Origin of the sequence: Geovibrio ferrireducens (assembly GCF_026226615.1) — a bacterium.
GTDB classification, from domain to species: Bacteria; Chrysiogenota; Deferribacteres; order Deferribacterales; family Geovibrionaceae; genus Geovibrio; species Geovibrio ferrireducens.
Genome location: NZ_JAJAPB010000003.1, coordinates 172,548 through 230,218, shown reverse-complemented (window position 1 = coordinate 230,218; position 57,671 = coordinate 172,548). Strand labels below are relative to the sequence as shown.

52 protein-coding genes and 1 tRNA gene (2 of these 53 cut by a window edge) are annotated in these 57,671 nt (G+C 47.7%); 22 read left to right on the top strand and 31 right to left on the bottom strand.

The annotated features are described in order from the left end of the window. Positions 1–3,743 carry the 3' portion of a choice-of-anchor D domain-containing protein gene (locus OSQ85_RS04830; protein ID WP_265821688.1) on the top strand. It extends 31 nt beyond the left edge of the window, so only the last 3,743 of its 3,774 coding nucleotides appear in the window; the start codon falls outside the window, past its left edge; it ends in the stop codon at positions 3,741–3,743. A 265-nt stretch (positions 3,744–4,008) separates the two neighbouring features. Here OSQ85_RS04830 and nifV read toward each other — a convergent pair whose 3' ends face one another. Next, positions 4,009–5,127, bottom strand: a complete 1,119-nt coding sequence (nifV, locus tag OSQ85_RS04825; RefSeq protein ID WP_265821687.1) for a homocitrate synthase — start codon at positions 5,125–5,127, stop codon at positions 4,009–4,011. Positions 5,128–5,371: 244 nt separating this feature from the next. Between nifV and nifB the strand changes: the two genes are divergently transcribed. Both nifB and OSQ85_RS04815 read left to right on the top strand, forming a co-directional pair. Next, entirely contained in the window at positions 5,372–6,712 is a 1,341-nt protein-coding gene (gene nifB / locus OSQ85_RS04820; protein WP_265821686.1) for a nitrogenase cofactor biosynthesis protein NifB, read from the top strand. After that, a complete protein-coding gene (locus OSQ85_RS04815) occupies positions 6,709–7,002 on the top strand; it encodes a hypothetical protein (protein WP_265821685.1) in 294 nt (97 codons plus the stop codon). The genes nifB and OSQ85_RS04815 overlap by 4 nt, the downstream gene beginning before the upstream one ends. Positions 7,003–7,380: 378 nt before the next feature. On the opposite strand, the gene OSQ85_RS04810 is transcribed toward OSQ85_RS04815, so the two are convergent. Continuing rightward, positions 7,381–8,397: an MBL fold metallo-hydrolase gene (locus tag OSQ85_RS04810; protein WP_265821683.1), complete on the bottom strand. Its 1,017-nt coding sequence runs from the start codon at positions 8,395–8,397 to the stop codon at positions 7,381–7,383. 185 nt (positions 8,398–8,582) lie between these two features. Here OSQ85_RS04810 and OSQ85_RS04805 point away from each other — a divergent pair, with 185 nt between their 5' ends. The 4 genes from OSQ85_RS04805 to OSQ85_RS04790 all read left to right on the top strand — a co-directional run bounded on the left by OSQ85_RS04805 (position 8,583) and on the right by OSQ85_RS04790 (position 11,995). Next, entirely contained in the window at positions 8,583–10,295 is a 1,713-nt protein-coding gene (locus tag OSQ85_RS04805; RefSeq protein ID WP_265821682.1) for a methyl-accepting chemotaxis protein, read from the top strand. Between the two features lie 75 nt (positions 10,296–10,370). After that, positions 10,371–11,186 carry a ZIP family metal transporter gene (locus OSQ85_RS04800; protein ID WP_322874084.1) on the top strand — a complete coding sequence of 272 codons (816 nt, stop codon included), beginning with the start codon at positions 10,371–10,373 and terminating at the stop codon, positions 11,184–11,186. A gap of 130 nt (positions 11,187–11,316) precedes the next feature. After that, the gene (locus OSQ85_RS04795) at positions 11,317–11,679 is read left to right on the top strand and encodes a PAS domain-containing protein (protein ID WP_265821680.1); all 363 of its coding nucleotides are present in this window, start codon (positions 11,317–11,319) and stop codon (positions 11,677–11,679) included. Between the two features lie 64 nt (positions 11,680–11,743). Further along, positions 11,744–11,995: a hypothetical protein gene (locus OSQ85_RS04790; protein ID WP_265821678.1), complete on the top strand. Its 252-nt coding sequence runs from the start codon at positions 11,744–11,746 to the stop codon at positions 11,993–11,995. Between the two features lie 3 nt (positions 11,996–11,998). Here OSQ85_RS04790 and OSQ85_RS04785 read toward each other — a convergent pair whose 3' ends face one another. Continuing rightward, on the bottom strand, positions 11,999–13,261 hold the full coding sequence (locus tag OSQ85_RS04785; protein WP_265821676.1) for an NAD(P)/FAD-dependent oxidoreductase: 1,263 nt from the start codon (positions 13,259–13,261) through the stop codon (positions 11,999–12,001). A gap of 150 nt (positions 13,262–13,411) precedes the next feature. Between OSQ85_RS04785 and OSQ85_RS04780 the strand changes: the two genes are divergently transcribed. Next, entirely contained in the window at positions 13,412–14,068 is a 657-nt protein-coding gene (locus OSQ85_RS04780; protein ID WP_265821675.1) for a YkgJ family cysteine cluster protein, read from the top strand. Here OSQ85_RS04780 and OSQ85_RS04775 read toward each other — a convergent pair. The 5 genes from OSQ85_RS04775 to OSQ85_RS04755 all read right to left on the bottom strand — a co-directional run bounded on the left by OSQ85_RS04775 (position 14,065) and on the right by OSQ85_RS04755 (position 20,468). After that, positions 14,065–15,318: an MgtC/SapB family protein gene (locus OSQ85_RS04775; protein WP_265821672.1), complete on the bottom strand. Its 1,254-nt coding sequence runs from the start codon at positions 15,316–15,318 to the stop codon at positions 14,065–14,067. The two genes, OSQ85_RS04780 and OSQ85_RS04775, sit on opposite strands and share 4 nt — an antisense overlap. An 87-nt stretch (positions 15,319–15,405) precedes the next feature. Further along, on the bottom strand, positions 15,406–18,372 hold the full coding sequence (locus tag OSQ85_RS04770) for a diguanylate cyclase (protein WP_265821671.1): 2,967 nt from the start codon (positions 18,370–18,372) through the stop codon (positions 15,406–15,408). Positions 18,373–18,395: 23 nt separating this feature from the next. After that, complete coding sequence (locus OSQ85_RS04765; protein WP_265821669.1) at positions 18,396–18,731, bottom strand: STAS domain-containing protein; 336 nt, start codon at positions 18,729–18,731, stop codon at positions 18,396–18,398. A 69-nt stretch (positions 18,732–18,800) separates the two neighbouring features. Then, entirely contained in the window at positions 18,801–19,778 is a 978-nt protein-coding gene (locus OSQ85_RS04760; protein WP_265821667.1) for a sodium:calcium antiporter, read from the bottom strand. Positions 19,779–19,823: 45 nt separating this feature from the next. Further along, positions 19,824–20,468 carry a Crp/Fnr family transcriptional regulator gene (locus OSQ85_RS04755; RefSeq protein WP_265821665.1) on the bottom strand — a complete coding sequence of 215 codons (645 nt, stop codon included), beginning with the start codon at positions 20,466–20,468 and terminating at the stop codon, positions 19,824–19,826. Between the two features lie 79 nt (positions 20,469–20,547). Here OSQ85_RS04755 and hcp point away from each other — a divergent pair, with 79 nt between their 5' ends. The 3 genes from hcp (at position 20,548) to OSQ85_RS04740 (ending at position 23,126) form a co-directional block, all read left to right on the top strand. Further along, entirely contained in the window at positions 20,548–22,170 is a 1,623-nt protein-coding gene (gene hcp / locus OSQ85_RS04750; protein WP_265821663.1) for a hydroxylamine reductase, read from the top strand. A gap of 127 nt (positions 22,171–22,297) precedes the next feature. Further along, positions 22,298–22,687, top strand: coding sequence for a response regulator (locus tag OSQ85_RS04745; RefSeq protein WP_265821662.1), 390 nt, complete (start codon positions 22,298–22,300; stop codon positions 22,685–22,687). 217 nt (positions 22,688–22,904) lie between these two features. Then, on the top strand, positions 22,905–23,126 hold the full coding sequence (locus OSQ85_RS04740) for a hypothetical protein (RefSeq protein WP_265821661.1): 222 nt from the start codon (positions 22,905–22,907) through the stop codon (positions 23,124–23,126). A 229-nt stretch (positions 23,127–23,355) separates the two neighbouring features. Here OSQ85_RS04740 and OSQ85_RS04735 read toward each other — a convergent pair whose 3' ends face one another. Both OSQ85_RS04735 and OSQ85_RS04730 read right to left on the bottom strand, forming a co-directional pair. Beyond that, positions 23,356–23,760 carry a ClpXP protease specificity-enhancing factor SspB gene (locus OSQ85_RS04735; protein WP_265821660.1) on the bottom strand — a complete coding sequence of 135 codons (405 nt, stop codon included), beginning with the start codon at positions 23,758–23,760 and terminating at the stop codon, positions 23,356–23,358. A 48-nt stretch (positions 23,761–23,808) separates the two neighbouring features. After that, positions 23,809–24,495, bottom strand: a complete 687-nt coding sequence (locus OSQ85_RS04730; RefSeq protein ID WP_265821659.1) for a 3'-5' exonuclease — start codon at positions 24,493–24,495, stop codon at positions 23,809–23,811. 153 nt (positions 24,496–24,648) lie between these two features. Between OSQ85_RS04730 and OSQ85_RS04725 the strand changes: the two genes are divergently transcribed. After that, positions 24,649–25,974, top strand: coding sequence for an MATE family efflux transporter (locus OSQ85_RS04725; protein WP_265821657.1), 1,326 nt, complete (start codon positions 24,649–24,651; stop codon positions 25,972–25,974). Here the strand turns inward: OSQ85_RS04725 and OSQ85_RS04720 are convergent, their stop codons facing one another. After that, positions 25,975–26,922, bottom strand: coding sequence for an ABC transporter ATP-binding protein (locus tag OSQ85_RS04720; protein WP_265821656.1), 948 nt, complete (start codon positions 26,920–26,922; stop codon positions 25,975–25,977). A gap of 353 nt (positions 26,923–27,275) precedes the next feature. On the opposite strand from OSQ85_RS04720, the gene dnaG reads away from it, so the two are divergent. The 8 genes from dnaG to OSQ85_RS04680 all read left to right on the top strand — a co-directional run bounded on the left by dnaG (position 27,276) and on the right by OSQ85_RS04680 (position 36,954). Then, positions 27,276–28,979 (top strand): DNA primase, encoded by a 1,704-nt coding sequence (gene dnaG, locus OSQ85_RS04715; RefSeq protein WP_265821654.1) that lies wholly within the window; start codon positions 27,276–27,278, stop codon positions 28,977–28,979. 5 nt (positions 28,980–28,984) lie between these two features. Then, positions 28,985–30,925: an RNA polymerase sigma factor RpoD gene (gene rpoD / locus OSQ85_RS04710; protein WP_265821652.1), complete on the top strand. Its 1,941-nt coding sequence runs from the start codon at positions 28,985–28,987 to the stop codon at positions 30,923–30,925. Positions 30,926–30,983: 58 nt separating this feature from the next. Continuing rightward, positions 30,984–31,057 (top strand) — tRNA-Ile (locus OSQ85_RS04705). Positions 31,058–31,076: 19 nt separating this feature from the next. Next, positions 31,077–32,177, top strand: a complete 1,101-nt coding sequence (locus OSQ85_RS04700; protein WP_265821650.1) for a Nif3-like dinuclear metal center hexameric protein — start codon at positions 31,077–31,079, stop codon at positions 32,175–32,177. A gap of 3 nt (positions 32,178–32,180) precedes the next feature. Then, complete coding sequence (locus OSQ85_RS04695; protein WP_265821648.1) at positions 32,181–32,891, top strand: zinc ribbon domain-containing protein; 711 nt, start codon at positions 32,181–32,183, stop codon at positions 32,889–32,891. A 3-nt stretch (positions 32,892–32,894) separates the two neighbouring features. Continuing rightward, entirely contained in the window at positions 32,895–33,299 is a 405-nt protein-coding gene (locus OSQ85_RS04690) for a ribonuclease HI family protein (RefSeq protein WP_265821646.1), read from the top strand. A 351-nt stretch (positions 33,300–33,650) separates the two neighbouring features. Further along, positions 33,651–36,452, top strand: a complete 2,802-nt coding sequence (locus tag OSQ85_RS04685; RefSeq protein ID WP_265821802.1) for a tetratricopeptide repeat protein — start codon at positions 33,651–33,653, stop codon at positions 36,450–36,452. Continuing rightward, entirely contained in the window at positions 36,439–36,954 is a 516-nt protein-coding gene (locus tag OSQ85_RS04680; protein WP_265821645.1) for a hypothetical protein, read from the top strand. The genes OSQ85_RS04685 and OSQ85_RS04680 overlap by 14 nt, the downstream gene beginning before the upstream one ends. Here OSQ85_RS04680 and rsmI read toward each other — a convergent pair. From rsmI to OSQ85_RS04615, 13 genes are all read right to left on the bottom strand, one after another. Then, positions 36,925–37,746, bottom strand: coding sequence for a 16S rRNA (cytidine(1402)-2'-O)-methyltransferase (gene rsmI, locus OSQ85_RS04675; protein WP_265821643.1), 822 nt, complete (start codon positions 37,744–37,746; stop codon positions 36,925–36,927). The two genes, OSQ85_RS04680 and rsmI, sit on opposite strands and share 30 nt — an antisense overlap. Further along, positions 37,739–38,122 (bottom strand): DUF2914 domain-containing protein, encoded by a 384-nt coding sequence (locus OSQ85_RS04670; protein ID WP_265821641.1) that lies wholly within the window; start codon positions 38,120–38,122, stop codon positions 37,739–37,741. Before OSQ85_RS04670 ends, rsmI begins: the two co-directional genes overlap by 8 nt. A gap of 16 nt (positions 38,123–38,138) precedes the next feature. Continuing rightward, positions 38,139–39,101, bottom strand: a complete 963-nt coding sequence (trxB, locus tag OSQ85_RS04665; RefSeq protein WP_265821640.1) for a thioredoxin-disulfide reductase — start codon at positions 39,099–39,101, stop codon at positions 38,139–38,141. Next, positions 39,102–39,635, bottom strand: a complete 534-nt coding sequence (locus OSQ85_RS04660) for a TlpA family protein disulfide reductase (protein ID WP_265821639.1) — start codon at positions 39,633–39,635, stop codon at positions 39,102–39,104. Positions 39,636–39,637: 2 nt separating this feature from the next. Continuing rightward, on the bottom strand, positions 39,638–40,474 hold the full coding sequence (gene nadC, locus OSQ85_RS04655) for a carboxylating nicotinate-nucleotide diphosphorylase (RefSeq protein WP_265821638.1): 837 nt from the start codon (positions 40,472–40,474) through the stop codon (positions 39,638–39,640). Next, positions 40,468–43,089 carry a valine--tRNA ligase gene (locus OSQ85_RS04650; protein ID WP_265821637.1) on the bottom strand — a complete coding sequence of 874 codons (2,622 nt, stop codon included), beginning with the start codon at positions 43,087–43,089 and terminating at the stop codon, positions 40,468–40,470. Before OSQ85_RS04650 ends, nadC begins: the two co-directional genes overlap by 7 nt. 19 nt (positions 43,090–43,108) lie before the next feature. After that, positions 43,109–43,393, bottom strand: a complete 285-nt coding sequence (locus OSQ85_RS04645) for a hypothetical protein (protein WP_265821636.1) — start codon at positions 43,391–43,393, stop codon at positions 43,109–43,111. Further along, complete coding sequence (locus OSQ85_RS04640) at positions 43,359–43,592, bottom strand: hypothetical protein (RefSeq protein ID WP_265821635.1); 234 nt, start codon at positions 43,590–43,592, stop codon at positions 43,359–43,361. The genes OSQ85_RS04645 and OSQ85_RS04640 overlap by 35 nt, the downstream gene beginning before the upstream one ends. Before the next feature lie 2 nt (positions 43,593–43,594). Then, the gene (gene tsaE, locus OSQ85_RS04635; protein ID WP_265821634.1) at positions 43,595–44,011 is read right to left on the bottom strand and encodes a tRNA (adenosine(37)-N6)-threonylcarbamoyltransferase complex ATPase subunit type 1 TsaE; all 417 of its coding nucleotides are present in this window, start codon (positions 44,009–44,011) and stop codon (positions 43,595–43,597) included. Then, complete coding sequence (locus OSQ85_RS04630; protein ID WP_265821633.1) at positions 43,995–45,503, bottom strand: NAD(P)H-hydrate dehydratase; 1,509 nt, start codon at positions 45,501–45,503, stop codon at positions 43,995–43,997. The genes tsaE and OSQ85_RS04630 overlap by 17 nt, the downstream gene beginning before the upstream one ends. 2 nt (positions 45,504–45,505) lie before the next feature. Continuing rightward, the gene (locus OSQ85_RS04625) at positions 45,506–45,691 is read right to left on the bottom strand and encodes a Trm112 family protein (protein ID WP_265821632.1); all 186 of its coding nucleotides are present in this window, start codon (positions 45,689–45,691) and stop codon (positions 45,506–45,508) included. Between the two features lie 93 nt (positions 45,692–45,784). Next, the gene (locus OSQ85_RS04620; protein ID WP_265821630.1) at positions 45,785–46,309 is read right to left on the bottom strand and encodes a DUF6036 family nucleotidyltransferase; all 525 of its coding nucleotides are present in this window, start codon (positions 46,307–46,309) and stop codon (positions 45,785–45,787) included. After that, complete coding sequence (locus OSQ85_RS04615) at positions 46,296–46,619, bottom strand: hypothetical protein (protein WP_265821628.1); 324 nt, start codon at positions 46,617–46,619, stop codon at positions 46,296–46,298. Before OSQ85_RS04615 ends, OSQ85_RS04620 begins: the two co-directional genes overlap by 14 nt. A 98-nt stretch (positions 46,620–46,717) precedes the next feature. On the opposite strand from OSQ85_RS04615, the gene OSQ85_RS04610 reads away from it, so the two are divergent. Both OSQ85_RS04610 and cls read left to right on the top strand, forming a co-directional pair. Next, positions 46,718–47,626: a TIGR01212 family radical SAM protein gene (locus tag OSQ85_RS04610; RefSeq protein WP_265821626.1), complete on the top strand. Its 909-nt coding sequence runs from the start codon at positions 46,718–46,720 to the stop codon at positions 47,624–47,626. Positions 47,627–47,634: 8 nt separating this feature from the next. Continuing rightward, positions 47,635–49,032 (top strand): cardiolipin synthase, encoded by a 1,398-nt coding sequence (gene cls, locus OSQ85_RS04605; RefSeq protein WP_265821625.1) that lies wholly within the window; start codon positions 47,635–47,637, stop codon positions 49,030–49,032. Here cls and OSQ85_RS04600 read toward each other — a convergent pair. The 7 genes from OSQ85_RS04600 to OSQ85_RS04570 all read right to left on the bottom strand — a co-directional run. Further along, positions 49,029–50,261: an EAL domain-containing protein gene (locus tag OSQ85_RS04600; RefSeq protein ID WP_265821624.1), complete on the bottom strand. Its 1,233-nt coding sequence runs from the start codon at positions 50,259–50,261 to the stop codon at positions 49,029–49,031. The genes cls and OSQ85_RS04600 overlap by 4 nt on opposite strands. Before the next feature lie 14 nt (positions 50,262–50,275). Then, positions 50,276–51,532 (bottom strand): EAL domain-containing protein, encoded by a 1,257-nt coding sequence (locus OSQ85_RS04595; protein ID WP_265821623.1) that lies wholly within the window; start codon positions 51,530–51,532, stop codon positions 50,276–50,278. A 107-nt stretch (positions 51,533–51,639) separates the two neighbouring features. Further along, positions 51,640–53,157 (bottom strand): DUF445 family protein, encoded by a 1,518-nt coding sequence (locus OSQ85_RS04590; protein WP_265821622.1) that lies wholly within the window; start codon positions 53,155–53,157, stop codon positions 51,640–51,642. After that, complete coding sequence (locus OSQ85_RS04585; RefSeq protein WP_265821621.1) at positions 53,138–54,052, bottom strand: Ppx/GppA phosphatase family protein; 915 nt, start codon at positions 54,050–54,052, stop codon at positions 53,138–53,140. Before OSQ85_RS04585 ends, OSQ85_RS04590 begins: the two co-directional genes overlap by 20 nt. Further along, positions 54,049–55,065 carry an endolytic transglycosylase MltG gene (gene mltG / locus OSQ85_RS04580; protein WP_265821620.1) on the bottom strand — a complete coding sequence of 339 codons (1,017 nt, stop codon included), beginning with the start codon at positions 55,063–55,065 and terminating at the stop codon, positions 54,049–54,051. The genes OSQ85_RS04585 and mltG overlap by 4 nt, the downstream gene beginning before the upstream one ends. Before the next feature lie 4 nt (positions 55,066–55,069). Then, positions 55,070–56,191 carry a glutamine-hydrolyzing carbamoyl-phosphate synthase small subunit gene (gene carA, locus OSQ85_RS04575; protein WP_265821619.1) on the bottom strand — a complete coding sequence of 374 codons (1,122 nt, stop codon included), beginning with the start codon at positions 56,189–56,191 and terminating at the stop codon, positions 55,070–55,072. A 338-nt stretch (positions 56,192–56,529) separates the two neighbouring features. Beyond that, positions 56,530–57,671 carry the 3' portion of a S1C family serine protease gene (locus OSQ85_RS04570; protein ID WP_265821618.1) on the bottom strand. It continues 214 nt past the right edge of the window, so 1,142 of the gene's 1,356 nt are visible here — the last part of the coding sequence; the start codon falls outside the window, past its right edge; it ends in the stop codon at positions 56,530–56,532.

The following is a 57,671-nucleotide window of genomic DNA, read 5'->3' as shown; positions in this document are numbered from 1 at the left end:
CTATCTTTCTGTCCGTTCTTATTATTTTTGCGGCAGTTTCCTGCGGGGACAATGTTTCAGACGGCGGAGGCGATGAAAAAGTAAGTGTGCGGCTTAAGATGGACGGACTGTTTGAGGATGCGGCAAGAAGCAAAAGAACCTCAATCGGCGGACATCCCGTAACCAGCCTTTTTCTGGATGTGTCGGCTGCCGGATGGTCGGGGCTGAGACTTAACCTCACTGACATGCTCAACAGAAACGAGAACGAGATTGATGTGGAGATCACAGCCGGAAAGATATACACCTTCGCGGTGAGCGCATATACTTCGGGCAATGTTCTTCTTTGCAGCGGTTCGGAAAGCGCCATGATCCGAGTTAATTCAGAGGTTGGCATAAATCTGGTCTGCGCTCTTCAGATAAGTGTTGACCTTTCCGCCGCTAAAATGGAGGGGGTGATGAACTTCCTCGACTATCAGAGCAACCCTCTTGTTCAGCATGTTATGCAGGATCTCATATCCGCAGTTGATGACGGTGTTAACCTTGGTGAGGTGCAGGACGCGGTTGAGGATGCGGAACTCGCCGCAGGCTCATCCGTCAGGAGCAAAAACTCACAGAGCTACAAAAAGCTGACAGCCAGCCTCAGAGCGCTGAAAAATGGTTCACTAACGGCTTTCAACGCATTTAAAAGCATGGTGAACGGTCTGGGTAATACAGCAGAGCTTAAAGCGGCTGTTACGCTTATGGAAAGCGTTCTTGCGGACGGGCTTAAGCCTGAAATATCAATCAGCCCGGCGAGCGGGATCAATTTTTCCGATGTCGGAGTCAACACCCTTTCGGGTGAGCAAACAGTGCTTATAACAAACTCAGGAAATTACAGACTGAGCATAAACAGTGTGGCCTCTTCCAATAATTACAGCTTTATCGTTAATGCATCCGGCGGTTCATCCCCCTGCGGAACGGGAACATTCAGCCTTGTTCCGCAGGAAAGCTGCACGGTTACTGTCAAGGCGCACCCCACAGCAGCAGGAATCCTGAGCGGCACTCTGGATGTGACATCTGACAGCGTTTCCGTCGATCCCGCTTCTATAGCTCTCACGGTAAACGGAATTGTTTCAGGCTCCGCCGTGCTCACTGCCGATAAATCTCTTCTGGAGTTTGATGCTGTGGCAGTGGGGATCTATGCGGAGCAGTCGATAGTTCTCACAAACTCCGGTTCGGCCGCAGCAACGGGCATCAGTACCGCATTCTCAGGCTCAGGGGCGGCTGTTTTCACTGCAACAGACAACTGCACAACTGTCCCCGCGGGACAAAGCTGCACTGTAACAGTGAGGTTCACTTCCGCTTCCCCGGCAGGGATGAAGGATGCCGCTCTCACCGTGAGTTCAAACGCGGCGGATGTGTCTGTTCAGCTTCGTGCATACTCTGTTTCAGGCGGAATGACATCTGAAATTCTGTTTAAAGACACAAGCATCACCTCTCTTTCCGAAAGAAATCTGGCTATGTGCAATGACGGCAAGGCTCACGCAGTTCTGACTTCCAGAGATAAGATAACCTACGGGTTCTTTGACGGAGACGAGTGGTATCTGAGCGACATAGGCGTGACGGTAAACGAGTTCGACATAGCGGCTATAACGGCTGACAGCGAATGTATGCCCCATATAGCTTATACTAAAACGGAAAATGCAGACCCCAAACTGTATTACGCACATAGCAGAAACGGTTTCTGGCAGTCATACGAGGTGGACAGCGCACTTGTATCAACAATGAATCAGGCTGTTTCCATCGTGTCTGACGGCACGGACATATATATATCAAGCATAGTTGAAAACGGGCATAAGGTTGTTGTGGATAAAACAACAAACTTCGGGGCGGCTTTTACCAGAACAGAGATTGGTTCAGCTCTCCCCGGACCTGAAAGCACTCTGCTGAAAAAAGATTCATCCGGCGTAATCCATATGGTTTTCAGAGATTCCGACGGAATACACTACGCTAACAGCCAGAGCGGTCCATGGACAGTGGATGAGGAGATAGCAGACGGCTTTATGCCCTCCATCGCTTTCGACGGATCAACAGTGCATGTAATTTATCATGGCGGCGGACTTTATGAAACCTTGAACAGCGGCTCCGGCTGGTCATCTGTTCCGGTCAGTATAGATACTCAGGTTATCGGAGCCCCTGTAGCCTTAACAGTTCCCGGAGGCATTGATGTTTATTACAAATACGACGATGCATCCGCAGTTATGAAAAGAACTTACAGCAGCGGCACGTGGTCTTCTCCTGTTGTTTTTTACAATAACAACATTGATATGTTTTACAACAGCATGAAGCTTGCCGGAACCAACGCTCCAAACGGCAATTCGATGGTTCTTTATGACGCCAATTCGACCCTCACCTCAGAGAGCCGTGTCGGCGGAGTGTGGGGAAATCCGGCGGCACTGAGACTTATGCTTGGGATCAATCCGGAGTTGGCATTTGATATGGAATTTGATCCTCAGGGGCTGGAGATTTACGGAGTGCTTGGCGACCTTATTGATGAAAGAAGCGGAGGGCTCTACAGGTTCACCCTGGAGGACGGCGGAATCGGTCTTGCGATGCTTGACACTCCTGAAAAATACACAGTTTCCGGCGTTGATATGGTGAAAACAGCATCGGGTGAGCATATATGCTACATCTATTCCTTGGGAGGTAACCTGAAATTAGGCTATCTGAATAATGATACCAGTTTGACACACTCCTATCTGGCTGATGCTTCTTCATATACCTGCTCTGTGGCCGAAAACGGTTCGGGTGAGGTTTATATAGTTTACGGAAACAGTTTCAATGAAACATCTGTCTATAAAACAGGTATAGGTGTGGCAGGCAGTATGGATGCTGAATTGTCTGCAGGCTCTGTGTCAATGCAGTATATTCCATCGGCAGGAAAGCTTTTCTTCAGCTATTACAGTTATTCGGATGCATACGGGCTGAGCTATCTGAACAGCGCCACAGACCAGAGCATTCAGGCGGCTTCCCATGACAGGGGTTTTGCAGAGCTTGCTGTTTCCGCGGCGGACACTCCTGTGGTTCTGTTCGGTGGTACTGACGGAACTGCGAATACATCTTTTGTGAAAATCTCTGAATGCGAAACTGATCTGAGTTCATGCAGCACCCAGACCATTTATACCCCTTCTGTAAACAGCTATATAGAAGGCATGTCCCTCGCTGTTGATGCCGATGATAATGTTTATGCCGGAGTGATTGATAACGGAAGGGGTATTGTGCTTCTTAAGGGTGTCCTCGGAAGCAGCTACACTGACACGGTTATAGACAGTTCTTCTGATATTTCCTCTGCATCATTTGATGCGATAAAGGTGCTGCTCAATCCTGTCACAAACGATATGTCCATGTTTTACCGCAGCGGAAGCAGACTGAACCACACAACAGAGGCTCTGATTCCTGTTCTTGGTGTTTCACATGTATATAAAAACTTCGGCAGTCTGACCATGGGTTCATCCTCCACGGAACTGACGGTATCAGTAACAAACAACGGAACCCAGAGAATGTTTGTGAGGGATATTAAGCTGGATCACGGAGATAATTTTGTGCTGACCACAGCTTACGGCAGCGGTTCGTGCCCGTCTGATCTGTTCTCGCTTTATCCGCAGGAGTCATGCAGCGTAAAGGTTAAGTTCCGCCCGTTTGCTTCCGGAGCAATGGCGGACAGGCTTATTGTGGAAACAGGAAGAAGCAGGGAAGAGATGTCTCTGTTCGGTGTAGGGCAGTAATTAAAGAAATAATAAGGGCTTTCCGGAAGGGAAGCCCTGAGCTTGTTGACAAATTCCTTTTAAAAACAGAAAAGTCTGTATTTGCATAAATCCTCCCTAGCCCTCCTTTACAAAAGGAGGGTGTTTTGCTTTTATTTGCAGTAACTTCCCCCTTTATTAAAGGGGGACAGGAGGGGGATTTTACAGATATAAACAAGTAGGCAACTGTGTTTGTAAGCAGTTTTGTAAGCAGTCTGATGGCTTTCCGGAAGGGAAGCCCTTTTTGTTATATGGCTATGCTTTTATAAAGCTCTATCACTTCATTGTTTTCCAGATAACGTTTCTTTCTGCCGCTTATCTTTTTTGCCGCCTCAAGAAGAGCCTTAACTGTTTCCGGTGTGTAATCCAGCCCGTGGGACTTCAGAAGGTATTCCAGAATTCCCCTGCCTGAGTGTTTGCCGACCACCAGCTTTCTCTCCATTCCCAGTTCCGCCGGGTCGAAGGCCTCATAATTATTGGGGTTTTTGAGGATTCCGTCTGTGTGTATGCCGGATTCGTGGGTAAACATAAGCTCGCCTATAACGGGTCTGTAGGGTTCTATGGCTCTGCCGGAGGCCTTGGAGACATATTCGCTTAGGTTCTTTATGCATGAATGGTCAAACCCGTCCTCAACGCCGTAAACATGACGGGAGGCCATGACTATCTCTTCCAGAGGTGCGTTGCCGGCTCTTTCACCGAGACCTATAACCGTGGTGTTGACATGGGTTGCGCCCGCTCTGATTGCGGCAAGGGAATTGGCAGTTGCCAGCCCGAAGTCGTTGTGAGCGTGTATTTCCACATCAATATCCGCTTCTTCGATTATTCGTCTGACTGTTTCATAGGTTGAAAAGGGGTCCAGTATGCCCACAGTGTCGCAGTAGCGGAAGCGTGCCCCGCCGTGCTCCTTAATCAGATTTGCGTACTCTATTACAAAGTCAATATCCGCCCTTGAGGCATCCTCACCGCCGACTGACACATAAAGTTTTTTTGATACGCAGTAGTCTATCACTCTTTTTATCTGATTCTTAACCCACTCGCGGTCTTTGTTCAGTTTTGTTTTTATCTGTATATCAGACAGGGGCAGGGATATTTCCACAGAATCCGCCCCTGCGTTTATGGAGGCCTGAATATCGCTTATCAGAGCCCTGTTCCATGCTATGATGCGGGCATTCAGCCCAAGATCGATTATGCGTGAGAAGACTCTGCTCTCTTCCTCGCCCATTACCGGGATTCCGGCCTCTATCTCCTGAACACCTATTTTGTCCAGACCTTTTGCTATTTCCAGCTTCTCATGGAGGGTAAAGCTCACTCCGGGTGTCTGCTCTCCGTCACGGAGGGTGGTATCGTCTATTATAAAGCTTTTCATATGAGCCTCCTCACAACGGATTTCCTTAGCTGTTTCATCTGCAAAACCCGTGCCATCGGCTGTTTTGCTGCCGAATCTTTATTTATCAGATATTTATGCGTTTTGGTGCTATTGTCGCAACAATGACAAACTAACAATTATTGTAAGGTTTCGGACAAACTGACAATTTTATAAGTTATTGATAATTAAGGAACCGTGGTTTGGCAGGCTTCTTGCATATGGTGATGCATAAGGAGAGTGCGTTATGGACAGAGAAACAATCAGACAAAAGGTAGAGAAACACCCCTGTTACTGTGCCGGTGCGCACATGAAATATTCCCGTATACATCTCCCCGTGGCTCCCGCCTGTAACATTCAGTGCAACTACTGCAACCGCAAATTCGACTGCAGCAACGAGTCACGCCCCGGTGTAACAAGCGATGTGCTTACTCCCGAACAGGCGCTTGAGAAAACCATCTCTGCTTATCACGCTGTGGAAAACCTCAGTGTGGCGGGGATAGCAGGTCCCGGTGATGCCCTTGCCAACCCGGAGGAAACTTTCGGCACATTCAGGCTGATAAAGGAGTTCAACCCCGAAATTAAGCTTTGTCTCAGCACAAACGGGCTGGCATTGCCGAAATATGTGGATGAAATAGTGGAGCTTGGGATCGAGCATGTGACAGTTACAATGAACGCTGTTGATCCTGAAATAGCTCTCAAAATATATGACAATGTCGGCGGGGAAAAAGGTATAGAAGCTGTTAAAAAACTTCTCGGCAACCAGATTCTCGGAATCCGCATGCTTGTGGTGGAGAATGTGATTGTGAAGGTCAACTCTGTCCTTATCCCCGGAATAAATGACGAACACATAGCCGAAGTGGCTAAAACCATAAAGGAATTGGGAGCTTACATCCACAATGTAATCCCCCTTATGTCCAAAAAGGAATACGGAACCAGATTCGCGGAAATGGAAGTTCCTGAGCCTGACTGCGCAATGCTCGCCAAGGTAAGAAACGACTGTGAGGATGCCATGGGCAGCTCGGAGAACATAATGAGCCACTGCCGGCAGTGCAGGGCGGATGCTGTGGGGAAACTGGGAAGCGTTTCCAAAATCGGCGATCTTTCCCTTGATGAACATTCCAGAACACACAGCGGGGCTGTTTTCGGCAAACTGAACGAACTCGCCGTGGCGGATGTTAAGGCGGGTGTGGCCGGGCTGAAAGATTTACTCCGTGAACGCACTGTGCGGGTCGCAGTTGCATCATCAACCGGACGTTATCTTGATTCCAACTTCGGCAAGGCAGGAAAGTTTGAGATATATGCCTTCAATGAAAACGGCTTTGAGCATGAGGAAACATTTGATCTTGCCTCTGCCATTGCTTCCTCACCCGAAACAAGGCTGGATGCCAGAACCAACGCAATAATAACAGGCCTCGGCACATGTCATGCGGTTGTATTCCGCAAAATAGGTAACAGCGCAGCGGAAGAAATGAAAAATCTGGGCATAGTTCCGGTTGTGGGAACCGCTTACAGCGTATGTCTCAAAGAGGCATGGAAAGCGGCGGAAAAAATAATCGCACCCGAAAAAGCGGAGGTGAAAAAATGATTGCAGCACCAAAACTCAGCCAGAGGGATTTTAACGGCCAGCTTATTAAAGGCACTGTTCTGGAGGTGGATGCCGGGCTCATTAACGCTTCCGTGATAATTCAGTCAGGCAAACGCACCATAAGCATAGTAATGCCCGCCGCAGAGCTTGTTAAGGCGGGAATAGCGGTTAACAGCACTGTTTTCTGCCTTATGAGCGGCAAGGATATAACTATAATAACGGATATAAAGGAATACATGGCAGGTCTTCAGAAAAAGAACCCTAATCTGGAGACTTATCTTGTGAAATAGATCTGATGATTCCGCGCGTAATGCTCGCTTTTGCGTACGGATAAGAAAGCTAATACCTTTCGACCCTCCTTATGAAAGACCGGAGTTCGCCGCTCCGGTCTTTTTTATGATAATTCGAAAAAACCTACATCCATGTAGTTTTTTTCAGCAAGCTCGGTGCAGAAACCTCCGAAATCTAAGCGGTGGTTTTCTCACTTGCGCAGCCTTCGGAGCTAAGCTCCTTGCTGCTCTGGTTGCGCTTGCGTTCCTCGCCTTGCTGCGGTACGCGCTCCACGGGCACGTCCATGTGCCTGTAGTACGGCTTCGCTCCGCACGGCGGTTCCCCAGCCGTGGGAAACTTTTGGGTCACTGCGAACGATAGTGAATAAGAGGTTTACATTACTTTACTATATAGGTTGCCCCGAACTCCGGCACAATGAACTCAGCTTCCTTGAGCCCGGCTGCTTCCTTAGCCTTTATAAGTCCTTCAATCGGTTCGTCTATCCCTTCATCCGTAAGCTGAATCGTTCCGAAGTGGCTTCCTATGCTGAATTTTGAATTAATCTCCTGATGTATCCGGACAGCCTCCTCCGGGTTAACGTGGGAGTACTGCATGAACCATCTCGGTTCATACGCCCCGATGGGGATGACAGCCAGTTCAAACCCGCCGAATTTATCTGCAAGCATTTTATCATGGCTGCCCTTTGCCGTGTCCCCGGCAAAATAGATATTGCCTGATCTTCCGGTGAGGACAAAGCCGCCCCAGAGTGTCATGTTTCTGTCCCTTAGGGTTCTTGCGGAGAAATGTCTCGCCGGAACAAATGTTATTTTCAGCCCCTTGAACTCCGCCTCTTCCCACCAGTCCATTTCGGTTACATTCTTAAACCCGGTTTCAAGCACATCCGGCACATTGCCCAGCCCGGTATATACAGCGGCATCAGGAAACAGCCTGTGGAGCTTTTCCAGGGCGGGTTTGTCCATATGTTCATAGTGATTATGGCTGATGAGAATAATATCCACCGGGGGCAGGTCTTCCATCCTGACTCCTGCGTCACGCACTCTCTTTGGTCCTGCCCATGTAAACGGGCTTGCCCTGTACGAGAAAAACGGATCAGTGAGTATGTTGAGCCCGTCAGTCTGTATAAGGAAAGTGCTGTGGTTGATGAAGGTGGCAGAAAGCCCGTCAACACGTTCGTAAGGGATTTTCTGAGGTGTGCTTTCTATCCATTCAGGCCATTCTTTTTTATTTGAACTGAACCTCCACTTCCATACATCCCATGCGGAACGTTCCGGCTGCGGGTCATAGTTATGGAATCTTTCCCCGTCAAACGGCGCATTTGTATGTGCTCTTTCAACTTTTGCAGATGCTGAGCAGCCGCTTATCAGCAGGGCAAGAAGAATAATTCTCAAGTTCATTAAATCCCCCTGAGCTATATTAATGATTTATTAACTTTGACTTTTCTTTACACAAAAAGTTTCCGGTTTGTTGTAAATTCTATATTAAGAAAAATACTGGACAATAACTATGGTTAATTGCTATTGTTGGTTTTGTTTTGGTAATACCTCTTTCCCATATACAACGTTCTGCGGGGGGTTAAGCAGTGTTTTACGATGTTTACAAATGGCTTGAACGATGTTTTTTTAATTCTCTTTCGAAGAAGATAGCAGGAAACCTGATATTTTTAACCGGCGTTTCTTTCTCGGCCTTAATTTATCTGCTTTCCGAAACGGAAAGCGACGGTTTTGTCTACTTTGTTCTCTTTGTTCTTTCATGTTCTTCTGTTTTTACATTCTTTTTCATGAAAAGCCTGATTGTAAGGCCAATCAGCGATGTCATCAGCACCCTTGATGAAATGAACAACGGTTCCAAGGATCTTTCCCGGCAGATTAAGTGCAGCTCCATTGATGAAATTGCCGATATGGTGGACAAGTTTAACCTTTATCAAAGGAATATTGCCGCCACAGTGGACGATATACGCCGTCTGGGGCTCAAAATTGCGGAAGAAACGGCAAAAACTGCGCGGAATATAGATAATTCCGCTGATGATGCTAAAAATCAGGGAGAGCTTGCCGGAATTATTTTCAATGCCAGCAGTGAAGCCACATCCGCACTGACTGATATTTCAGTGAGCACCTCCGAAATAACCGGGTCAACTTCCGAGAACCTTGAATCTGTCCGTGAAAGCTACTCGGACATGGTTAAGATTACGGAGGAGATCAACATAATCAAATCCGAAATAGACTCCTTTCAGCGAACAGTGTACGACCTGAGCCGCAATTCCGAGAATATCAGGCAGATTGTCTCACTCATCAATGACATATCAGACCAGACAAACCTTCTGGCGCTGAACGCCGCCATAGAGGCAGCCAGAGCAGGAGAGGCGGGCAGAGGCTTTGCCGTTGTTGCCGATGAGGTGCGCAAGCTCGCCGAACGCACCCAGAGCGCTACAAATGACATAAGCAGCAACATAGGCGGCATGACTGAGCTTGTAAAAAGCACAGACAGCGGCGCAAAGCAGATCGAATCCTACGCGGCTAATATTCAGAATGTCGTCACCGGAGCCACTGTCCAGTTTCAGAGCATGATGGACGACCTCGAAAAAAATAATTCAAACCTCCTCCGCATAGCCTCGGCTATTGAGGAGCTTTCGGTGACTAACAGTCAGATACACGAAAATGTAGACTCCATAAATGACTTAAGCGTTAATGTCGCCAGACATATGAAGTTTTCGGAGGAGTCCTCACACAGGCTCTGCGGCTTCACGGAAGATCTTCTGGACAATGTAGCCTCGTTTAAAACGGGCAACTCTGCCGTGGAAAAACTGATAAACAGGGCAGGGGAGATGAGGAATGCCTTCCAGAAGGAGCTTGAGGCGCTTTCCGCCAAATGCGATGTTTTTGACCGCAACTACAAGGCTGTGAAGAACACCAACCCCCAGAAATATGAAACCTCATACAATAAGCAGTTTGAATCCGCCATGCAGAAAATGTTTGATAAATTCCGCGAGGAACTGGGCTCAATATACACTCTCGGAGTCGATGCCGGAGGCTACCTGCCCACTCACCACAGCCAGTTTTCCCGCCCCATGACCGGAAATGCGCAGGAAGATCTCCTCAACAGCCGCCACATGAGGATATACAATGCCAATCAGGTTGAGAAGAGAAGGGCGAAAAACACCAAGCCTTTCCTGCTCCAGACATATGCCCGCGACACAGGGGAGCTTCTCAATGATCTCTCACTGCCTGTTTATGTCAGAGGCAAGCACTGGGGTAGCCTGATAATAGGCATTAAGCCGGAGCAGGTACAGGGCTGAAAGATTTCCGCAGCCGGGCTTGATTTTGTACAGCTTAACGGTATACAATTCTTCATGGTTCACTGAGAGGCGTATATGGTTGAAATGTTTACAGAACTGAGTCCGGTTTATCAGGCGCTTATAGCTACCCTCTTCACATGGGGGATGACTGCCCTCGGCGGTTCCCTTGTGTTCTTTTTTACCACAATAAACCGCAAACTCATGGACGGCATGCTGGGCTTTGCTGCCGGTGTTATGATAGCCGCCAGCTACTGGTCTCTCCTTGCTCCTGCCATAGAAATGGCTGAAAACAGCGGCGATACGCCCGCATGGATACCTGCTGTTGTGGGGTTTTTAGCCGGGGGCGCTTTCCTCTGGAGTATTGACAAGGTATTGCCCCACCTGCATCTTGGGTTTCCGAAATCCGAAGCTGAGGGGATCAAAACAGGCTGGCAGAGGAGTATTCTGCTGGTGCTTGCAATCACCCTTCATAACATACCCGAAGGGCTGGCGGTAGGCGTTGCTTTCGGTGCTGTGGCTTACGGACTGCCGTCTGCGGATCTTGCAGGCGCTGTTGCTCTGGCCATTGGTATCGGCATACAGAACTTTCCCGAAGGCACAGCGGTTTCTGTTCCGCTGCGCAGAGAGGGCTTGAGCAAGTTCAAATGCTTCTGGTACGGGCAGCTTTCGGGCATAGTTGAGCCGATTGCCGCGGTAATAGGCGTTTTGGCGGTTCTGGCTATGCGGCCTATCCTGCCTTATGCCCTTGCTTTTGCCGCCGGAGCAATGATTTACGTTGTCGTGGAGGAGCTGATCCCAGAATCCCAGCTTGAAAAGAATACTGATATAGCCACAATCGGAACAATGCTGGGCTTCGCTGTTATGATGACTCTGGATGTGGCATTGGGCTGAAAGGGAAAATTTAATCCATACAGATTTATTAACTTAATGTCACTTTTTGTCTTGCAAAAAAGCGTATGTGTAATATTTTGTGACGAGATATACAAGAGCAAACGTAAATATACACAAAAAGGTGATTGTTATGATTGGAATCGGGTTCGACAAGCTTGACGAACTTTCCGAGGGTGTATTCTATGTGGATGAAAGACGCCGCATAATCTTTTGGAACAAAGGCGCAGAGGAGATCACGGGCTATCTTAAGTCTGAGTGTGTGGGGAGAATGTGTTACGATAACATTCTGCGTCACGCTGACGGCTATGGCAGAGAGCTTTGCAGGACAGACTGCCCCATGCAGAAAACCCTTAAAGACGGCAAACCCAGAGAACTGGATGCTTTTCTTCTGAGCAAAAACGGGGAAAGAGTTCCCTGTACGGTGAACATAAAACCGCTTTATGACTCAACCGGAGCCATAAGGGGGGCAACAGAAAACTTCAGTATTCGGTAACATACTGAAACATTTCCGTTTCATCAAACAGTTATAATCCTTCGAAACTTACGGAGGATTATATATGCTTGAAACCGTTGCTGTGGTGCTGGGCATTGTTCATGCAATAACTATGCTTATCTTTGTTCCGGTCTGGAATGTGCTTGCCAAGCTTAACAAAAGTATTGGCGGCGTTAAGGATGCATTGCAGGATCTCAAACTTCATATATCTGAAAAATATTCCACAAAAGATGACTTCTACCGTCTTGAAAGGCAGTGTGAGGAGGCTGTGCAGCGCGCCCATGAAAGAATAGACGCGCTGACCGGCAAGTGGTGAGGCTTAATCCTCACCGTTATAGAATCTCCATTTCTTTTCGAGTATAAGCCTTGAGCCCCTGCGGAAGGTAAGGTAAGACCACGCCCACTGCGACACAACAAGGAAGCGGTTTTTAAACCCTGCCAGATAGTATATGTGAACCAGAAGCCAAGCAACCCATGCAGGGAAGCCTGTGAGGCGCATTATTCCGAATTCGGTTATGGCCTTGCTCCGGCCAATGGTGGCCATCTGTCCTTTGTCTCTGTATTTGAAGGACTTTCTGGGCTTCCCCTTAATCTCTTTCTCTATGAGATCCGCAAGGTAGTTCCCCTGCTGCATGGCAACGGGAGCTATGCCTGGCAGCGGTTTGCCCTCATCATCCGGAAAACAGGCGCAGTCACCCGCAGCGAATATATCCGGATGCCCCGGAAGGCTCAGGTCGGCTGTGACTGCTATGCGGTTCATTCTGTCCTTTTCCACAGTAAAGTCAGTATCAACCGAGTTTGCCTTAACCCCTGCCGCCCAGAGAACAGCCGTTGTCTCTATCCTTTCGTTGCCCACATTCAGGCCGTTTTCGTCTATGTTTGTCACTATGCTGTTTGTCCACACCTGAACACCAAGCTGCTCAAGGGATCTTGTGGCCCATGCTGAAAGCTTCTTGCTGAATGAGGGGAGGATGCGGTTTCCGCCCTCAATGAGTATTACCCTTGTGAGTTTTGCATCAATATTTTTAAAGTCACGCGCGAGGGTGTAGCGGCTCATTTCTCCGATTGCTCCCGCCAGTTCAACCCCGGTGGGACCGCCGCCGACAACTGCGAAGGTGAGATATTTTTTTTGAAGGCTCCGGTCGGATGTTTTCTCAGCGTTTTCAAAGGCAGAAAGAACGCGCCTGCGTATTTCTGTGGCTTGTTCAAGGGTTTTTAGTCCCGGAGCATGCTGCTCCCAGTGTTCATTGCCGAAATAGGTATGTTTTGCGCCGCAGGCTATGATAAGGTAGTCATACTGCAAATCGCCGAAGTCCGTGACGACCTTCTTTTCCGCGGAATTGATGCGGAGAACCTTTCCCTGCACCACCTTGATATTGTCGTATTTAGCGAGCAGGCTTCTGACCGGAACTGCAATATCCGCCGGGTTGAGCCCCGCCATTGCCACCTGATAAAGCAGCGGCTGGAAAAGATGATGGTTGGCTTTATCTATGAGAGTCACATCCGCGTCTTTAACATTGCCGAGACCTTTGGCAGTATTTAACCCGGCGAACCCGCCGCCGATAATAATGATTTTTTTCATGTCTTCCTCCGGATGCAAAAGAGACAAAGCTAATGTATGCCGCTGATAATTAGTTATTTATTTTTGCAGGTCAAGGGTTTATTTTGGTTTTTTTAATGTTCTTTATCTTGATATAATATCACAGTGTTATACATATTATGAGGTTTTTTGATGTTTATTTATGAACAAATACTGAAAAACGTTGCCGGCGAACTGGGAGAGGTGAAGTCGGATGCCTGTCTGGGCAGGGCGGCGCAAAAGGCGGCGGAAGCCGCGGAAGAGATAATAAACGCTGAAAAGGATAAGACTTCGTTTGAATTGATTGCATGCAAGGTGGGGTGTGCCCACTGCTGCGTTGTTTATATTACCGTGCTTTTTCCGGAAGCTGTCAATATTGCCCGTTATCTGGAGAGGGGAGGGGAAGGGGATAAATTTATTCCTCTTCTTGAAAACAGAGTAAGGGAAACAATGTGGACTGATGAGCAGGACTGGAGCCTGCTTGGTAAAAAGTGCATTTTTCTGGATGAGAGCGGCGCATGTTCGGTTTATCCGGTGCGCCCGCTGCTTTGCAGGGCTGTGACCTCTGTTTCCGCTGAGGACTGCCATGAGGCGCTTGCGTCAAGGATCATGGGAGAGGAGACTCCCGTGCTGATGAATCTCACAGTGAAAAAGGCATACGAGCAGGGATTCAGGGCGCTGGCGGACGGAATGAGCGGGGCAGGCATGGACAGCGCAGGGCTTGAGCTCACCCGCGCCGTGCTTTTCGCTCTGAAAAATAATGACATAGCCCGAAGGCTGAAAAACGGGGAGAAGATACGCCCCTTTTAAGCTGCAATATAAAGCGCCAGCCCTCCGGCTGCGAGGGCTGTTACGAATACAGCCATGACCCTGAGCCCGATCAGCCTGTTGGAAATGAACAGCACAAGAAACCCCTTGAGCAGCGTGTTTGTGGCTGCAGCGGTCATTATTGCCATTGATGCCGTGGTATGGCTGAGGCCTTCGTGGGCCAGCCTTGCCATTGAGATTGTTATGGCATCCACATCCGTGAGCCCGGAGAAGAAAGCAAGCACGATTATGCCCGCATCGCCGAAGGATTCCTTAATAAATTGCGAGAAAAGCAGAATTACGGAGATCAGGGTGGCGAATTTCAGCGCCGGTTTTATCTGAAACGGGTTGCTGAGCGGCGGAACATCCGCTTTTACCTCTTTATCACGCGAGCGTGTGAGCCAGAAGAAGGCCATGCCGAGATAAACTGTCAGGCCGCTTACAACAAGGGGAACTGCCACAAGTTTCAGAAGTTCCTTATTTACGACAGAGACCTCTATGAGCATTCTGGGAAACATGGTTCCGCAGGCTATGAGTATTCCTGCGGAGAAAACCCTTTTAAGCTGTGAGTGCTTGCCCAGTCTGGAGAAGGAGAGGGTAAGCGCTGTTGAGGAGACGAGACCGCCGAGGATTCCTGTTATCATAATCCCTTTGCCGGCTCCGGCTATGCGTATGGCGAAATATCCCGCAAACGACATCCCGGTTATCAGCACCACAAACCACCACACCTCATAAGGGTTCAGTGCGGCGTAAGGGCCGTAGCCTTTGTCAGGCAGAACAGGCAGGAGCACAACTGAGATAAGCAGAAGCTTGAGCGTGGCGTGTATTTCCTTTGCCTCTAGTTTTTTTACCCATTGGTAAACAACAGGCTTCATACTCAGGATCACTGCTGTAACCACTGCGATGGATGAGGCTATTGTCATGAAGCCGAGGGAGGAAAGAATGCCTAGGCAGAAGGTTATGGCGGCGGCAATAACCGTGGTTATCCCGACCCCGTGAGGGCGGCCGCAGTCGCTGACGTGAACGGCGGTCAGGAGGACTGTAACCGCGGCAAAGGCTATGCCCGCAATGAGCAGGTTATCGTAAGTGTTGCTTATAAAGCCTATTATGCCGCCCAGAAGGCCTATCAGCCCGAAGGTGCGCAAACCGAAAAAGGGCGAGGACTCACCGTCTATGACTTCTCGCCAGCCTCTTTCAAGCCCGATGAGAAGCCCCAGAGCAAGGGACAGAAACAAAGGGATAAACTCGTTCATGCAAGCACCTTCATTAATATATTTAATAATACTTTAGCTTATTTTATAAAGGATAACAAATGAAGAAATCCGAAAAAGAGGACAGAATCAGTCCAGAACTTTCAGGCTGACGTTGTTGCGGCCTGCGTCTTTTGCCTTGTAAAGCTCTTCATCGGCGGCTTTGTATATGGTGTCCATATCGAACTTGGTGTATTTTGACAGATTAATGCATATTCCGCCGAAGGATGAGGTCACATAGTCTGATGCGGTGTTGCCTGTGTGTTCGATCCTGAGGCTTTCCACCGCGCTGCGGATCTTTTCCAGAAAAGCGGCACTTTTTTCACCGTCCAGTCCGCTGAAAAGGAGGCCGAACTCTTCTCCGCCAAGGCGGAAGCTGTAGTCTGAGCTTCTGAGCATAAAGCCTTTTATGCAGTGGGCAATAGTTTTCAGCACCATATCCCCGCGGGTGTGCCCGTATGTATCGTTGTACTCCTTGAACTTGTCCACATCAAGCAGGATGAATGTAAGAAACTTACTGTCACGGCGGACTCTTTTAAGCTCGGCATTAAGCACTGTGTTAAAGAAGCGCCTGTTGTGCAGCCCTGTCAGTTCATCGGTAAGGGAGAGTTCTTCCACTTTTTTCCTGTCTGTTATGTCCTGCCTGATGGAGAGCATGCCTATAACTGTGCCTTCGGAATCAAATTTCGGGGAGACAGTGGCTTTGATCCAGTAGAGCTCTCCGTTTTTGCGCTTGTTTCTTATCTCTCCTGTCCATTTCTCACCGGACAGAACCATAAAGCGTATGTCATCTGATGTGGGCGGGTCATTTCTGTCATATTTGAGGTCGTTGTGTTTTTTACCGATCAGTTCTTCTTTGCTGTAGCCGGATATGCGGCAGAAGGCTTCGCTCACTGAGGTTATCAGCCCCTTCTTATCAGTCTCGGACACTATGACGTTTTCGTCTATTATATCAACATACTCATTCAGCTTAGCGTATGCGTTTTTAAGCTCATACTGTGCCTTCCGCATTGCTGTTATATCCTGAACCGTTCCGGTTATAACTTTCTCACCGTCCTTCAGAACGGATGTTACAGCCTTAGCGAAGACCCACTTCTCCTGCCCGCCGGAGTCTCTCACTTTGTATTCCGTCTCAAAGGGTATGTTTTTTCTGGAGAGATCCTGAAGGTGCTTTTTAAGCCTGTTGCGGTCATTTTCGTGAACTCTCTCCAGAAAACTTTCCAGATCAAGTTCCTGTCCTTCCCTGATTCCGTGGATAGTGTAGAACATTCTGGAGAGCCAGAGTCTGCCTGAATACGGGTTCCACTCCCAGTTGCCTATGTTTGAGATGGTCTGGGCGTTCTCAAGGCTTGCCCTTGTTTTTATCAGCTCATCGTGGAGCTCTTTTCTTGTGGTTATATCACTGAATGTGGCGGCAGTTTTATCCACCCTGTCCGCGTTTCCGGTGAAGAGAGGCATTACGTTCACAAGAAACCAGCTTGTATTCCCGTCATTTTTTTTCAGACCTATCACACTGTCCACAGAGGGCTTTCCGTTTGTTCTGCAAGCTGCTATAGGCGGACAGAAACTTCCGGTTATTCTGTCCTCCTCGTCCACAAATTTCAGCCCGACCGATTCCAGAGTTCTGCCTATGATACCAGTGTCGCCTATGCCGAACATCTCCCGCAGGCTGGCGTTTATGCCTATTATACGCCCCTGACCGTCCTGAAGCAGCACACCCTCGCGCATAACGGCAATAACGGTTTTAAAGCGTTTTTCTGTTTCCTGTCTCTCTTCTGTCTCTTTCAGAAGAGCGATATGCTTTTCTTCCAGACGTTTTTCAAACTCCACCCTTTCGTCAATCATTCGGTTGGCATATTCGGCAAGGATTTTAAATTCAGTGAAAAACAGTTCATCCGATGTTATTCTGGCGTTTTCATCCCTTCCGCGTTCAAAGAAAAGCATGAATGAGCCGAAGCTCCTCTTTATTCTGTCGGATATTCTGCGGGCGATTACCGAGATTATTATGAGTATGATGAAAAGTACGCCTATTGTCTGTATTATGCTGTTTCTGGTCCGCTCGGCAATCACGTTTCTTTCTGCCTGATATTCTGCTTCTATATCATCAATATACAGGCCGGTTCCGTAAATTACGTTCAGTTCCCTGTCTGTTGTGAAGTAGGATATTTTATTGAGCGGCTTACCGCCTTTGGTTTTCGGATACAGGTAGGAGTAAAAAGTGTGATCCTCTTTTTCGAGAGCTTCTTTTATTTCAAGGTACGGATATTTTCCGGTGGAATCCTGAAATTTTTCAAAATACAAAGGAGGCTCGTATAAGGTTCCGAAGTTTGCATGAAGATAACCGTCAAAATCAGCTACTATGAAATAACCGTCCTGCCCCAGTGTCATATGTGCCAGTGCGCGGAGTATCTTTTCACGCATTTGGCTGATGAATGCTTCCCTGTTCAGCTGCACACCTATTATCAGGCCTGATTTTTCTTCGTAAGCGGCGGATGCTGTCATGCTGTAAGGCGCCCGTTCTTCTTTCGGAGCGCTTGTGAAGCGGATATTAGCCCTGAACCCTGTAAGAGCATTCCGGTACAGTGTTTCATAGGGGTTCAGACCGTCTGCATCAGTGTATGACAGTGCATGGCTGCCTGTGAGTTCAGGCATTGAGGAGTGAGCGAGAAATGTTCCCTCCCTGTCCATTATAAAAATATCCGTATGGAGGTTTATGGCGAGGGAGACAAGGGTGTTTACCAATCGTTCACGCTGTTCGTATTCAGCTATTTTCTGGGCTGTAACAAGAATATTTCCGAGATTTGAGGATGTGAATCTGCCTATTTCGTCTTCTGTGCGCCCTTTTTCAAAGTCCACGAAAGCCTTAACTTCGTCCACCTGAGTGCGGATAAGTTCTTTTCTGCTGTTAATCTGTGTTGTTTTCAGCGCCGCGGTTTCTTCCCCGAAGCGCTGGTTTATCTCCTTTACCCACAAAAAACCTATGGTAACGACTGTGACAACAGCCGCAGTGAACGCTGATAAAAATATCTGTTCAGATAGGTTTTTGAATTTAAGCATCGGCCTGCCTTAATTATGGGGCATCACCCGTAGCTTGCAAGTGCGGATTCTGTATTTTCGTAAATCTTAAGCACTTTATGCAGACTGGTGATCCTTAGTATATCTGTGATTCCGGAATTTACCTCAGACAGTCTGAGATCGCCGCCGGAGTGACGCAAATCCGCAGCGGCTTTAACAAGGGTCCCCAACCCGCTGGAATCAATGTAAATTGCTTTGTTCATGTTTATGACCGCATTGACGCAGCCGGACTCAGTGAGCTCTCTGATGAGCTTGCGGAAGTCTTCCAGGTTGTCATAGTTTATGGATTTCGGCGGTATTATGACAACGCTGTTGCCGCCTTCCTTCTTATATTTCCACATACAGTCCCATTTTATTATGAATTATATGTTCTTAACTCTGCTTTGTAAACTCAATGTAGAATTTCAGTTTTACGAGGAGAAGAATACGTAGGCCATGTAAACAACATAGAGCGCGGCTATGCACCATGAAACAATGGATATTCGCCTGTGCTTTTTTGCGCTCTTATCAAGCTCTATTCCCAGAAGCACAAGGGCAACAACTATGGATGTGATAAGCACCGCCACAGTGTTCACCCTGCTTACGGATGAGTAGACATCGCCTTTAAAGTAAAAAAGGTCACATATGCCTATTATGGTCACATTGAATATATTGGAGCCTATCAGGTTGCCCACTGCCATGTTCACTGAGCCTATTTTTACCGCGGCTATACATACGGCGAGCTCAGGCAGGGATGTTACAAATGCCAGCAGAAAGTTGCCCACGAACGAGCCGCCCAGACCGGTGTCTGTCGCTATGAAATCCGCTGACTTGCTGAGAGCCAGACCCGCGGCAACTATGATTGCCGCTGAAACAGCAAATGAAATAAAGGCGGATGAAAGAGTTGTTCCGTTGACATCGGTTTCCTCAAGCTCCGCTTCCAGTTCATCTTTATGAATGTAGGCTGTGTACATGGAGATAAAATAAACAGCGAAAATTGCTATGCTTGTCACGTTCAGCCAGCCTATGGAAGGCATTGGGACGAAGAGGCCTACTCCGCTGATCATAGTGAGGATTATGACATAAAGCCCGGTTGTGACGTTTGATTTGCTGGCATGGGCGAGTATGCTGCCTTTGCGGTACATGGCGTCCATTATGAAGATAACCAGCATGTTGAACATGTTTGAACCGTAAACATTGCCGAAAGCCAGATCAGGGTTGTCCACAATGGTTACTGCTCCGACGGAGGATATAACCTCCGGCAGACTGGTGGAGGCCGCAATCAGGGTGAGGCCTATGAAGCTGTGCCCAAGCCCTGTTTTTTCGGCAATAACATCTCCGCTGACGGACATTTTTTTACCGGCAAATATCACCGCCGCAGCGGACGCGAGGAAAAGAAGATAATACATACTCAGCACACCTTAAAATATTTCAGATTAATTTTTTGAAATAAGCTACTCAAGCTCTTTCAGGAAGGTTATTTTCCTGCCTTCATAGGCTATAACTTCCTCTTCCGCAAGCTTTTTCAGCAGCCTTGAAAAGGTTTCCGGGGTGGTTCCGAGCAGAAGCGCAAGATCCCCCTTCGGAACCGGGAGGGTGACTGTATTTTTCCCTTTGTGCTGGAGGGTTTCCAGATAATGCAGAAATCTGCCGCGCACATCCTTCAGGGTGAGGTTTTCGATCATGTTGACGAAATATTTTATTCGCCTTGCCAGAAGCCCGATTATCGCCATTGCCACCTTGGGCGTTTTCTCAATCTGTCTGAAAAGCTCCGCCGCATCCATCTCAAGGAGAATACAGTTTTCCATCGCTTCCGAGGTAACGGGGTAGCAGCACTCAAGCTGGAGGATTATCTCTGCGAACATTTCGTTCTGCCCTACGAAGTGGACTATTGCTTCCTTGCCTTCGTTGTTCGTTTTGTAGAGCTTGATTTTCCCTTCCAGCAGAAAGTAGATGTACCTGCCTGTCTGCCCCTCCATGAAGAGTATGCCCCCTTTGTCGAGGGTCTTTACCCTTGAGATCCTGTCGATGACATCCTGTACGCTGTCATCACCGAAAAAAGCCGTTAAAAATTTCTTTACTGCAGTTTTTTTATCCATTCTTGATCCATGTCAAATCATTTACCTGTTATTCTTATATCATAACTCCATCAGAAAAAAAAAGAAGGAGGACAAATTAATGAGTATGTTTTGTATGCAGTGTCAGGAAGCGGCCAAGAACACGGGCTGTACGGTTAAGGGAGTTTGCGGTAAACAGGCTGATACCGCCCAGCTTCAGGATCTTCTCCTCTACACCCTTAAGGGTATAGCTTTCGCAGGCGAATACGCACCTGCCGGAGTTTACGAGAAAGAGGCAGGTTTCTTCACCATCAAGGCGCTTTTTGCCACAATCACCAATGCTAACTTTGACAATGTTAAGCTGACATCTCTTGTGAAAGAGGCTTTGAATATAAGGGAGTCCGTCAAGGCGAAAGCGGCTCTGCCCGCGCAGACTCCGGACTGTGTTACATGGAAACCCGCAAACGATGCGGATCTCGACGCGAAGGCAGCCTCCGTTGGCGTTCTTCTTGAAACAAACGAAGACCTGCGCTCGCTTAAAGAGCTTATCACCTACGGTCTTAAAGGCATAGCGGCTTATGCTGAGCATGCTGCCGTTCTCGGTTATGAGGATGACGCTATCTACTCATTTGCCAAAGAAGCTCTTGCGGCCACAGTGAAAAACCTTGGCATGGAGCAGCTTATCGCACTCGTTATGAAAACCGGCGAAGTGGCTGTTACCACAATGGCGCTCCTTGATAAGGCAAATACCACAAGTTACGGCAGCCCCGAACCCACAGAGGTTAATATCGGCGTTCGCAAAAACCCCGGTATCCTCATCTCCGGCCACGACCTTAAAGACCTTCAGGAGCTCCTTGAGCAGACAGAAGGAACAGGCGTGGATGTTTACACACACAGCGAAATGCTCCCCGGTCACTACTACCCGGCATTCAAAAAATACAGCCATTTCGCAGGTAACTACGGCGGTTCATGGTGGCATCAGGATAAGGAGTTCGATACTTTCAACGGACCTATCCTTATGACTACAAACTGCATAGTGCCGGTTAAGGATTCCTACAAAGACAGAATCTTCACCACTGGCATGGCCGGTTACCCCGGTGTTAAACACATTGCTGACAGAGCAAAAGGCGGCAAAAAGGATTTCTCTGAAATCATAGCGCTTGCTAAAAAATGCGCTGCACCCGTTGAACTTGAAACAGGCAAAATCATCGGCGGTTTCGCTCACGGAACAGTTCTTTCCATAGCCGATAAGGTTATCGAAGCTGTTAAATCCGGCGCTGTAAAAGGCTTTGTTGTTATGGCAGGCTGCGACGGCAGACACAAAACCCGCTCTCACTACACAGAAGTTGCGGAAAAACTGCCCGAAGGCTACATCATCCTCACGGCAGGATGCGCTAAATACCGCTACAATAAGCTGAACCTCGGTACAATCGGCGGAATACCCAGAGTGCTTGATGCCGGTCAGTGCAACGACTCATACTCACTCGCAGTTATCGCGCTTAAACTGAAAGAGGCTTTCGGTCTGGACGATGTTAACAAACTCCCCATCTACTATGATGTGGCATGGTATGAGCAGAAGGCGGTCACTGTTCTTCTCGCCCTTCTTTACCTCGGCGTGAAAAATATCCACCTCGGACCCTCACTGCCCGCGTTCCTTTCTCCGACTGTGGCAAACTTCATAGTTGAGCAGTTCAAACTCAGCCCCGTTAAAGAGGCAGACGAGTTTGTCGGAATGCTCGCTTAATCAAAAAACTTAACATACCGGAAGGGTGCAGACCCTTCCGGTTTTTTTATCTCTTGACTATCACCCTCACACGCAATATCCTCAAGAAAACACGATGTTATTGATATGAATTTTCATGGGGTGAGGCGTGCCTTCAACAGATTTAAGCAAGCTCAGAGTACTTTGCGTTGAGGATGACGAAATAGCCAGACTCTCCATTGTGAACATCATCCGCAGAAGAACGGCTGAGGTTTACATGGCCTCCAACGGGCAGGAGGGGCTTGATATTTTCATGGAAAAACGTCCCGACCTTGTTGTGGCCGACCTTGCAATGCCTGTTATGGACGGCTCGGAAATGATAGCCTCCATAAGGGAGCATGACCTGAATGTCCCCATAGTTATAGTCACAGCTTTTCCCGATCAGGGCAAAAACCTTGACGGAGCGGACTATATTATGGTCAAGCCTGTCCACAAAGATCTCCTTCTCGAACTTCTCCATGCCTGTGTAAGAAAAATCAACGAAAAAGGAAAAGCCTGAAATCTTATTAACCGTCCATCTCTTTTTTATCTCAGTTAAAAGAATCAATCACGTTATTTTTGCATTTTTAGTGAACTATTGCTAAATTTTATTTTAAAAATGTTAAGAAATTCAAAAATTTGTATTGTTGTTTGAGGTTAAGTTTGATATTCTTCGAAATATAAGCATATGACTGCCTTTAGTTAAATCCTTCAAATAAAAACCACGGAGCAGGATTATGAGTTGGGGAAGCAGCGTATATCGTTTCGGACTTTATGCAACATGGGGCATAGTGTTTATCATTGCTTATATCTACTGTGTAAAAACCTATGGCTTTGCCCTTGGCGGCGGGGTGGGCTGGCTGCCTTCCGCTATCGCCGCATATGTCGCCGGACTGATCTGGCCTGCGGTTATTCCTTTTCTGGCTTTCATGCTCATCAGCGGCAGGTTCGTGATTTAGTTCCTTAGGCAATTTGTACATTCTGTCAAATTGCTCACACGCTCGCGGACTGCAAAGCAGTCCTTCGCTTCGCACGGCGCAGTTCCATCCATGGAACTGTTTGAGTCATTGCGAACTCCGCAGGAGTGAAGCAATCTCTCAGTATATTCAGAGACTGCTCCGTCGCTTCGACTCCTCACAGTGACATAGTAATGCGTCATTCTGAACCCTGTAACGGCAAGGCTGTTTTCTACTTCTTTTTGCCGAAATCGTGTCTGATTATTTTGTTTTCGGGGGAAGTACGGTTCTCTTCCGTCGGCTGTTCGGCTTTCTTTTCGGGAATACGGAAATTAACGATAAACTCAGGGGAAACCGGGTCGTTGAACACTGCCGCCACCGCTTCGTAAGGGATAAAAACCTCCTCCCATCTGCCGGAGAATTTCATTGTGACGGATATAAAACTGTCCTCCATTCTGAAATCACGGTATGACTGAGGGCCGAAAACAAGGACAATCCCCCTTGTTTTTTCTTCATCCACTAAACCGCGTCTGCCTATCACCACACCCGGATGCGGCGATATGTGCATGAAAAACTTGAGGTAATTCGCACTTACGCTTCCAATAAGCTCTTTTTTGAAGGGTTTAAGAGAATCCATACTGATTTTATAGCAGGAAAATGAGTTTTTACAAACCGGATTTTCTGCTTACGTCAGCAGGCTTTTCTGACAGTCCACAAGTTCGCGGATTGTGCTGTAGTGTTCGTTTGCCTGAAAGATCATCTTTGTGAACACTTCCGCTGTGGCCAGAGCATCGCCCAGTGCTGTGTGTCTGCCGTTGCACTTCACATTGTACACATCAAAAAGATGATCAAGGGTCAGGTGATCCTCCTTTTTGATAATAGCGCGGGAGTAAATCAGCATAGTGTCCAGCCACTGGTTGTTTAGCTGGCAGCCGAAACAGCTGTTCAGTTCTTTGTTTATCATTTTAATGTCAAAGTTAACATGATGTCCGACTAAGACTGATGTCCCCACAAACTTCATGAAATCAGGGAGAATTTCCTCAACCTTGGGCTTGTCCTGCACCATTTCATCCGTAATGTTGTGCCACTTTATGGACTCAGGCGGAATGACCATCTCCGGGTTGATGAATGTGTTGTAGAAATCGATTATTTTAAAGTTCTGCACCTTAACGGCGGCGATGTTAATTACCCTTGCCTTGGTAAGGTCCAGCCCGGTGGTTTCTGTGTCCACAACTGAGAATACGGCATCCTCAATTTTTTCACCCATGACAGGGTGGCTTTTTGCAGCCTCGCACATTTTATTGACATAAATTGCGATGGGGTCCTTCGGCTTATTCTCAACATTCTTCCTGCCGAACAGCTTAGCTATCATCTTTCACCGGATAAGTTTTTACTTTATGAACATTTGTAATTTATAACACAATTTCATTTCGATAATATTCTAAATATTTTTTTTCTCTTTTTCAAGCTTCTGTTTTTGGTTTATACTGTTTTTTACAATTGTTTACAGAAAAAAGGTGCATTTTTGTCGGATTCCTCTTTCGGTAAAAGGATATGGACGGTTCTTAAAATATCCTTTCCCGCCGCTATGTATAATCTCTTAGGTATGGTTCAGTCCATGGTGGATATGCTTTTTGTCGGGCGGATTTCGTCCGTCAGCGTAGCCGCCGTTGGGGTGAGCATGCAGTATGTGGGCATGCTGTATGCGTTTATGTCTCTGTTTTATGTGGGGACAAATGCTCTTGTCTCGCGGTTTTTCGGTGCAAAAGACCCGGAAAAGGCGGGGCTTGTCAGCTATAACATGTTTGTTCTGGCTTTGGCCTTTTCTGTGCCCCTGTTTGTGGTTGGCTTTTATAAGTCCCACGTGCTTTTCAATATTCTCGGAATGAGCGGGGAGATAGAGGAGATAGGCTCTGTTTATATGAAGATATACTGCTTCTCCATCCCTGTGCTGTTCGCTCAGGGGGTGCTTTACAGCAGTCTGAACGCATACGGCAAAACGAAAATCCCTTTTTATATCGGTATATTCGGCAATATAGTGAATTTTCTGCTGGACTATGCACTGATCTTCGGTGCATGGGGCTTTCCCGCCCTCGGTGTTGCCGGTGTTGCGTACGCGACTGTCATAGCAAGACTGCTTGAATTTTTTATATATGCTTATCTGTGCTTCATCAGAAAAGAGATCGATTTTGTAATGCGTTTTTCGGGCGATCTGCTCCGCAGGGCACTCAAGGTCGGGTTTCCCACATGGATGGAGCGGATGATGACCTTCCCCACATATATTGTTCTTTCCGCTCTGGTGGCCAGATACGGAACAGAGGCGCTCGCAGGCTACCAGATAGGTCTGCGGATCGAGGGCATAGCATTCATGCCCGGCGTGGGGTTCATAGTGGCGACAATGGCGCTCACCGGCAGGCACTTGGGTGCGGGCAATCCCGAAGAGGCGGAGAAGGATGCAATGGCCGCCACTGTGGCCGCATGCGCATTCATGGGGACTGTGGGGCTTCTGATGTTCCTGTTTCCGTCTCCGCTGGCAAGGATGTTCACCACTGACGCCGCCACGGTGGAATCAGCCGCTGAATACCTGCGGATTATGGGTCTGAGCCAGATTCCTCTGGGAATATTCTTCGTGATGAGCGGAGCGCTGAGAGGAGCGGGGGACACAAGGACAACGTTCATTGTAAATACCGCATGCATCTGGCTTCTGCGTGTTCTGCCCGCCGCAGTGATGGTGTGGGCTGGCATTGCTCTTTTCTGGGTTTATCTGGTTGCGGCGCTGGAAAGCGCAGTGAGAGCAGGGCTATTGGTCAGAGTCTTCCTGCGGGGCAGGTGGAAAAGCATAGCTGTGTAGCTACAGCGGGTTATGGCAGGCGAAGGGGCGGTCTTCCGCCAGCTTGGGCTTTTCTATGAGGCACTTATCAGTTCTGTTAAAGCAGCGTTTGTGAAAAACGCATGAGCTGTCATATTCTTCCGTGTTTTTGTCAATCACTCCGGGTATGGAGTAGAGCGTGTCTTTTTTTTCATGCAGGGTCGGCAGACATTTTTTCAGACTGAAGGTGTACGGATGGCGGATCTTGTTTTCCCGCAGGTCGGCGGAATCTGTTTTTTCCATTATTTCGCCTGCGTAGAGGATAACGCATCTGTGGGATATTGCCTGCATAAGCGAGAGATCATGTGTGATAAATATAATGGAGAGGTGCTTCTCCCTGTTGAGCTTGAGGAGCAGTTCTATAATCTGCTTCTGTATTGTGACATCCAGCGCTGTTGTGGGCTCATCTGCAATTAGCAGTTCAGGATCGCTTGCCAGCGCAAGGGCAATCATCACCCTTTGGTTCATGCCGCCTGAAAGCTGGTGGGGGTAGCTTTCCAGCCTTTCCGCCGGATAATCTATCTCAACCTCTTTAAGAAGCTGTTCGGCTTTTTTGCGGGCTTCTGTTTTGCTGATTGCTTTATCCGCAGCGCGTATAGCCTCTGTTATCTGTGTGCCGATCTTCATTACCGGGTTTAGCGATGCCGTGGGGTTCTGAAAAATCATGGATATATTTCTGCCGCGGACAGATCGGAAGTCTTTTTCTGTTTCGAGAGATTTTCCCTCAAAAATAATTTCTCCGGAAAGTTTCTGCACCGGACGGCTGAGTATCCCCAGAACAGTTTTGGCAAGAATGGTTTTGCCGGAGCCTGATTCACCGCCGATTCCGAGTATTTCGCCCTTTTTAACACTGAGGGAAACATCGCGTAAAATATGTATGATTTTTCCGGAATTTTTTATTCCGATATTGAGACCGTTTATAAAAAGCATGTTAAAATATATTTGAAATAGGATCCTTTGTCTATATTATATAAAGTATGAAGATATTCATTCATCTGCCGATAATTACTTCTTCCTGCTTTCCCGATTCGTTTTAGATGGCTGAGGTTCATTTTGCGGCCGTATTTCCCTGAGGCATCGGCAGTGGATGCACGGATTTGAGTTATTAAAATGAGAGATTGCTTCACATTCGTTCGCAATGACGGCAAATGCTTTGCTTAACAGTTCCATGGAAGGAACTGCGCCGTGCGCAGCGAAGCCTTGTTCACCAAGGCGTGAGCGTGTACTTAAATCCGACAGGATGTACGGATTTAAGTTATTAAATAAAGGAGCTCCTTTTATATATGAAAATTCCCGATACAGTCGTCGAAGAGGTTCTGAGTTCAGCGGACATTGTCGACATTGTAGGAGAGGTTGTTCAGCTTAAAAAAGCCGGAAACAGCTATAAAGGTCTCTGCCCCTTTCACGGGGAGAAGACCCCTTCGTTCAACGTTAATCCTGAGAAAAACCTGTTTTACTGCTTCGGTTGCGGAGCAGGGGGGAACGCCATAACCTTTGTTTCCCGCTTTCACAGTTTAAGCTTCACGGATGCTGTTATGTTTCTTGCCGAGCGTTACGGAATAAACGTTACACTCGGTAAGGAGGATTCCAAACGCAGCGGGATCATAGGCCTGCATGAGGACATCCTGCTGGAAACAAAGCGCAGGCTGCTTTCAGCGGAAGGTAAAGAAGCAAGGGAATACATCGCCTCACGCAAGTTTCCTGATGAAATAGTGGATGAGTTCGGTCTGGGCTATTTTCCTCTCCGGCTTGAGACTGAGCCTTATCTCAAAAAATACGGCAAGGATGTTCTTCTGGCTTCCGGTTTGTTTGTGGAAGGGCAGTTCGGCGTGCGGATGCGCTTTTTCAACAGGCTTTCCTTTCCCATCAGGAGCATAACCGGCAAGGTAGTGGGTTTCTCAGGCAGGTCTATGGACGGTTCCATGCCGAAATACATGAACTCGCCGGAGACTGAGGCGTTCAGGAAGAGAGAGATTCTCTACAACTTTGATAAGGCGAAAGATAAGATAAAAAAAACGGAAACCTGTATAATTACAGAAGGTTACTTTGATGTAATGCGCATGGTTGAAAAAGGCTACGGAAACTCCGTGGCGACAATGGGAACAGCGCTGACCAAGGAGCATGTGGATCAGCTTAAGCGCTATGCGCAGGAAGTTGTCCTCCTGTTTGACGGAGATGAGGCAGGGTTCAAGGCCGCTCTTAAGGCGCTGGATGTTTTTCTTGAGTCCAACTTCTTCCCTTACGCCGTCTTTCTTCCCAAAGGGGATGATCCCGACACCTTCCTGCTCCAGAAGGGAGCGGGGGATTTTGCCAAGCTTCTGGATGCGAAAAAGGATCTTTTTCTTTACACGGTTGACCTGCTGAGGGCTAAGTCATCCGACTTCAACAGGAAGCTTGTGAATTTAGGCAGAATAAAAGAGAAGCTTATGCGTATAAAGGATCCGTACAGAAAAGCGCATTACCTTGAAGCTGTTGCGAAGCGCTTTGATGTTGATCCCGACATTATGAAAAAAGACGTTGATCTTTCTCTTGCTAAAACTAACTTAAAGAAGACCAATTCAGCAGGACTGAATTATATATGTGAGAGGCATTTCCTCTCAAGTCTGTTCCAGCTTCCCGAAGACTTGGGGCAGAGGCTTACCGAAGGCGTTGCCGAATCCTATTTCCATGATCCGGTGGCGCGGAAAATATTTAAAAAACTGGTTGAAGTTTTTAGTGAAGGTGGTAGTATCGAAATTCTTGTCAATGATCCCGAAGTGGGTGAGGATATTGCCGAAATGCGTATCCAGCAAGAGTCTCAGGAAGATTATTACCGTTCCGCAATGGAAAACAGGGGTAAAATCATCAGCAATGCTATGCCTGCTTTCAAGAAAAACATGACCAAAAAAATATCCGAGGCAGCTTCTTTTGAGGAGAAGATGGAACTTCTCCGCCTGCAGAACAGTCTGGTTCGGAACGAAGTTATTGATAAGAAATCGGAGGTTTAGGGTAGATGTCGAAAAAGATTAAGACCCCGGAAGTTAAACAGATTATCGCACTGGGGAAAGAGAAGGGATTTCTCACTTTTGACGAGATAAACGACATCCTGCCGGAAGAGATGAGTTCGGCAGAGTTCATTGATGAAATACTCATGCTTCTGGCGCAGCTCAAGATCGATGTTATAGATTCTAAATCCAAGAACAGCAGCCTTCTTTCCGCAGATGATGAAGATGACGAGGTCGATGAGGATGATGAGGTTCTTTCCGCTCTGAAATCAGGCGTTGAGGATTCCATGAGCACGGATGACCCCGTGCGTCTTTACCTTAAGGAGATGGGCAATATTCCGCTTCTTAACAGGGAAGAGGAGATTCAGGTCGCCAGAGAAATCGAGGACGGACAAAGCAAAGTGATCAGAAGCGTTCTGCTTTTCCCCACCACTGCCAAAAAGATTATGGAAATATCCGAAGCGATAAACGACGGCTCCATGAGGCTGAAAGATATAGTGGATGTGGATGACGAGCTTGATTTCGAGTCCGGCGAAATGGATTTTGAAGACACCGAACACGAAGCCGATGCTGAGAACGAGGCGGAAGAGGAAGACAGCTTTGAAGGCTCTGAGGAAGAGGCGGAAACCGAAGAAGTGGAAGCTGCTCCCCAGAAAACAGTGGCAGAGGCTGTTGAAGAGATAGAAAAAGCCAAAACCGCAGCCGCAGAAGCCGCAGAAGACAGGGAAGCGCAGATGCGCGCTCAGTTTGTATGCATTTTTGAGGATATTACCCTGAAACTCAGGGAAAATATAAACCTTGCCGCCAGAATAAAGGACGGCTCGATCAATGTCGAAGACATGATCGAGGTGAACAGGCAGCGTCAGGCTACAGTGGATGAGATTACCGAAAAGCTCCTTGAGATAAAGGTGAACTACTCCAAAATATGCCAGATTGCAAATGACATAAGAGAGATGTACTCCAGAGTCATTGACTCCCAGAGCGACATCCGCAAACTGCTCAAGCTTGTGAAGATCACTTCTTCCCCTGACCCTCTCGAAATAACAGACGAGGATATACTGAAAGCCTGTGATGATACCGGCAAATCAGCCAGCGAGAAGGAGCTTGTGGTTAAAAAGTTTGCCAAAGCCCGTGATACCCTTCTTAAGGAGTACAAGAAACTCGGCTGCGACAAGCAGGAGCTTGAACTGATATACGAAGGGCTTCTTCAGGGTGAAAGGGAAACAGAAAACGCGAAAAGCAAGCTTATAGAGGCGAACCTGCGTCTTGTTGTCTCCATAGCCAAAAAATACACCAACAGAGGCCTCCAATTCCTTGACCTTATCCAGGAAGGGAACATAGGTCTCATGAAGGCTGTTGAAAAGTTTGAGTATAAACGCGGCTACAAGTTCTCCACTTATGCCACATGGTGGATTCGTCAGGCAATAACCAGAGCCATAGCGGATCAGGCGCGCACTATACGCATACCTGTGCATATGATAGAGACCATAAACAAAATGATGAAGATAACCCGCCAGCTCCAGCAGGATTACGGCAGGGAACCCACCCCGGAGGAAATATCCAAGAAGATGGATATTCCCGTGGAGAAAATCAAAAAGGTTATGAAAATAGCCAAAGAGCCTGTTTCCCTTGAAACGCCCATCGGCGAGGACGAGGACAGCAGCCTTGGCGACTTCATAGAAGACAAGAGCGCCACAAACCCCGCAGACGAGGTTATGTACCTCAAGCTGCGCGAACATACCAAGCAGATACTCAACACCCTGTCACAGCGCGAGGCAAACGTTCTCAAGCTGCGTTTCGGAATTGACTGCGAGTCCGATCATACCCTTGAGGAAGTGGGCAAACAGTTCAGTGTAACCCGTGAACGTATCAGGCAGATTGAGGCTAAAGCCTTAAGAAAACTGCGTCACCCCACCAGAAGCAGAATTCTTAAAACTTTTGTAGAATAGCTCTTGACAAAGCTTTAATATTTAAGTAAAACAACCTTCTCGTTTTTAACGGGATAAAGGGCCAATAGCTCAGTTGGCTAGAGCCTCCGGCTCATAACCGGGAGGTCCTAGGTTCGATTCCTAGTTGGCCCATTTTTTTCTAAATAAAATTATGAGCAGCAGCATAAAAAACGTAATCGCTTTTCTTGAAAAACATGCAGTGTGTCAGTCCAGACAGTACACTTGGGACAACTCTGGACTGCAAATCTGCCTCAGTCCGGATGCTGAAACCCGAAAGGCAGCTCTGGCACTGGATCCCAGTGAAGGGGCGATAAGCAAAGCAATTGATGCGGGGTGTGAGTTACTTATTACTCATCACCCCCTTTTTTTTGACAAGCTCAAAAGCATAAATCCCGCAAACGCACTGGGACGCAAAATCATAAAAGCCGTTCAGGCAAACCTCAGCATCATTTCATACCACACATCCGCAGACCTTGCGGACTTCAGCTTAAACGATTATCTGGCAGAAAAACTCGGCGCATCCGTAAAGGGCGGCCTCGTGAAAGAGGGGAAGGAAAACTGGTACAAGTTTGCGGTTTTCGTTCCCAAAGGGCATGAGGAAGCAGTGCGTGACGCTATAGACAGAGCGGGAGCCGGGGTCATAGGCAATTACTCAAAAGTTACATTCAATATAGAAGGCACAGGAACATTCCTCCCCATGGAAGGCGCAAACCCGTTCATAGGCAAAAAGGACGAGCTTGAAAGGGTGGAGGAGTACCGCATAGAAACGGTGGTGACTGCGCCTAATCTCAACCGTCTCATTGAGGAGGTCATAAAGGCTCACCCTTATGAGGAAGTGGCCTATGATGTCTACAAGATGGAGATAGGCACTGAGTTCTCCCTCGGCAGACGCTGCGGTTTCGGAAGAGAATTTACTCTGGCGGAGTTTCTCGAAACAGTAAAAACAAAACTCGGCTGCGAAAGCGTGCGCTACAACGGCTTTCCCCTTGATACGAAGTTCAGCGGTTTCGGAATAATAACAGGCAGCGGCGCTTCCATGTGGAAGCAGAGCGGCGTTAAGCTGCTCCTCACCGGGGATATGAAGCACCATGACGCGCTGGACGCTTACGAGGCCGGTGTGTGTATTGTGGATGCGGGGCATTTTGAAACAGAGAAATGCTACATGGAGCATCTGGCTGAAAGAATAAGCAAAGAGTTAAACATAGAAACAATCATTATTGATGAGAGTTCTCCAATAAAACATATGAGGTGATCAATGCTCCCAGAAGTGGAACAGCTTATTGAACTGCAGAAGCTGGACAACAGAATTGCCGAACTGGAAACAAAAGTTTCTCAGGTTCCGGGCTTTCTTAAAGATGTGAGGAACGAGTTTGAATCCGTTAAGACCGAGTGCGAAACAGTGAAAACGAAGCATGCGGCGGACACGGCGATTCTTTCTAAGCTCACCAGAGAATGCGCAGAGAACAAGGCGCTGCTGGACAAAGCGCAGTCAAAACTTCCTAATGTTAAAAACAATAAGGAGTATGAAGCTGTCCTTAAAGAGCTTGATGTTCTCAAAAAGAACGTTAACGAAGGGGAGTACAAAATCCTTGAGCTTCAGGACAGTGTAAACGCCTCACAGAAAAGGGTTGAGGAGCTTGACGCCAAAGAGAGCGAACTCAAGGCAAGCCTTGACGAAAAAGAAGCTCAGAAACAGGAAGAAGATTCAGAAGCAAACACCGAACTCGCCGGACTTAAAACCAAAAGGGAAGAAGCACAGGCAGTAGTAAAAAAATCCATCATATCCAAATACGAAAGAGTAAGACACGCCAGAAACAACCTCGCCATAGTCAGAGTCAACGAAGAAACCTGCACAGGATGCTATATCAAAGTTCCGCCCCAGCTTTATGTTGAAGTTAAAAAAGGAAAGGCTCTCCACCAGTGCCCCAACTGCCAGCGTTTCCTCTATGCGCTTAATGATGACTAATCAATGATACTTAAAGTTTTTTCCGACGGAGCCTCAAGGGGAAACCCCGGCGAGGCGGGCTGCGGGTTTGTTATTCTGAGCGGAGAGGGTGAACTCCTCGAAGAGGGCTGCCTTTATATAGGCCATGCAACAAACAATGTGGCCGAGTACAGGGCTGTTCTCGAAGCTGCCCGTAAAGCAAAACTCAGGAACCCTGCTGCAGTAAATTTTTATCTGGATTCCGAGCTGATTGTTAAGCAGATGAAAGGCGAGTACAAGGTGAAGAACGAAACCCTTGCGCAGATACGTCTGGAACTTATTAAAACCATTGAAGGAACAAAGTTTTCTTTTAACCATGTACCAAGAGAGCAGAATAAGCTGGCGGACAAACTCGCAAACAAGGCCATAGATAATAAGGTCATGGCGTAATTTTGTCCGTAATATCAGCGTGTTCAATATCTATTGATTTTTTCCGTAATGAGCATATATTAGTTACATGCCGCTGATTGATCAAATCGGCGGCCGTTTAAAAGGCAGAAGCGACGCTTGCTTCTGCCTTTTTGTTTTTTCTCCATGTTTCCCCAGTTTTGTTTGTTCCTGAAAATCTGTCAAAAAAATAAAAAAAGGGCTGCCAGCTCTGATTTTGTTCTTGCATAAAATAAAAAAGCGGATCAGGTTATGAAAAATCTGATTTTCCAAAAAATAATTAATATTTAAAAAAAGCGGACGATTTTAATGACAGCGCCATAAGTTTGTTTATGCGCAGTACGATTGAAGGAAATGAATATAAGTGCAGCCAGAGCAGTGCTGAAGCTTTACAGTCCGTATCTTGCGGGATTTTTTCTTTTCCTTGTTCTTGCTCTTGTTTCCTGCTCCGAGGAGGAGAGGATAAAGCTGATTGAAGATAACTTCACAGACGGTCAGCCTATCTCCGGCGTTGCCATAGCCGAGCAGGATAAGGGTATAGAGGAAGGGAACAATCTCTTTTTGCAGGGGAACTTCGAACAGGCCATAGCCAAGTATGAGGAAGGCCTTAAGATGAACCGTTCCGTTGCGTTCTATAATATGGGTGTAAGTTACTATCTGCTTGGCGATATTGATAAAAGTGAGGAATATTTCCGCAAGTCAGTTGAGGAGGACCCCAAGTTCAGCGAAGGTTATATAAACCTTGCTGTGGTACTTCTCCAGACCGGAAAACTTGATGAAGCGGAGCTTTACATGGCAGAGCTCCTGAAAGACAGAGCATCCGGCAAGCTGCTTGTTAATATGGCGAACATCTATCTCCGCAAAGGAGAAACCGCCCGCGCCACGGTGCTTTATGAGGAAGCTCTCAGAAAAGACGGAAAATCGAGGTTCGTTAAGTCAAACTATGCCTATTTTCTGCTGAGTATAGGCGAGTTTGACAGCGGTATCAAAATAATAGAGGGTCTGGAGTACAAAAGCTACACCGACTATTTCAATCTTGCCACTGCATATTTCCGTACTGGCAATTATCATGCTTCCGTGGCCAATCTCCTTTTGGCTGAAAAGTTCTCTGAAACAGAAGAGGTTTATGAGCTTCTTGCCAGAAACTACAATGTGCTGAAAAGCTACACTGAGGAAGCGGCGGCACTGAAAAAACTCACCGATATGAACAATGACAGGGACTACAGGCACAGATACGCCACAGCCCTGTTTAAGAGCGGTGCGCTCAATGAAGCTCACGCCGTTATGACCGGGCTTCTGACCGAATACCCTTCTGAAACCGCATACTACATAACAGATTACAACATTCTTCTGGCTCTCGGCGAGTACAGGCAGGCCGGAGAACTGATAATGGCAGGTTTCAGGGCGGTTAATGATGACGCGCTGATGTATATGTACGCCAAGCACTCCCTAATTTATGAGAATAAAGGGAACGAAGTCCGCAGACTGGTTTTCTCACGCCCTGCATCCCCTTATGTCAATCTTGCCGGAGCAATGTATCATATCTACGCAGGGAGCATGCTTCCAGCTCAGAAACTTCTGGATCTGGTTCCGCCCGGAACGGATAATGACTACTACGTTTACCGTGCATATATAATGATGAAATACCGCAACTACAATGACGCGCTTAAGGTTGCGGATCTCATAGATGACTTCAAGCCGGAGTATTTCTGGTACAAAACAGTAAACCTCTGGAACACCAAGAAGCTTACAGAGCTTAAGGTTCATTTTAATGACGCTCTCACCAGAGATTTAAGGATAAGCAGGCATCCTGAGATAGCGATCCATCTTGAGCCTGTGCTTGATGACATGAACTTTTCCTACAGGTTTAACGGCGATTTTGAGGACATACTCTCCACCGTTCTTTACCCGCTCCTGATAGAGCCTGATGAGATGCTGAACTTTGTCGCTCTCGGCTATAAGCTGCTCCAGCAGAATGACAGAATACTTGCCCTTGAAGAGCTCCAGAAATCCGTACGCTTTTCCGAAGGCATAGCCCACAACAACAAAGGGGTCACGCTTTTCCTTGCCTATGCTTATCAGGATGCCCTGCGGGAATTCACGCAGGCTAACACCCTTCTGGGCAATAACCCTTACACCCTTTACAACATGGGGCTTGTGAACCTCGCCATGGGCAGGGCTGATCTGGCTGAGAAATTCTTTGACAACTCCGTAATCCAGAACAGGTACAACTTTCCTGCGTATCTGGCGAAAGCGGTATGCCTCAAGCTCAAAGGGGACGAAAACGGAGCCTACCAGGAATACAACCTTGTGCGGGACAGGGCTGAGGATGTTAAGGACGACAGAGAAAAAGTGCCTAATATCATCTACTATACAAAATATCTGGCTGATATGGGGGTAGGTGACTACAGCAGCGTAATAAACGATCTGGGCAAGAAAAAACCGGATGACGGCTTCCTCAGAGCTCTTCTGACACTTTCGGAATATCTCAGCGGGCAGGGCTTTGAAAGACTTGAGACGCTGAAAAGCGATAAAATTTTCCGGGGAACAGGTCTGAGGGATCTTCTTGCCCTCCTTGAAAACAAACAGCCTGTTCAGAATCCGGATCTTATAACAGACAGGTTCTACAAGTTTATGCGCGCCTATATGCAGGTAAAGAAAACCAAACAGCTTAGCGGCGTAAACGGCGATGACTACCTGAATGACAATGTGATTCTCAAAGAGCTTTTCTATTATCAGGTTTACATGGGGGACAGCAGAAGGGCGCTTTATTATCTGCAAAGACTGAACAATCTGGATTTCAGATACCCGGAGCTCTACAAGGCTTCTCTTTACTATTTCATCTGGCTTGAGGATTTTGTGAACGCCGAGGCATCCTTCTCCGCCCTTGAAAACCTTGGGTATAAGGACAGGTATTTCGATTACTACAAAATGTTGTACTATCTGCTTAATTACCATAACCAGAGGCTGATGGATCAGGTTAACACCTATATGGCAAAATATCCGGATGATTTCAGAGGTGCGGCTATAAGGTTGATGGTTGCGCTGAAAAGTGATAACATCCGCATGGTTTACAACGAAATGGGAGAGCTGGAAACCAAGAGCGGTAACTTCCTGCTGAAACTCCCGCTGGAGCTTGAAATTGACGGTTTATAGAGTCGGAACGACCGCTGTGGCGCTTTCTTTTCTTCTTATAGTTTCATCAGTAATTTTTTCTGTTTCACACGCATTTACGGGCATGAACGGGGTAAAGTGGGTTATCGTTGCCATTGTGGTCGGCTTTACCTTATTTAACTTTGTGTCCCTTTATTTCAGAAGGCTTGAGGTCGAAGGGGACGAGGTGCGCCTGTACACTGTGTACGGCAGAAAGTCCATAAAGCTGAATGCGCTGGAGGAGATAGGGGTGATACTGCTGAAAATGCGCGCCATCATGATTCTCTCGGATGCTGAAAGATTTGTGTTTGTTTCATCCTACTTTAAAAATTTTGCGGAATTTGCGGATTATGTTAAGTCCAAGGTGGATGCACCGCTTCAGGGAAATATAGCCAAGCTTGATAATAAACTTATCAGGAAAAAGCAGATAACTTTCATTGTCCTGCTCGGAGTATTGAATATTTTTCTTGTGGGTTCAGCGGTTTATAATTTCGTTAATAGCTGAGTAGGCGGCGTTTCTCTTAACGCCCAGAGCCTTCAGCACAGTCAGGCAGTCCTTGGCGGAGAGCCCTTCTTGGATCAGGTTTTCCGCCAGTTCCCTGAAATCCTCTTTCTCTTCTTCCTGTTCTTCCTGCCTGTTGTTCACCACCAGAACAAACTCTCCTTTGAGAGTGAGGGCATTTATGTCCTCCTCAGAGCGTATCTTAAGTGTTTCTTCGTGGAGTTTTGTTATCTCCCTGCTGAGGGATACGGGGAGAGGGAAGTTTTCAATGAGAAGCCTAAGGGTTTCTGCCACTCTGTGCGGTGATTCATATAACACTATGAGACTGTTGATTTTTCTGAGCTTTTCTATTTCGCTCTTCTTTTCGGAAAGCTTATGCGGTAGAAACCCGCGGAAATAGAAATCGGATGTGTCAAACCCTGAGAGTGTGAGAGCGGGTACAAAGGCTGTGGCTCCCGGCAGGGCTTCAAAAGGTATGTCTGCCTCGCGCAGCGCAGCGGACAAATACATTCCCGGATCGGATATGCAGGGTGAGCCCGCCTCGCTGATAACGGCTATTTTCCTGCCTTCATTCAGCAGTTCCATAACGCGGCTTATCGTCTTCTTTTCGTTATCCTTGTGGAATGATTCGACCCTGACTTTGATTTCCAGATGGCTGAGGAGCTTGAGGGCTGTCCTTGTGTCCTCGGCGAAAACAATATCCGCTGAACGGAGTGTCTGAACTGCCCTCAGGGTTATATCTCCCAGATTGCCCACCGGAGTGGGCACAAAACTGAGAAGGGGGGGATTATTCATTAACTCTGAAATCCACGGAGTCTATGAGCTGACCGCTCTGAGCGTATATTTCCACCTTCCACTCGCCTGCTTTTTCCGGGGTTATGGTTTTGGAACTGAATGTTCTCCATTTGGGCGAACCCACGAAAAGCTTAACCTCAGCCTCTATATCCTTCTGATATATCCAGATATGGGTAATTTCGGTGGGGTATTCGTCTGTCTGGATTTCGGTGAAGCAGTAAATATCCTGCATTTCACCGTTAACCGCGCTTACATTGTCCACAGGCTCTTTGTTTTCTATGCCTGATGTCATCATTATTCTGCTGACCTTTGTCTGAGCGTAGGACAGATTTGCAACAAGTAAAACAGCAAAGAAAACGAGAAGTGCCTTTTTCATGTGAAAACTCCGTATATTATGATTCAAAAACTTCGCCGATGTATTTTCCGGCCGCTTTGGCAGCCACTGAGCCGTCGGCAACGGCTGTTGTTATCTGTCTCAGCGGTTTCCAGCGCACATCGCCTGCGGCGAAAATTCCGGGTATATTGGTTTCCGTGGTTTCATCAGCAACTATGAACCCGCTTTCATCAAGCTTGATTAAGTCCTTCACAAGCTCGGTATCCGCTGTCTGACCGATGAAAACGAAGATTCCGGCTACCTCAAGCTCTGATTCCTCGCCGGTTTTAACATTCCTGAGAGAGATTGAGCTTACTTTCTGGTCGCCGTTAACGCCTGTTACCACCGTGTCCCAGATGAAGTTCATTTTTTCGTGCCTGAGCGCTCTGTCCTGATATATTTTCGCAGCGCGCAGCTTGTCCCTGCGGTGGATGATTGTTACTTTGCTGGCAAACTTAGTGAGGTAAAGCCCTTCCTCAACGGCTGAGTCGCCGCCGCCGATTACAGCTATCTCCTTGTCTTTGTAGAAGGAACCGTCACAGGTCGCACAGAAGGAAACGCCGCGGCCGAAGAATCTGTTTTCTCCGGGTACGTCAAGCCTTTTCCAGTGTGCGCCGAGACAGAGGATAAGCGCCTTTGCCTTTATCTGGAAGGAGAGGTTCTTTATTGTAAGGTATTTGTAATCGCCTTTAACTTCAATATGCTGACATTCCGCAGCGCGGATTAAAACACCGAACTTCTCCGCATGGGCGTACATTTTTTCACTTAAGTCTGCCCCCATGAGCCCTTCAGGAAAGCCGGGATAGTTTTCCACAAACTCAGTTGTGGCAACCTGACCGCCGGGAAACTGCTTTTCAAGCACGAGAGTGCTGAGGTTGTCGCGTGCGGCATACATAGCGGCGGTGAGACCCGCAGGACCCGCGCCGAGAATTACCACATCATATTCTTCCTTAATATCCTGAAAGTTAAAAAAGTCCTGCATTTATACTCCTTTAAGTATGCGGATAACCTTGTCTACAGAAGGGACTTTATCCTGATAAAGTATTGTGTTGTCTCTATCCATAAGAAAAAAATGAGGCCAGCTCCGTACACCGAAGTAGCCTGACAATAGTTCAGTATTACTCAAATAGATGCTATTTTCAAGGATTTTATACTTATTTCGTCCGAGTAGTTTCTTAACTGATTCGGGCGTTTGTTCAGTATCAGTGACGACAATGATTTTCACATATCCCGCTTTTTCAATCTGCTTAAGCTCTGGCATCGCTTTCAGAATGAGGTTGGGATATATGTTGCTGGTGAAAAATGTTTTTGTATTGAAGAAGATAAGCATGACAGGCATGCCTATCTGATCAGTTGTGAAGTTTTGTCCGTCAAGGGTGCGGAACTCAAGCTTTTCCGCCTTGTAGCCTTCCGGCAGAGCCTCATTGAACCTGCTCTGCCACAGAGTGTAGAAGGCAAGGGCAATTATGCCGAAAACCAGAATGCTTTTGCCGTCGAAAAAGCGAACCTTTTTCAATACTAACCCCGCATTTTAAGACTGATGTCCACCCCTGTGGCCTGATGGGTGAGCGCGCCTATGGAAACATAGTCCACATCCACGTTTCTGAGCAGCCTGAGAAACTCCAGAGTCACCCCGCCGGAAACCTCAACCTTTGCTCTTTTATCAATTATTTTAACAGCCTCTTCGATGGTTGGGATGTCGAAATTATCAAGCATGATTATATCCGCTCCGGCCTGCACAGCTTCCTCAACCTCTTTCAGGTTGCGGGTTTCAACCTCCACTTTGACTGTGGTGGGAATGAACCTGCGGACGTTTTTAACAGCGCCTGTTATGCTGCCCGCTGCATCCACATGGTTATCCTTCAGCATAACGCCGTCAAATAGACCTATCCTGTGGTTCCAGCCGCCGCCTGTCTTGACTGCGTATTTCTCTATCCTGCGCCAGCCGGGGGTGGTTTTGCGCGTGTCGAGTATTTTTATATTTGAGTCGCCGAGAGCTTCCACATATTTTGCTGTGTTGGTGGCAACGCCTGAGAGCCTCTGGAGGAAGTTAAGCGAGGTTCTTTCACCGGTGAGGATAGAGCTTGCAGGGCCTGTTACCTGACCGATTATGCGGCGCTCGGTGATGCGGTCGCCGTCATTAACCGAGAATTCCACCTTAACCTCGTGATCAAGCATGAAGTAAACTTCCTGCGCAACTTTGGTTCCGCAGATTATGCAGTTTTCCTTTGCGATAAAGTTGAAAGTAGCCTGAGATTTGAAGGACTCAAACGCTCCGGCGGTAAGGTCGCCCGTGCCTATGTCCTCATCGAGGGCAAGCTGTATGAGCCTTCTGGTATATCCGTTTATCAGCATTGGCTTTTCAGTCTCCTGAGGTTTTCTTCTATCTTGGTGGCGAGTGCAGTTGCCTCTTCAAATTTCTTTTTGTCTTTCTCAATGATTTCAGGTGCGGCATTAGCGAGATATTTCTCGTTTTTCAGCTTGCCGCCGTACACGCTGAGGTCTTTTTCCACCGTTTTCTGCTCTTTTTCAAGTTTTTTAATCTCTGCTTCAACGTCAATAAGACCCTGAAGAGGTACAAATACTGTGAAACTGCCTGCGATGTTCGCCACTGAATCTGCGGGCTCAGCATCGGTGAAGTCCATGCTTTCAAGCCTTGCGAGGTTGATTACCCTGTCTTTGGCGTGGGTGAAGAGTTCTTTTGTCTTGGCACTGTCTGTTTTGACCCATGCTTTAAGCTGCTTGGACATGGAAACATTGTATTCGCCACGCACGTTTCTGATAAGGCTGACGAGCTCAATAACAGCGTCCGTCTCCTCCATCTCCTTCTGCCATGCAAAGTCAGACTCAGGGTAGGTCTCAGCCATTATGGAGGTTTTGTTTGTGAGCATTTTGTAGATATACTCAGTCACGAAAGGCATAAACGGATGAAGGATAATCAGCGATTTTTCCAGAACATAAGCCGCCACTGCCATTGCGTCTGCCTTGGTTTCCTCATTGTAGATTCTGGGTTTGATGAACTCTATGTACCAGTCACAGAACTTATGCCAGAAGAAGCTGTATATGCTCAGCGCGCCTTCGTTGAAGTCATATTTTTTGATGGCTTCGGCTGTCTGCTCCGCTGTTTTGCGAAGGTTCATGAGAATCCATTTATCCTCAATTTTCAGCCTGTCCGCAGGGGGCAGGGGGGAGCCTTCGTCAAAGTTCATCATTATGAACCTTGAGGCGTTCCATATCTTGTTCACAAAGTTTCTGTAGCCGTCTATGCGTTCTTCGGACATTTTTATGTCGCGCCCCTGAGCGGCAAAAGCGGCCAGAGTGAACCGGAAGGAATCCGCACCGAATTTATCTATCATCACAAGGGGGTCTATTACGTTCCCCTTTGATTTGCTCATTTTCTGCCCATGCTGATCACGCACGAGGGCATGGAGATAAACCTCTTTAAAAGGCTTTTCATCCATGAACTTATACCCGTCCATTATCATCCTTGCCACCCAGAAGAAAAGGATGTCAAACCCTGTGACAAGGCAGGATGTGGGGTAGAATTTTTCCAGAGTTTTGGTTTTTTCCGGCCAGCCCATTGTGGAAAAAGGCCAGAGGGCGGAAGAGAACCATGTGTCCAGAACATCGGGGTCCTGTGTGAGGCTTGCGCTGCCGCATTTCGGGCATGTATCGGGGTCTTCTGTTTCCACTATGACTTCGCCGCAGCCTGCGCAGTACCATGCGGGGATTCTGTGTCCCCACCATATCTGACGGCTGATGCACCAGTCACGGATGTTGTACATCCATTCGTAATATGTGTTTTTCCATGATTCGGGGTATATTTTGATGTCTCCCGTTTCAACGCCTTCTATCGCTTTTTCCGCCAGAGGCTTTATCTTCACGAACCACTGCTTTGATATTGTGGGTTCAACAATCGTTGTGCATCTCTGGCAATGGCCTACACTGTGCATGTGCGCATCTTTTTTTACAAAGAGACCGAGCTTCTCAAGCTCTTCGATGACCTGTTTTCTGGCGACAAACCTGTCCAACCCTGCGAACTGTCCGCCGTTGGCGTTTATTTTGCCGCTTTCGTCCATCACCTTGACAGCGGGCAGGTTATGCCTTCTGCCTATTTCAAAGTCGTTGGGATCGTGAGCGGGGGTGACTTTCAGGCAGCCTGTCCCCATCTCCATATCAACATATTCATCGCCGATTATGGGGATCTCGCGGTTCATAAGGGGCAGGATAACTGTTTTGCCTATGAGGTGTTTGTATCTCTCATCCTCCGGATGAACTGCAACGGCGGTATCGCCCAGCATTGTTTCCGGTCTGGTTGTGGCTACTGTGAGTTTTATATCGCTGTCTTTTACGGGGTAAAGAAGCTGGTAGAATCCGCCTTCCGTGTCCTCGTGCTCAACCTCAAGGTCGCTGAGGGCTGTGTGGCATCTGGGACACCAGTTTACTATATAGTCGGAGCGGTAGATAAGCTCTTCCTTGTAAAGTGTTACAAACACCTTGCGGACAGCGGCGCTGAGGCCTTCGTCCATTGTGAAGCGTTCACGCTCCCAGTCGCAGGAACAGCCGAGGCGTTTAAGCTGGTTTATTATCGTTCCGCCGGATTCAGTGCGCCATTTCCATACCCTGTCTATGAAGGCATCACGTCCGAGGGCGTGTCTGTCTGTTCCTTCCGCGGCAAGCTGTTTTTCCACCACGTTCTGCGTTGCTATCCCTGCGTGATCCGTTCCGGGCATCCAGAGAGCCTCAAACCCCGCAAGACGGTGATAGCGTATGAGAATATCCTGCAAAGTATTATTCAGCGCGTGCCCCATGTGAAGCGAGCCGGTGACGTTGGGAGGGGGTATTACTATAGAGTAAGCGGGTTTTTCCGAATTTTCATCGGCATGGAACCTGTTGTCCCTTATCCATTCCGCGTAGATGTCTGCTTCAAATTCCTTCGGGTCGATTCGCGTCGGTATTTCTTTCGGCATTATTCTCTGCTCCGTATATTTAAGAAAATTTTGATTTGTCTATCTCTTTGTCTATCGCCGTGTTCACTCTGGCGTTTATATCTGCCATGAGTTTTTCCAGCGCCTTAAGCCTTCTTTTGTTCAGTTCTCTTTCGTTCTCGGTTATTTCTTCACTGCCCAGTATCTGGTAGGTGTGCTCAATCTCCTGAATTATCAGGTTGAGATCCTCCAGCCCGTTTTTAACAATGAGAATTTTGTTTACATCCTCTTCTGAGAGGTTCGGTCTGTTGTTAATGCGGATACCCTTTGGGTTTATCGTCATCATCTATGAGGGAGTCGAGATCGTCCGGGGATATATTGTCCCACTCAAGCTCGCCTTCGGGTATTATACGGTCGAAAAGTTCGCCGCAGAACTGGCATTCGTAATGATATATAGTCCATATCATATTGTCTATGGCGACTTCTGTCGGTTCAAGCTCTTCAAGCTTCTGATCCCCGCAGTAGGGGCAGTATTTGGGTATCATATCTATTCCTTTATGTGCAGCTCTCTTTCATCGCCGCCGAGATTTTTTATATCAATTATTACAAAACTTTCAAGCTCGTCTTGAAGCCTGAACTTTTCCGCCCACTCTATGAACTTGGTGGCTTTTTCCTCCATGGTTTCGAAAAAACCGATTGTCTCAAGCTCTTCAAAGTGGTTCAGCCTGTAGAGGTCAAAGTGGAGAATGTCCGTTTCGCCCCTGTATCTCTGCATCAGGGTAAAGGTGGGGCTGGAGCCCTCCTCCCTGCAACCGGACTCTTTGGCGAAGGCCTTCACAAAAGTTGTCTTGCCTGCGCCCAGATTTCCGTTGAGGAGAACTGTCTTTCCTGTGAGCTCGTTTATAAGGCTTTTTGCCGCTTTGGCGGTTTCCTCCGGTGATGATGTGTTAATCTTCAAGTTCACTTATCACCGCTCCGATCCGGCTTATCACGTCAGTGGTCATCACGCTTCTTTCGCTTTTGCCTTCTGCTGCTCTGCGTGACGCCGCACCGAGGATGTAACAGCCGAGGACAGCCGCCTCAGCTGGTTCGTACCCCTGTGAGATGAATCCTGTTATAAGCCCTGTGAGACAGTCGCCGCTGCCGCCTTTGGCGAGTGCGGGGGAACCGCTTGTATTTATGAAGGTTATGCCTTCGGGAGTTGCTGTTATTGTATCGGCGCTTTTCAGCACAAGCACCACGCCGTACTGTGCGGCAAATGTGCGGGCTAAATTCAGCCTGTCTGCCTGAACCTCATCTGCTGAGAGCCCTGTCATACGGGCAAATTCACCTATATGAGGGGTAAGCACTGCACGTCCGCGCAGCGTTTCCAGAGTTTCTTTGTCAAGGTGGTACAGACCGTCAGCGTCAACAATGGCGGTAACTGTGCTTTTGGACAGTATTTCACGGATGAATGTTCCGGTCTCTTCCTTTCTGCCGATTCCGGGGCCTATACCCAGAGCGCTTTTCCCTTCAAGGAAATCCACCGCTTCCTCTGCGCCTTCGGCTTTGAAATGGTCTTCTATACCGACCGGAAAGCTCATTATCTCAAGTGCGCCCAGTTCCGCCGTATAGTTAAGGCTGGTTGGTATCATGCAGGTTACAAGCCCTGCGCCCGCAGCGGAGCAGGATATTGAGGCCATAACGGCTGCTCCGGTTTTTCCCGCTGAGCCTCCGGCGATTACCGCGTGTCCGTATGTTCCCTTGTGGGAATCGGGCTCTCTTTTTGCAAGCCTCGGAAGGAGATCTTCCGTAACGAGGTAAAGCCCTTCAGAAACTGCCTCAACATTGAAGTCCGGTATGGATATGTCCACCACTGCCACTTCGCCGCAGAATTTTTTGGCGGGGTACATGCAGTGGGGAATTTTCGGGCGGCAGAATGTCACTGTGGCATCAGCGTCAACGCATATGCCACTTACATTATGGGAACTGCCGGAAAGTCCGCTGGGTATGTCTATGGAGATAACGAAGTTTGATGTTTCGTTCACTGATTCGATAAGCGCGGCGTAAAAGCCTGTTATCTCACCCTTAAACCCTGTTCCGAAGAGAGCGTCCACTGTTATGTCGTATGAATCAAACAGCGGAGCCTCGTCATCAAGCTCTATAATGCTTACCGGAAATTTCAGCAGAATATCGTAGTTCAGCTTTGCATCGCCTTTGAGCTTTTCAGGCTGACAGACAAATACATCCACAATGCAGCCTGCGTTTGCCAGACGGCGGGCGAGGGCGAAACCGTCTCCGCCGTTATTGCCGGAACCTGCTGCGATAGCTATTCTGTCCTTGGGGATCTCAAGTGAGCTTATATAGTCAAAAACGCCTGCGGCGGCATTTTCCATCAGCACGGCGGAAGGAATCCCCGTTTCCTGAATGGTCAGCCTGTCCGCCTCGGCCATGGAGGAGGAACTGAGAATTTCCATGATTAATACTCTTCCGTGTTCTCGACCTGTTTTGCTTCGTCAATAAGCATTACAGGGATGTCGTCTTTTATCTCGTAAATAAGGCGGCATGTGTCACAGACTATCGCTTTGCCGTTTTTTGAAACTCTCACGCCTGTTTTGCATTTGGGGCATGCAAGCACTTCTATAAGTTCGGGTTTTAAAGCCATTTTTGCGCTCCGGGTACATTTTGAGTTAATGTAAGATATTATAGCAACAAATACAAGAAGGGAAATATGCTGTAATGTAAATAGACCGAGGGGTTATTTTGTCAAAGATTCTGCAATTTTTTTCAGGTATACCTTTCTTTCCTCGTCCACGGGCAGAAGGCTTATGCGGTCATGAAGTTTGTTCATGCTGATTATTTGATGTTTCAGCATTGCTCTGACAAAGACTGAATCTTTCTCCCTGCCGACAGCCAGTTTTGATGCTGCGAGATCATGCGGTTCAAGACACATACCTGTCACACCATCTGTGTTTCTGTTGTGTATTTCAACTGTGCGTACGTCCCAGCCTGCGGGCAGAATTGCAGTTTCCGGGCCGACCCCCTGCGCATAATATCCGAAGGTTTTTTCAAAAGGGGAAAGTTCCCCTATTGAACCGTCTATAATATCAGCGAGCTCCGGCTTTTCTGCCGGGTACATGTCTGCCTCCATGGACATCAGCAGTTCATCAGGAGCATCCGGGACAGAGCCGAGTACTGACTGGCTGCCTATAACAATTATTTTTTTCTGATCAGTTACTGCTCCCGCTGCTCTGAGCAGGTGTTCAAGTTCATGCCTCCTCATTGCTGCTTCTCCATTTGTTCAGAAACTCAAAGCGTTCTTTATTTGTCAGAATCCCAGCGAAGGGTGATGATTGGCGGAGAGAATCAGCATGCTCTGAATTTTCCGTCATAAAGGCGAGACACTGTTCAGTACTGCTGTTTAAAATCTTTTTCCATTCCACAAGGTAAGGTTTTGAATGCGGCGAAACAGTATTGAGCCATTTTTCAATAGTTGCTTTTGCTTCTTCGATGAGGCAGGGCTCTTTTCTGATTTTATCCGCAATCAGGTAATGAAGCTCCAGACTGCGGCGGTCAAGTTTTTCATGTTTCATGCTACTATTATATAATTTCAGCATTCTTTTGCAAACTGTTTGGATTGCTGTGCCGAATTATCTTTCTTTCCTGAAAGCCTGAATCTATTATACCTGCCATGATGACCGACAACCTGTACCTCGATCTGAATACCTATCTCCGCCGCCGGTTCGGGCAAAAGGTGTGGAAAGTGCCTGTGGATGCGGGCTTCACATGCCCCAACAGGGACGGAACCAAGGGGCATTCAGGGTGTATTTACTGCAATAATGAGTCATTCTCCGGTGCGTCAGCAGGCGAAATAACGGAGCAGGTGAAGAGGCGCATTGAGGCTCTGAAACAGAAGAATATCAATGCGTATATCATATATTTTCAGTCATACTCAAACACTTACGGCACTCTTGATGAGATAGAAGCTAAAATGGAAAGTGCCCTCGTTGATGACGGCATAGTGTCTGTCCATATAGGCACACGCCCGGACACGGTGGATGATGAAAAGCTTGACTATCTGGCGGAGTTAAACAAGCGCTATGAGGTGGTTGTGGAGTACGGGCTGCAATCCTCAAACCCTGAAACCCTGCGTATAATAAACCGCGGCCACACAGCGGAGGATTTCGCGGAAGCAGTGCGGAAAACCTCTGTGCGGGGAATAAAGTCCTGCGCTCATATTATCCTCGGTCTGCCGAACGACACCCGTGAAGATATGCTGGAAACCGTGCGTTTTGCCGCTGCCTGCGGGGTTTATTCCGTGAAGTTCCATCATCTTCACGTAGTGAAGGATACGGAGCTTGAAAATATTTATAATCAGAGTAAAATCAAGGTTATGGACGTGCGTGAATATGCGGATGTTCTGGCGGAGTGCATTGCGCTTCTGCCGGAGGAAACTGTCATTGCGCGTCTTATGGGTGATGCCGCAGGGGAAACGCTTATTGCGCCCCGGTGGGGAATCTCCAAGAATGAGTTTATTAATCTTCTCAAAAGCGTAATGCGTGAAAAGGGACTGCGTCAGGGAGTTTTATTCGGGAGATGACCGCTTATTTGGATCTGTTTTTTCAGCATCTGGGGGAAGTTATATCGCTTATACTTGTCCTTGTTATTCTCTCCGGCCGGAGGGAGGCGAGGGCGAACTTCTCATGGCTTATGGTGGTTGTTCTGTTTCCGTTCATAGGCGCAGTGATGTACATACTTCTCGGTAATCCGAGACTTAAGCGCATGCTTGAGAAGAAGTTTAAGTCATACCAGTCCATAGCCCTCAAAAAATACGTTAAGCATGATGAAGAGTTCGATAAGAGCGGTCTGGGCGCACTTGTGGAGAAGATAACCGGGGTTGCGCCGCATATGTGCAGCAATCTGAAACTTATAATAGGCGGAGGGGAGAAATATTCGCTCCTCGGCGAGGACATAAGCTCGGCTGAGAAGTATGTGCTCATGGAGTATTACGTTTTCAGGAACGACTTTGCGGGGCAGTTCTTTGCAGATCTGCTCATAGACACCGCTGAAAGAGGTGTGAAGGTCTACCTTCTGGTGGACGGCTTCGGCTCTTTCGGCTTCACATTAAGCAGCACTTACCGGAGACTCAAGAAAAGCAAGGTGAACATAGCCGTTTTCCATCCGCCGTTAGGGTTTAAAACAGTTTCACGCATGAACTTCCGTAATCACCGCAAAATAGCAATAGTGGACGGCAGAGTGTGCTACACAGGCGGCATGAACATAGGCAGAGAATACATGGGCGGGTTTTTCGGCAACAGGAAATGGTTTGACGCTCACCTTTCCTTCGGCGGAGATGCGGTTTACCCGGTGGAGGAAGTTTTTGCCGAGGACTGGCTTTTTGCCACAGGGGAAAGCATAGAGGAGCTTATAAAAAGCGCTCAGGTGGAGCGCGGCGGCGATACCACGGTTCAGGTTGTGCCCTCCGGTCCCCATATGCCTCGCCCGCTGATATACAGCACCCTTTTCAGCACCCTGAACAGGGCGAAAAAGTCCGTTGTGATTGTCACTCCTTACCTTGTACCCGATCAGCCTGTTATAGAGACTCTTAAGAATATCAGCAGACAGGGGATAGATGTAACCGTAATTCTCCCCGGCAGGAACAACCAGCCCCTTGCCGCTGCCGCGGGGCGCTCGTATTACGAGGAGCTTATCGAGAACGGAGTGAGGATTTACGAAACCAAGGGCATAATGCTCCATGCGAAGATTGTTGTTATTGATGATTATTTTGTTATCACAGGTTCCGCCAACATGGACGGCAGGAGCTTTAAGATAAATTTTGAGCTTAACATAGTGGCTTATTCCGGAGCCTTTGCTGAGGATGTGGACAGGCTTGTCCGCTATTATCTCTGCCATTCCGAAGAGGTCGAGCTTAAAGCTGTGAGGAACCGTCCGTTTTCTGTGCGTGTTTTTGAGGGTGTATGCCGGACACTGGGGCCTGTTCTTTAGGTTTCGGCGTGCAGCTTCTGCTCTATGAAATCTATGCAGACTATATAGTTTTTTGCTCCCGCATTTGTGAGAAAGGATGCCGTGCGGCAAAGCTGCCCTGAGGCGAGGGATATATACGGGTTAGTGTAGAATCTCTCCAGTCCGAGATGGCTTATATAATAATAGTAGTCCTTTAACGAATGATCGTCCAGTTCCTCGGCCGGCCTGAAAAAGTGGTTTTGTTTGAGTGACTTCTTACCGCAGCCGCAGATGGTGGGGCCTATCTGCGTACCGTTTGAATCGAGCAGGTAAATGCACTGAACAGAGTCGTTTTCGTTTGCCGTTTCCTGAAACTCCTGAAAGAAGTCTTTTATGGCAAGCTTGTTCAGCCTCCGTTCAACCTCTTCGATAATCTTCTGGTTTTCCTTATGCTTTTCTTTATTTTCATGAATGGATGTTTCTATGTTTCTTTTAATTTTATCAGCGCAGGTAAGTATCCGGTTGATGCAGTTTTCCACTGCTATTTCATCAAATGCGCCGGGTCTTGCGAAATAGAAACCCTGATAGAGGTCTATCCCCATTTCATAGCAGGTGAATATGTCCTCTTCCTCCTCCAGACCTTCCGCAAGGGTTAGGGAACCGATTGTTTTGGCGAGCTCTATGATCGATTTTATGATTGAGCGCTGGTAATAGCTCTTGCTGACGTTGTTTACAAGGCAGCGGTCTATTTTTATTATGTCAGGTTTGGTGATCACCAGCCTGTTGAGGTTTGAGTGCAGCGCGCCGAAGTCATCCAAAGCGACAAAGAAACCGAGTTCACGGTATTTCTCTATCACTTCAATAAGCTTGCTGTTATTCTCCACAGCAGACTCAACGATCTCCATTGCTATGTTGCAGTAGGAAACACCCTCCTGATCAGCGTACTGCTTGGTGCGCATCTGGAGTTCTCCGTCCTGATTAAGAACAGCAGTGTTGAGGTTTACGAACAGCACCATATCTTTAAAATTCTTTATTTTTCTGAAGTTTTTTATGGCGGTTCTGCGGCAGAGCCTGTCCAGTTCGATGGTTGCATCCGCTTCATCCGCCGCTTCGAAAAGAAGATTCGGGGCGATCATGGTGTCATTTGCGGTGTCGTAGCCTCTGGTGAGAGCTTCAAGGCCGACTATCTTTTTTCTCTTGAGGCTCACTATGGGCTGAAAGGCTGTTATTATAGATTCTTTCGCCAGTATTGCTTTTATATCAAAGTTCAAATGACTCACCACTTTCACAGCGAACTGCTTTTATTAATATTCATATCCGCCTTTGCCTCCACAAAATCAATGCAGACGACCTCTTCCCTTCCGCTGCGCAGGTATCTGGATGACATGGTTCTGCACAGCCTGCCGGAGAGGATGGACATGAACGGATCAGTATAAAACTTTTTTATATCAAGGCGCATCAGAAAATAATAGTAATCTTTCAGAGAATGATCCACGTTTTCCGTGCTTGGCCAGTAAAGTCTGTGGAATCCGTTTTTGGAAACACAGTTTTTGCTGACTGCCTGAGCGGTCTGTATGCCTTCGCTGTCCAGAATGCATATTTTTTCGATTTCCAGATGCCTGTCTATGACTTCCTGCAGGAAGCATGTCTCCGCGGCAGAGCCGGAGGTGCGTATCTCATCCACAAGCCTGTCCAGAATCGCCTCAAAATGTTTATGCTGCTGCTGTTTTCTGGTTATTATGCCGTTGAGGTGCACCTTTATGCTTTTTGAGATTTTTTCAATCTCCTCATCGCAGCTTTCTTTTATGCTGTTGTAATCGGTTATTGGCTGGCTGAAATAAAACCCCTGAAACAGGTCAACGCCGAGCTCATAGCACTTGACGACATCTTCTTCTGTCTCAAGTCCTTCTGCGAGGGTGAGGGAGCCAATTTTTCGGGCAAGTTCTATTATTGAACGTACAATTGACTGCTGGTAGTAGTCATTATTCATGTTTGCCACCAGCGAGCGGTCAATTTTTATAATGTTTGGCTTGGATTTTACAATGCGGTCAAGGTTGGAGTGGTATGCGCCGAAGTCATCAAGAGTGACGAAAAAGCCGTAGTCCTTATGCTTTTTTACGAAGTGAACCAGGTTTTCGTTCTTTTCCACGCGTGATTCCACTATTTCGATTGCTATCATGCTGCAGTCTATGCCTGCCTCATCAGCAAATGATTTTGTCCATGACTTGCCGTTTATTTCGATCATGTCCAGGATTGATGCATCAAGGTTTACGAAGAGGATCAGGTCTTCATTCTGCGCAAATTCGCGGAAATTCTGCAATGCTTTTTTGCGGCAGAGCCTGTCCAGCTCAACAAGGCAGTTGTTCTGCTTGGCGGATTCAAACATGACAGAAGGGGGGATTATGCTCCCGCAGACAGGTTTAATGCCTCTGCTGAGCGCCTCTATACCCACAACCCGTTTTTCCTTAAGGCTGATTATAGGCTGAAAGTGAGTGATGACACTTTCTTTTTCAATAATTTCCCGAATGTTGAAACCGTTCACCGAACACCGTAAAATACTACATATAAATTAGTAGACAGAATATTGTATTTGTAAGTCATTTTGCAAGAAGTAATTTTTTGTTAGCCAGCGTAAGAAAAGTATTGTTTTCAAAGCAGTGTGATAATGGCAATCTGAACAAGCCCGAACAGAAATCCGAGCACAAACCCCAGTCTGTTTATCCATTTGAACTGATCCTTCATGAAGTCAAAGAGAATGTCCTCCACCTCATACAGATTCAGCTTGTTTATTTTATTCTCAACTATTCCGGGCAGATCCACCGCACGAACCATGCCGGGCACGTTTTTTTCCAGAAGAATGTTTATCTCCTCCAGAAGCTTGGTTTTCACCGCCAGAAAAGACTTTTTCGGCATATCATCATAAAGGTTAACTGCCCTTATGCCTTTGAGTATTTTGTATATAGCGTGGGGCAGGGTGTTTTTCAGCACACCTGAGCCCGCAAGTTTTTTGATGAGGTTCTGCGCCGTGTCCCCGTTTTTGAGGTCTATGCCTATCATCCGTGCCGCAGAGCCGATGGTAGCTCCGCGTTCAGTGAGCATGTTGCAGGCGGCTTTTGATATGCTTTCCGCAAAGCCTTCCGAGGAGAGGTATTTCTGAATGCGGGTGATGTAGTCGCTTCTGACTTCATATATGGTTTCAAAACCTATTTTCCCTGCGTGGGCATAGAGCGGTTTTTTGAGAAAATCGTCTATTTTGCCTTTTATACCGTTAGAAATTCTGCGTTTCAGGACAGGATCGCCCTTTATTCCGCCGATGAGCTTGGGCAGGTGCTCCTGCACAAGGTCGTTTATAGTGTCCTCATTGAGGAACATGTTCAGAAAGCCGAGTTTAAGCTGGTCTATTCCGCCTCCGCCGAACATGCCGTCTTTAAGGCTTGTGAGCCTTTCAGCAACCTTATTGCGGGATTCGGCATCCTCAAACAGCTTGTCGAGAATATCCAGTGCCCTGTCTGTGAGGAAATCGGCAATTTTGCCTGTGGATTCATTCAGCTTGTCAGGCAGAATATCAGCGAATGATTTTCCGGAGAGAACAAGGTTGTTCAGCCTGTTGGAGAGTTCATTTATGACCGCGGGCTGCCATTTGCCCTCAGTGAACACTTTTTTAAGGACAGGCTCAAGCCCTCCGTCAGGGAGAAGGCTGCTTATTTCCGTATCCGCCAGACGCTCAAGCATGGGTGCGGATATGGATGAAAGCGCATCGCTGAGGCTGTTCAGTGTTGCTTCATCAGCCAGAAGCTCAGTGAGTTTTTTTATCACTGTTTCTTCATGGAGACCTATTTTTTCAAGGATGTCGCTTATGCTTCCGTGGTCGGTTTTGAGGAACTTCTCAAGCTCTTTTTCTATTGTGGCGGAAATGGCGTTCTGAACATTCTCGGATTTGACAGCCTTGGCTATCTCTTCCTCGCCTATCAGTTTTTCACCGACCATAATGCCTATTTTGGATGCGAGCTTGGAGCGGTTGCGGGGTATCACTCCTATCCAGCCGAATGAATACCACCTCCGCCTGTGCGGGCGGAAGAGCATCTTGATTGCAAGCCAGTTTGTCACATAACCGACTAAGCCGGTTATGAACGGCGTGACTATGAGATTAATTGTTTGCGGCTGCAACAGCTAGACCCTCCCTTAAACCGAAGTCGGAAACAGTGAGTGTTTCCGTCCCTGTCATGCTCATAAGCTCCAGCGTGATGAGGGTTCCGGGGATAAGAAGATCCTCGCGCCCCTTTTCCATACCGGGCAGAAGGAGCCTTTCCTCCGCCGTGAGCGAACATAACTTAGTGAATATTTGTTCTATCCTCGATTTTTTCAAGGGGTAACCGTTTATTTTTCTCCAGTCATACTCTTTCATCTCAAGATCCACAGCGGCAAGGGTTGTCGGTGTTCCCGCACTGCCGATAAGGAGTTCCGGCTGAAAATCCATCTCTTTTCTTACATCGTTAAGAATTGTAAACAGCGGTATGCGGATTCTGTCCATGTGCTCTTCGATGCAGACATCACGGAAGTTGTATGAATCAGCCATTTTCACAACACCCAGGGGTATGCTCATTACCTTTGCGGGCACATTCGGCTCAATATATATGAACTCAGTGGAGCCGCCGCCTATATCGAAAATCAGGGTTCTGCGTCCGCCTGTCTCTATGCCGGACTGAACACCCGCCAGCTCAAGAGCGGCCTCGGTTTCGCCGTCAATTACGTTTATATTCACGCCTATCTCGCGCGCAGGTATCAGCAGGTCGTCCCTGTTGGAACATTCACGCACTGCGCTGGTGGCCACAGCCGCCAGCTTGCCCGCTTTGTGCTCCTCTGCGGCTTTTGCAAACTTCTGGAGAGCAATGAGGGTTTTCATGGCAGATTCCTCTGAGATTCTGCCTGTATTTTTAAGCCCGTTGCCGAGCCTTGTTATAATTCTGTCCGTGTGGATAATTTCGGTGAGGGTTCCGTGCTGAACCTCAGCTATAATGAGCCTTACGGCATTTGAGCCTATATCTATGGCGGCCACTCTCATTTCTGCCCCCGTTTTATCTGATGCAGATAGACCTGTCTGCGGTGTTCGTCGTATGTTTTTGTGAAAACGTGTGTCCTGTCCTGTCTGGCTACGAAGAAGAGATAATCGGTCTCGGCGGGGTATGCCGCCGCCTCAAGGGACTGTCTGTCCGGATTGGAGATAGGAGTGGGGGGAAGCCCTCGTATAACGTATGTGTTGTAAGGGTTTTCACCGTCCCTTATATCTTCCTTGCGGATGTTTCCGTCAAACTCGGCGTATTTCCCGTAAATTATTGTGGGATCAGCCTGAAGCCGCATCCGTTTTTTCAGCCTGTTATAGAAGACGGAGGCAACGGTTTTAGCCTCTTCATCTATGTAGGTCTCTTTCTGAACTATTGAAGCCAGTATCAAAGCCTGATAAAAGGTTAAGCCTTTTTCCTCCGCTCTTTCGGCGAAGTCATAGGGCAGATTGTTCAGGAAGTTGGCGTACATTGTGCGTATAACATAGTCCGCCTTGGTGTAAGGCGGAAAGAAGTATGTATCGGGGTAAAGGAAGCCTTCAATGGTTGGGGCGGGGATTCCCGTCAGTCTGAATATGAACTCATCATCCAGAGCCGTTTTCAGGAAGTCCTCGGCGCTTATTATATTTGCCTTTTCAAGGACTGACGCTATGTCGTGTATGTTGTAGCCTTCCGGGATGGTAATCTTAAGAGTGGACTGTGTTCCCTTAAAAATATTTTCCAGATAATCCCTGAGCAGCATGTTTTCGGCACGGTAGTAGCCGTATTTTATGCGCCTGTCGGCCTTTTTGACGTGGATTAGATATTCCCGGAAATAGGGAGGGGTGTTCAGGTAGGTGAACACCCTGTCGTAAAACTGATTAAATGTGCCGTTTTTCGGCAGGTCAAGCTCAAGGGTGACTTCCGTTGTTTCCAGAAACTTTTCGCATTTCACGATCCATAAGCCCAGAACACCTGTCACCGCAAAAGCAATAACTGTCGTTACAATAACGGCGGCGATGATTTTTTTAACCATCGCCCTACGCCTTGCTCTCCTCTATCATGTCAACGAACCTTTTGAAAAGATAAGTCGCATCATGGGGTCCGGGGCCGTTTTCAGGGTGATACTGAACGGCGAATATCGGATATTTTTTATGTTTCAGCCCCTCAACTGTCTTATCGTTGAGGTTCATGTGGGTTACTTCAACCTGATCGCCCAGACTTTCAATATCGACGGCGAAGCAGTGGTTCTGAGCGGTTATCTCGACTTTTCCTGTCTCGTTGTCCATAACAGGCTGATTGCCGCCGTGGTGGCCGAATTTCAGCTTGTATGTTCTTCCGCCGAGGGCAAGACCCAGAATCTGGTTGCCGAGGCATATGCCGAACATGGGGTATTTGCCTATAAGCTGTCTTGTGAGCTCTATTCCGTATGTGACCGCTTCTGGGTCTCCGGGGCCGTTGGAGAGGAAAACTCCGTCAGGCTTGAGAGCATCTATCTCTTCAACTGTTGCGGTGGCGGGAACAACCGTCACTTTGCAGCCGAGATCAGCCATATTGCGCAGAATGTTTCTTTTTATGCCGAAATCTATCGCGGCAATGTGGTATTTGGGGCTTTCAATATTTCCGTAGCCCGTGCCGAGCTGCCAGCTTGTCTGAGTCCACTCGTATGGTTTCTGACAGGTAACTTCCTTCACAAGGTCTCTGCCGACTATGGTCTGTATGCCTGCGGCCTGTTTTCTGAGCGCTTCAATGTCCTCCGTCTGAGTGGAGATAACGGCGTTCATTGAGCCTCTTTCCCTTATGTGGCGGACAAGCTTTCTGGTGTCTATGCCTTCTATGCCGATTACGCCGTATTTTTTAAGGAAATCACCCAGACTGCCGTTAGACCTGTAGTTTGAGTGCACCCTGCTGTGCTCCTTGACTATGAAAGCGGAGAGGTAAGGGCGGTCGGCCTCGAAATCCTCTTCGTTAACACCGTAGTTGCCTATCAGCGGGTAGGTCATTGCCACCATCTGTCCGTAGTAGGAGGGGTCAGTGAGTATTTCCTGATAACCTGTTATGGAGGTGTTGAAGACCACTTCACCTTCTGACGTTCCGTCTGCTCCGAAACTTTTTCCTTCAAACACAGTGCCGTCTTCCAGCACAAGAAAAGCTTTGCTCATTAATACCTCTTATTTATAACAAAAATCCGTACACCCTGTCGTATTTTCGTACACGCTCGCGCCGAACTTCGTTCGTCTCCGCTTCGCACGGCGCGCTCCCGTCCGTGGGAGCGTTGGGGCGTGTAGTTTACCAATATCTATAACAAAAATCCGTTCATCCTGTGGTATTTTCGTACACGCTCGCTTTATGGGAGTGTGTATTGTACTGTGCTCGTATCTATCTCACCGTCATCTTCAAGGCACATGGATGTGCCGCCCGCCGTGCGCAGCGAAGCCTTGCTTAGCAAGGTGCGAGCGTGTATGCAAACCGGACAGGATGTACCGATTTGCATTGTCAGTTACGGGTTCAGCTTGACCTGCAAAAGCCGTCCGTTTCTGTACACCGTGAGTATGAACGGTTTGTCCTGATTTTCCTCAATCATCCGGCTGAGCTGCTCAAGACTGTTAAGCTCCGTTCCGTTGAGAGCTACGACTATGTCGCCCGTTGTTATATATCTCGTACCTTCGCTTTTTGCCACGGTAAGATAACCATCTTTCTCGTTCACTGCAATACCGTATTTAGTATCCAGATATTTTAATCCGAAATCGGAAGGCCTTTCTGTGAGTACAAGTCTTCCTTTAAAGGTTCCGTCTGCTCTTCTGATGCCTACTTCCACAGACGAACCGGGGGGATAGCTCCGGAGAATGTGGTACATTACCTCTTCACTGTTAATGGGCACTCCGCCAAGTTCAATAATCTGATCTCCGGGTTTAAGCCCTATCTCTTCGGCGTTGGAATTTTTTTCAACGGATTCGATCACAGGCATCATGTCCTCACCCTGAGCGGTATCCTTGACAGTGAAACCCACATGGCCGCGGCGCAGCTTGCCGCTTTTAATTATTTCGGGCAGAACTCTTTTTATGGTGTCCGCCGGGATGGAAAAGCCTATCCCCTGCGCCTGACGGTGGATGGCGGTGTTAATGCCTATCACCTCACCGTTTATGTTGATCAGCGGGCCGCCGGAGTTGCCGGGGTTTATGAGTGCGTCAGTCTGTATGAACACGCTGTAGTTGTTGCCGATATTCATCATCCTTGCTGCGGCGCTGATTACGCCTGTCGTCACCGAACTGCTGAGGCCGTAGGGGTTGCCTATGGCTATTATGGGTTCGCCAAGCATCACATCCGAGCTTGTGCCGAGGGTGGCTGCGGGAAATTTCTTTGTATTGTCTTTTATTTTCAGAACAGCAAGGTCAATGGACTCGTCCCCGCCGATGAACTCTGCCTCGTAGTTGGCATTGTCGCGGGTTATAACAAAAATAGTTGTGGCGTCTTTTACCACATGATAGTTGGTGACCACCGTTCCGTCATCACGGATAAAAACACCGGAGCCCAGACTCTGGGTTTTGTAGCTGCGTTTGCGCAGTCCGAAGAAATCGTCAAAAAAAGGATCATTAAAGAAGGGGCTGACATTTGTTTCCACGGTTTTTTCCGTGCGGATGT

Bases quoted from the DNA above. Each gene is read 5' to 3' on its own strand.
- OSQ85_RS04700 (WP_265821650.1), top strand. From the start codon at position 31,077: ATGAGCAGCAGCATAAAAAACGTAATCGCTTTTCTTGAAAAACATGCA.
- trxB (WP_265821640.1), bottom strand. From the start codon at position 39,101: ATGCAGGACTTTTTTAACTTTCAGGATATTAAGGAAGAATATGATGTG.
- mltG (WP_265821620.1), bottom strand. From the start codon at position 55,065: ATGGTTAAAAAAATCATCGCCGCCGTTATTGTAACGACAGTTATTGCT.
- nadC (WP_265821638.1), bottom strand. From the start codon at position 40,474: ATGCTGATAAACGGATATACCAGAAGGCTCATACAGCTTGCCCTCGAT.
- rpoD (WP_265821652.1), top strand. From the start codon at position 28,985: ATGTCGAAAAAGATTAAGACCCCGGAAGTTAAACAGATTATCGCACTG.
- OSQ85_RS04735 (WP_265821660.1), bottom strand. From the start codon at position 23,760: ATGGATTCTCTTAAACCCTTCAAAAAAGAGCTTATTGGAAGCGTAAGT.
- OSQ85_RS04765 (WP_265821669.1), bottom strand. From the start codon at position 18,731: ATGTGGAAATATAAGAAGGAAGGCGGCAACAGCGTTGTCATAATACCG.
- OSQ85_RS04670 (WP_265821641.1), bottom strand. From the start codon at position 38,122: ATGAAAAAGGCACTTCTCGTTTTCTTTGCTGTTTTACTTGTTGCAAAT.
- OSQ85_RS04790 (WP_265821678.1), top strand. From the start codon at position 11,744: ATGCTTGAAACCGTTGCTGTGGTGCTGGGCATTGTTCATGCAATAACT.
- rsmI (WP_265821643.1), bottom strand. From the start codon at position 37,746: ATGAATAATCCCCCCCTTCTCAGTTTTGTGCCCACTCCGGTGGGCAAT.
- OSQ85_RS04610 (WP_265821626.1), top strand. From the start codon at position 46,718: ATGATGACCGACAACCTGTACCTCGATCTGAATACCTATCTCCGCCGC.
- OSQ85_RS04795 (WP_265821680.1), top strand. From the start codon at position 11,317: ATGATTGGAATCGGGTTCGACAAGCTTGACGAACTTTCCGAGGGTGTA.
- carA (WP_265821619.1), bottom strand. From the start codon at position 56,191: ATGAGCAAAGCTTTTCTTGTGCTGGAAGACGGCACTGTGTTTGAAGGA.
- OSQ85_RS04775 (WP_265821672.1), bottom strand. From the start codon at position 15,318: ATGAACGAGTTTATCCCTTTGTTTCTGTCCCTTGCTCTGGGGCTTCTC.
- OSQ85_RS04815 (WP_265821685.1), top strand. From the start codon at position 6,709: ATGATTGCAGCACCAAAACTCAGCCAGAGGGATTTTAACGGCCAGCTT.
- OSQ85_RS04685 (WP_265821802.1), top strand. From the start codon at position 33,651: ATGAATATAAGTGCAGCCAGAGCAGTGCTGAAGCTTTACAGTCCGTAT.
- OSQ85_RS04625 (WP_265821632.1), bottom strand. From the start codon at position 45,691: ATGGCTTTAAAACCCGAACTTATAGAAGTGCTTGCATGCCCCAAATGC.
- OSQ85_RS04755 (WP_265821665.1), bottom strand. From the start codon at position 20,468: ATGGATAAAAAAACTGCAGTAAAGAAATTTTTAACGGCTTTTTTCGGT.
- OSQ85_RS04720 (WP_265821656.1), bottom strand. From the start codon at position 26,922: ATGCTTTTTATAAACGGTCTCAATATCGGAATAAAAAATTCCGGAAAA.
- OSQ85_RS04620 (WP_265821630.1), bottom strand. From the start codon at position 46,309: ATGAGGAGGCATGAACTTGAACACCTGCTCAGAGCAGCGGGAGCAGTA.
- OSQ85_RS04650 (WP_265821637.1), bottom strand. From the start codon at position 43,089: ATGCCGAAAGAAATACCGACGCGAATCGACCCGAAGGAATTTGAAGCA.
- nifV (WP_265821687.1), bottom strand. From the start codon at position 5,127: ATGAAAAGCTTTATAATAGACGATACCACCCTCCGTGACGGAGAGCAG.
- nifB (WP_265821686.1), top strand. From the start codon at position 5,372: ATGGACAGAGAAACAATCAGACAAAAGGTAGAGAAACACCCCTGTTAC.
- OSQ85_RS04615 (WP_265821628.1), bottom strand. From the start codon at position 46,619: ATGAAACATGAAAAACTTGACCGCCGCAGTCTGGAGCTTCATTACCTG.
- OSQ85_RS04785 (WP_265821676.1), bottom strand. From the start codon at position 13,261: ATGAAAAAAATCATTATTATCGGCGGCGGGTTCGCCGGGTTAAATACT.
- OSQ85_RS04810 (WP_265821683.1), bottom strand. From the start codon at position 8,397: ATGAACTTGAGAATTATTCTTCTTGCCCTGCTGATAAGCGGCTGCTCA.
- OSQ85_RS04695 (WP_265821648.1), top strand. From the start codon at position 32,181: ATGCTCCCAGAAGTGGAACAGCTTATTGAACTGCAGAAGCTGGACAAC.
- OSQ85_RS04760 (WP_265821667.1), bottom strand. From the start codon at position 19,778: ATGTATTATCTTCTTTTCCTCGCGTCCGCTGCGGCGGTGATATTTGCC.
- OSQ85_RS04690 (WP_265821646.1), top strand. From the start codon at position 32,895: ATGATACTTAAAGTTTTTTCCGACGGAGCCTCAAGGGGAAACCCCGGC.
- OSQ85_RS04640 (WP_265821635.1), bottom strand. From the start codon at position 43,592: ATGATACCCAAATACTGCCCCTACTGCGGGGATCAGAAGCTTGAAGAG.
- OSQ85_RS04740 (WP_265821661.1), top strand. From the start codon at position 22,905: ATGAGTTGGGGAAGCAGCGTATATCGTTTCGGACTTTATGCAACATGG.
- OSQ85_RS04800 (WP_322874084.1), top strand. From the start codon at position 10,371: ATGGTTGAAATGTTTACAGAACTGAGTCCGGTTTATCAGGCGCTTATA.
- OSQ85_RS04630 (WP_265821633.1), bottom strand. From the start codon at position 45,503: ATGGAAATTCTCAGTTCCTCCTCCATGGCCGAGGCGGACAGGCTGACC.
- OSQ85_RS04730 (WP_265821659.1), bottom strand. From the start codon at position 24,495: ATGATAGCTAAGCTGTTCGGCAGGAAGAATGTTGAGAATAAGCCGAAG.
- OSQ85_RS04645 (WP_265821636.1), bottom strand. From the start codon at position 43,393: ATGATGACGATAAACCCAAAGGGTATCCGCATTAACAACAGACCGAAC.
- dnaG (WP_265821654.1), top strand. From the start codon at position 27,276: ATGAAAATTCCCGATACAGTCGTCGAAGAGGTTCTGAGTTCAGCGGAC.
- OSQ85_RS04585 (WP_265821621.1), bottom strand. From the start codon at position 54,052: ATGAGAGTGGCCGCCATAGATATAGGCTCAAATGCCGTAAGGCTCATT.
- hcp (WP_265821663.1), top strand. From the start codon at position 20,548: ATGAGTATGTTTTGTATGCAGTGTCAGGAAGCGGCCAAGAACACGGGC.
- OSQ85_RS04770 (WP_265821671.1), bottom strand. From the start codon at position 18,372: ATGCTTAAATTCAAAAACCTATCTGAACAGATATTTTTATCAGCGTTC.
- OSQ85_RS04780 (WP_265821675.1), top strand. From the start codon at position 13,412: ATGTTTATTTATGAACAAATACTGAAAAACGTTGCCGGCGAACTGGGA.